Source organism: Bizionia sp., from assembly GCF_048259285.1.
GTDB lineage: Bacteria > Bacteroidota > Bacteroidia > Flavobacteriales > Flavobacteriaceae > Algorimicrobium > Algorimicrobium hallyeonense.
The window spans coordinates 1-57,671 of record NZ_JBLXHU010000013.1; the positions used below are offsets into that span (position 1 = coordinate 1).

Annotated in this window: 52 protein-coding genes (1 of these 52 running past the window's edge); 30 read left to right on the top strand and 22 right to left on the bottom strand. The window is 35.6% G+C overall.

The window, feature by feature from the left end; genetic code table 11:
• Positions 1-210 precede the first annotated feature (210 nt).
• Both tatC and ACN0QX_RS08075 read right to left on the bottom strand, forming a co-directional pair.
• A complete protein-coding gene (tatC, locus tag ACN0QX_RS08070) occupies positions 211-1,044 on the bottom strand; it encodes a twin-arginine translocase subunit TatC (RefSeq protein WP_376860353.1) in 834 nt (277 codons plus the stop codon).
• On the bottom strand, positions 1,044-1,961 hold the full coding sequence (locus ACN0QX_RS08075; RefSeq protein ID WP_371922436.1) for a KpsF/GutQ family sugar-phosphate isomerase: 918 nt from the start codon (positions 1,959-1,961) through the stop codon (positions 1,044-1,046). Before ACN0QX_RS08075 ends, tatC begins: the two co-directional genes overlap by 1 nt.
• Before the next feature lie 256 nt (positions 1,962-2,217).
• On the opposite strand from ACN0QX_RS08075, the gene ACN0QX_RS08080 reads away from it, so the two are divergent.
• From ACN0QX_RS08080 to ACN0QX_RS08090, 3 genes are all read left to right on the top strand, one after another.
• Positions 2,218-4,419, top strand: coding sequence for an ATP-dependent DNA helicase RecQ (locus ACN0QX_RS08080; RefSeq protein WP_248395077.1), 2,202 nt, complete (start codon positions 2,218-2,220; stop codon positions 4,417-4,419).
• 192 nt (positions 4,420-4,611) lie between these two features.
• Entirely contained in the window at positions 4,612-5,544 is a 933-nt protein-coding gene (locus tag ACN0QX_RS08085) for a peptidylprolyl isomerase (RefSeq protein WP_417196326.1), read from the top strand.
• Between the two features lie 112 nt (positions 5,545-5,656).
• Positions 5,657-6,361 (top strand): tetratricopeptide repeat protein, encoded by a 705-nt coding sequence (locus ACN0QX_RS08090; protein WP_417196236.1) that lies wholly within the window; start codon positions 5,657-5,659, stop codon positions 6,359-6,361.
• Positions 6,362-6,377: 16 nt separating this feature from the next.
• Here the strand turns inward: ACN0QX_RS08090 and ACN0QX_RS08095 are convergent, their stop codons facing one another.
• A complete protein-coding gene (locus ACN0QX_RS08095; RefSeq protein WP_248395075.1) occupies positions 6,378-6,935 on the bottom strand; it encodes a thioredoxin family protein in 558 nt (185 codons plus the stop codon).
• Between the two features lie 526 nt (positions 6,936-7,461).
• Here ACN0QX_RS08095 and ACN0QX_RS08100 point away from each other — a divergent pair.
• Complete coding sequence (locus tag ACN0QX_RS08100; RefSeq protein WP_417196239.1) at positions 7,462-8,376, top strand: bile acid:sodium symporter family protein; 915 nt, start codon at positions 7,462-7,464, stop codon at positions 8,374-8,376.
• Positions 8,373-9,404 (top strand): lysophospholipid acyltransferase family protein, encoded by a 1,032-nt coding sequence (locus ACN0QX_RS08105; protein WP_417196241.1) that lies wholly within the window; start codon positions 8,373-8,375, stop codon positions 9,402-9,404. The genes ACN0QX_RS08100 and ACN0QX_RS08105 overlap by 4 nt, the downstream gene beginning before the upstream one ends.
• Before the next feature lie 55 nt (positions 9,405-9,459).
• On the opposite strand, the gene ACN0QX_RS08110 is transcribed toward ACN0QX_RS08105, so the two are convergent.
• Both ACN0QX_RS08110 and ACN0QX_RS08115 read right to left on the bottom strand, forming a co-directional pair.
• Positions 9,460-9,846, bottom strand: a complete 387-nt coding sequence (locus ACN0QX_RS08110; protein WP_417196243.1) for a PUR family DNA/RNA-binding protein — start codon at positions 9,844-9,846, stop codon at positions 9,460-9,462.
• A 163-nt stretch (positions 9,847-10,009) separates the two neighbouring features.
• Positions 10,010-11,767, bottom strand: a complete 1,758-nt coding sequence (locus tag ACN0QX_RS08115; protein ID WP_248395071.1) for an ABC transporter ATP-binding protein — start codon at positions 11,765-11,767, stop codon at positions 10,010-10,012.
• A 143-nt stretch (positions 11,768-11,910) separates the two neighbouring features.
• Here ACN0QX_RS08115 and ACN0QX_RS08120 point away from each other — a divergent pair, with 143 nt between their 5' ends.
• From ACN0QX_RS08120 to ACN0QX_RS08145, 6 genes are all read left to right on the top strand, one after another.
• Positions 11,911-13,014, top strand: a complete 1,104-nt coding sequence (locus ACN0QX_RS08120) for a Glu/Leu/Phe/Val family dehydrogenase (protein WP_248395070.1) — start codon at positions 11,911-11,913, stop codon at positions 13,012-13,014.
• A gap of 76 nt (positions 13,015-13,090) precedes the next feature.
• Positions 13,091-14,035 (top strand): transcription antitermination factor NusB, encoded by a 945-nt coding sequence (gene nusB / locus ACN0QX_RS08125; protein ID WP_248395069.1) that lies wholly within the window; start codon positions 13,091-13,093, stop codon positions 14,033-14,035.
• 49 nt (positions 14,036-14,084) lie between these two features.
• Complete coding sequence (locus ACN0QX_RS08130) at positions 14,085-14,666, top strand: DUF1573 domain-containing protein (RefSeq protein ID WP_248395068.1); 582 nt, start codon at positions 14,085-14,087, stop codon at positions 14,664-14,666.
• Between the two features lie 8 nt (positions 14,667-14,674).
• Positions 14,675-14,968, top strand: a complete 294-nt coding sequence (gene yajC / locus ACN0QX_RS08135) for a preprotein translocase subunit YajC (protein ID WP_248395067.1) — start codon at positions 14,675-14,677, stop codon at positions 14,966-14,968.
• Positions 14,969-15,065: 97 nt separating this feature from the next.
• Complete coding sequence (locus ACN0QX_RS08140; RefSeq protein WP_417196247.1) at positions 15,066-15,806, top strand: porin family protein; 741 nt, start codon at positions 15,066-15,068, stop codon at positions 15,804-15,806.
• A 2-nt stretch (positions 15,807-15,808) separates the two neighbouring features.
• Complete coding sequence (locus ACN0QX_RS08145; RefSeq protein WP_417196249.1) at positions 15,809-16,846, top strand: hypothetical protein; 1,038 nt, start codon at positions 15,809-15,811, stop codon at positions 16,844-16,846.
• Between the two features lie 3 nt (positions 16,847-16,849).
• Here ACN0QX_RS08145 and ACN0QX_RS08150 read toward each other — a convergent pair whose 3' ends face one another.
• A complete protein-coding gene (locus tag ACN0QX_RS08150; RefSeq protein ID WP_417196251.1) occupies positions 16,850-17,446 on the bottom strand; it encodes a YdeI/OmpD-associated family protein in 597 nt (198 codons plus the stop codon).
• Between the two features lie 183 nt (positions 17,447-17,629).
• Between ACN0QX_RS08150 and ACN0QX_RS08155 the strand changes: the two genes are divergently transcribed.
• Positions 17,630-20,002, top strand: a complete 2,373-nt coding sequence (locus tag ACN0QX_RS08155; protein ID WP_417196252.1) for a TonB-dependent siderophore receptor — start codon at positions 17,630-17,632, stop codon at positions 20,000-20,002.
• Positions 20,003-20,184: 182 nt separating this feature from the next.
• Here the strand turns inward: ACN0QX_RS08155 and pepT are convergent, their stop codons facing one another.
• Positions 20,185-21,426, bottom strand: coding sequence for a peptidase T (pepT, locus tag ACN0QX_RS08160; RefSeq protein WP_417196253.1), 1,242 nt, complete (start codon positions 21,424-21,426; stop codon positions 20,185-20,187).
• 116 nt (positions 21,427-21,542) lie between these two features.
• Between pepT and ACN0QX_RS08165 the strand changes: the two genes are divergently transcribed.
• Positions 21,543-22,586, top strand: a complete 1,044-nt coding sequence (locus ACN0QX_RS08165; protein ID WP_417196254.1) for a quinone-dependent dihydroorotate dehydrogenase — start codon at positions 21,543-21,545, stop codon at positions 22,584-22,586.
• A 26-nt stretch (positions 22,587-22,612) separates the two neighbouring features.
• On the opposite strand, the gene ACN0QX_RS08170 is transcribed toward ACN0QX_RS08165, so the two are convergent.
• Complete coding sequence (locus ACN0QX_RS08170) at positions 22,613-24,517, bottom strand: T9SS type A sorting domain-containing protein (RefSeq protein WP_417196257.1); 1,905 nt, start codon at positions 24,515-24,517, stop codon at positions 22,613-22,615.
• A 134-nt stretch (positions 24,518-24,651) separates the two neighbouring features.
• Between ACN0QX_RS08170 and ACN0QX_RS08175 the strand changes: the two genes are divergently transcribed.
• From ACN0QX_RS08175 to guaB, 7 genes are all read left to right on the top strand, one after another.
• Complete coding sequence (locus ACN0QX_RS08175) at positions 24,652-25,242, top strand: LysE family translocator (RefSeq protein WP_248395059.1); 591 nt, start codon at positions 24,652-24,654, stop codon at positions 25,240-25,242.
• Positions 25,243-25,293: 51 nt separating this feature from the next.
• Positions 25,294-26,157, top strand: coding sequence for a hydroxymethylglutaryl-CoA lyase (locus ACN0QX_RS08180; RefSeq protein WP_417196259.1), 864 nt, complete (start codon positions 25,294-25,296; stop codon positions 26,155-26,157).
• Positions 26,158-26,310: 153 nt separating this feature from the next.
• Complete coding sequence (locus tag ACN0QX_RS08185) at positions 26,311-27,489, top strand: hypothetical protein (protein WP_248395057.1); 1,179 nt, start codon at positions 26,311-26,313, stop codon at positions 27,487-27,489.
• A gap of 120 nt (positions 27,490-27,609) precedes the next feature.
• Positions 27,610-28,131 carry an FMN-binding protein gene (locus tag ACN0QX_RS08190; RefSeq protein ID WP_248395056.1) on the top strand — a complete coding sequence of 174 codons (522 nt, stop codon included), beginning with the start codon at positions 27,610-27,612 and terminating at the stop codon, positions 28,129-28,131.
• 1 nt (position 28,132) lies between these two features.
• Positions 28,133-28,633 carry a hypothetical protein gene (locus tag ACN0QX_RS08195; protein ID WP_248395055.1) on the top strand — a complete coding sequence of 167 codons (501 nt, stop codon included), beginning with the start codon at positions 28,133-28,135 and terminating at the stop codon, positions 28,631-28,633.
• 40 nt (positions 28,634-28,673) lie between these two features.
• Positions 28,674-29,378 (top strand): Insecticidal toxin complex protein, encoded by a 705-nt coding sequence (locus ACN0QX_RS08200; RefSeq protein ID WP_417196261.1) that lies wholly within the window; start codon positions 28,674-28,676, stop codon positions 29,376-29,378.
• A gap of 73 nt (positions 29,379-29,451) precedes the next feature.
• Complete coding sequence (gene guaB / locus ACN0QX_RS08205; RefSeq protein ID WP_248395053.1) at positions 29,452-30,924, top strand: IMP dehydrogenase; 1,473 nt, start codon at positions 29,452-29,454, stop codon at positions 30,922-30,924.
• Here guaB and ACN0QX_RS08210 read toward each other — a convergent pair whose 3' ends face one another.
• Together ACN0QX_RS08210 and ACN0QX_RS08215 are read right to left on the bottom strand one after the other, a co-directional pair.
• Positions 30,925-31,242, bottom strand: a complete 318-nt coding sequence (locus ACN0QX_RS08210; RefSeq protein WP_248395052.1) for a DUF3784 domain-containing protein — start codon at positions 31,240-31,242, stop codon at positions 30,925-30,927.
• Positions 31,239-31,481 carry a hypothetical protein gene (locus tag ACN0QX_RS08215; RefSeq protein WP_248395051.1) on the bottom strand — a complete coding sequence of 81 codons (243 nt, stop codon included), beginning with the start codon at positions 31,479-31,481 and terminating at the stop codon, positions 31,239-31,241. Before ACN0QX_RS08215 ends, ACN0QX_RS08210 begins: the two co-directional genes overlap by 4 nt.
• A gap of 114 nt (positions 31,482-31,595) precedes the next feature.
• Between ACN0QX_RS08215 and ACN0QX_RS08220 the strand changes: the two genes are divergently transcribed.
• On the top strand, positions 31,596-32,246 hold the full coding sequence (locus ACN0QX_RS08220) for a sterol desaturase family protein (RefSeq protein WP_248395050.1): 651 nt from the start codon (positions 31,596-31,598) through the stop codon (positions 32,244-32,246).
• Here the strand turns inward: ACN0QX_RS08220 and ACN0QX_RS08225 are convergent.
• From ACN0QX_RS08225 to ACN0QX_RS08235, 3 genes are all read right to left on the bottom strand, one after another.
• Complete coding sequence (locus tag ACN0QX_RS08225) at positions 32,243-33,475, bottom strand: M48 family metallopeptidase (protein ID WP_417196265.1); 1,233 nt, start codon at positions 33,473-33,475, stop codon at positions 32,243-32,245. The genes ACN0QX_RS08220 and ACN0QX_RS08225 overlap by 4 nt on opposite strands.
• Positions 33,476-33,622: 147 nt before the next feature.
• Positions 33,623-33,850, bottom strand: a complete 228-nt coding sequence (locus ACN0QX_RS08230; RefSeq protein ID WP_417196268.1) for a four helix bundle protein — start codon at positions 33,848-33,850, stop codon at positions 33,623-33,625.
• A gap of 24 nt (positions 33,851-33,874) precedes the next feature.
• The gene (locus tag ACN0QX_RS08235) at positions 33,875-34,678 is read right to left on the bottom strand and encodes a TrmH family RNA methyltransferase (RefSeq protein ID WP_417196328.1); all 804 of its coding nucleotides are present in this window, start codon (positions 34,676-34,678) and stop codon (positions 33,875-33,877) included.
• 38 nt (positions 34,679-34,716) lie between these two features.
• On the opposite strand from ACN0QX_RS08235, the gene ACN0QX_RS08240 reads away from it, so the two are divergent.
• On the top strand, positions 34,717-38,478 hold the full coding sequence (locus ACN0QX_RS08240; RefSeq protein ID WP_417196270.1) for a T9SS type A sorting domain-containing protein: 3,762 nt from the start codon (positions 34,717-34,719) through the stop codon (positions 38,476-38,478).
• A 111-nt stretch (positions 38,479-38,589) separates the two neighbouring features.
• Positions 38,590-39,408 (top strand): DUF6503 family protein, encoded by an 819-nt coding sequence (locus ACN0QX_RS08245; protein ID WP_417196272.1) that lies wholly within the window; start codon positions 38,590-38,592, stop codon positions 39,406-39,408.
• Positions 39,409-39,486: 78 nt separating this feature from the next.
• On the opposite strand, the gene ACN0QX_RS08250 is transcribed toward ACN0QX_RS08245, so the two are convergent.
• From ACN0QX_RS08250 to ACN0QX_RS08260, 3 genes are all read right to left on the bottom strand, one after another.
• Positions 39,487-40,782 (bottom strand): amidohydrolase family protein, encoded by a 1,296-nt coding sequence (locus tag ACN0QX_RS08250; RefSeq protein WP_417196274.1) that lies wholly within the window; start codon positions 40,780-40,782, stop codon positions 39,487-39,489.
• Between the two features lie 19 nt (positions 40,783-40,801).
• Entirely contained in the window at positions 40,802-43,777 is a 2,976-nt protein-coding gene (locus ACN0QX_RS08255; protein ID WP_417196275.1) for an amidohydrolase family protein, read from the bottom strand.
• An 88-nt stretch (positions 43,778-43,865) separates the two neighbouring features.
• Positions 43,866-44,927, bottom strand: a complete 1,062-nt coding sequence (locus tag ACN0QX_RS08260) for a DUF3810 domain-containing protein (protein WP_417196277.1) — start codon at positions 44,925-44,927, stop codon at positions 43,866-43,868.
• Positions 44,928-45,000: 73 nt separating this feature from the next.
• On the opposite strand from ACN0QX_RS08260, the gene ACN0QX_RS08265 reads away from it, so the two are divergent.
• Positions 45,001-46,464: an aminoacyl-histidine dipeptidase gene (locus ACN0QX_RS08265; protein ID WP_417196279.1), complete on the top strand. Its 1,464-nt coding sequence runs from the start codon at positions 45,001-45,003 to the stop codon at positions 46,462-46,464.
• A 74-nt stretch (positions 46,465-46,538) separates the two neighbouring features.
• Here ACN0QX_RS08265 and ACN0QX_RS08270 read toward each other — a convergent pair whose 3' ends face one another.
• Genes ACN0QX_RS08270 through ACN0QX_RS08280 form a run of 3 tightly spaced genes read right to left on the bottom strand, consistent with a single transcriptional unit; the run spans position 46,539 to position 49,288 of the window.
• Positions 46,539-47,699, bottom strand: a complete 1,161-nt coding sequence (locus ACN0QX_RS08270) for a peptidylprolyl isomerase (protein WP_417196281.1) — start codon at positions 47,697-47,699, stop codon at positions 46,539-46,541.
• A 31-nt stretch (positions 47,700-47,730) separates the two neighbouring features.
• The gene (gene gldI, locus ACN0QX_RS08275) at positions 47,731-48,276 is read right to left on the bottom strand and encodes a gliding motility-associated peptidyl-prolyl isomerase GldI (protein ID WP_417196283.1); all 546 of its coding nucleotides are present in this window, start codon (positions 48,274-48,276) and stop codon (positions 47,731-47,733) included.
• Positions 48,269-49,288: a DHH family phosphoesterase gene (locus tag ACN0QX_RS08280; protein ID WP_417196285.1), complete on the bottom strand. Its 1,020-nt coding sequence runs from the start codon at positions 49,286-49,288 to the stop codon at positions 48,269-48,271. Before ACN0QX_RS08280 ends, gldI begins: the two co-directional genes overlap by 8 nt.
• 153 nt (positions 49,289-49,441) lie before the next feature.
• On the opposite strand from ACN0QX_RS08280, the gene ACN0QX_RS08285 reads away from it, so the two are divergent.
• The gene (locus tag ACN0QX_RS08285) at positions 49,442-49,861 is read left to right on the top strand and encodes a nucleoside-diphosphate kinase (RefSeq protein ID WP_066255829.1); all 420 of its coding nucleotides are present in this window, start codon (positions 49,442-49,444) and stop codon (positions 49,859-49,861) included.
• Positions 49,862-49,959: 98 nt separating this feature from the next.
• Entirely contained in the window at positions 49,960-52,530 is a 2,571-nt protein-coding gene (locus ACN0QX_RS08290) for a M4 family metallopeptidase (protein WP_417196287.1), read from the top strand.
• A 108-nt stretch (positions 52,531-52,638) separates the two neighbouring features.
• Here the strand turns inward: ACN0QX_RS08290 and ACN0QX_RS08295 are convergent, their stop codons facing one another.
• Genes ACN0QX_RS08295 through recF form a run of 3 tightly spaced genes read right to left on the bottom strand, consistent with a single transcriptional unit; the run spans position 52,639 to position 54,459 of the window.
• On the bottom strand, positions 52,639-52,935 hold the full coding sequence (locus ACN0QX_RS08295) for a DUF721 domain-containing protein (protein ID WP_248395038.1): 297 nt from the start codon (positions 52,933-52,935) through the stop codon (positions 52,639-52,641).
• A complete protein-coding gene (locus ACN0QX_RS08300) occupies positions 52,935-53,366 on the bottom strand; it encodes a hypothetical protein (protein WP_417196289.1) in 432 nt (143 codons plus the stop codon). The genes ACN0QX_RS08295 and ACN0QX_RS08300 overlap by 1 nt, the downstream gene beginning before the upstream one ends.
• 13 nt (positions 53,367-53,379) lie before the next feature.
• A complete protein-coding gene (gene recF, locus ACN0QX_RS08305; protein WP_417196291.1) occupies positions 53,380-54,459 on the bottom strand; it encodes a DNA replication/repair protein RecF in 1,080 nt (359 codons plus the stop codon).
• A 123-nt stretch (positions 54,460-54,582) separates the two neighbouring features.
• Here recF and ACN0QX_RS08310 point away from each other — a divergent pair, with 123 nt between their 5' ends.
• The 4 genes from ACN0QX_RS08310 to mutL all read left to right on the top strand — a co-directional run.
• Positions 54,583-55,356, top strand: coding sequence for a tetratricopeptide repeat protein (locus tag ACN0QX_RS08310; RefSeq protein ID WP_248395035.1), 774 nt, complete (start codon positions 54,583-54,585; stop codon positions 55,354-55,356).
• 3 nt (positions 55,357-55,359) lie between these two features.
• Positions 55,360-55,839 carry a 6,7-dimethyl-8-ribityllumazine synthase gene (ribH, locus tag ACN0QX_RS08315; protein ID WP_417196293.1) on the top strand — a complete coding sequence of 160 codons (480 nt, stop codon included), beginning with the start codon at positions 55,360-55,362 and terminating at the stop codon, positions 55,837-55,839.
• Between the two features lie 378 nt (positions 55,840-56,217).
• On the top strand, positions 56,218-56,502 hold the full coding sequence (locus tag ACN0QX_RS08320; RefSeq protein WP_376860431.1) for a riboflavin synthase subunit beta: 285 nt from the start codon (positions 56,218-56,220) through the stop codon (positions 56,500-56,502).
• Positions 56,502-57,671: the 5' portion of a DNA mismatch repair endonuclease MutL gene (mutL, locus tag ACN0QX_RS08325; protein ID WP_248395032.1), read on the top strand. It continues 684 nt past the right edge of the window; only the first 1,170 of its 1,854 coding nucleotides appear in the window; its start codon is at positions 56,502-56,504; the stop codon falls past the right edge of the window. The genes ACN0QX_RS08320 and mutL overlap by 1 nt, the downstream gene beginning before the upstream one ends.

Genomic DNA, 57,671 nt, shown 5'->3' on the forward strand with positions numbered 1-57,671 from the left:
AACTCGCTAACAAAATTTTGCTCGATTTTAAAAAATTGACTGCTCAAACAGCCTAAAATTTCACGTTGTTATTATGTCAAATTTCACGATAAATTTTCGATAGGCCGATTTAGAGTTTAAAGAAAGATAACATCATGTTTAACTATTGTGACTTTAATAAAACGAATGCAATCCATTTAAATAAAGTTTAACGCTTTTTCGGTTTACAATTTATTTCTTCTTTAAATCTTTTTTAGCTTGTCTGGCTTGATTTCTAACCACTATTTTGGAAATATAAATACTAATTTGGTATAATAGCAAAATAGGAATAGCCACAATAACTTGACTCGCAATATCCGGAGGCGTAATAATGGCCGAAATAATTAAGACAATTACCAAGGCAAACTTGCGGTATTTTTTTAGAATTTGCGGCGTTACAAGTCCGATTTTAGTTAAAAAATAAATTACAATAGGGAGTTCAAACACGAGTCCGGAGGCTAGGGATGACGATCGTACTAAAGCAATATATGAGCTCAAATCTATTTCATTTGAAATTTCACTACTCACCGTATAGGTTCCTAAAAAATTAATAGATAAGGGTGTAACAATATAGTAACCAAATAGGACACCAATAAAAAACAGGATTGAGGTAACGATAATAAAACCGCGTGAATGTTTACGTTCATTTGGGTTTAGCCCTGGGCTAATAAATTTCCAGAATTGGTATACCACATAGGGAAATGCTATAATTAATCCGGCATAAATAGAGGTCCAGATGTGTGCAGAAAATTGGCCTGCCATGGTTCTGTTTTGAATACGGAATGGAAACTCTTCAAGGCAAAAGGTGGTTTCAATGCCTATAAATTGAGATGCTTTACACAGCCACTGATAGGTGGGGAAGCTCATTCTTTTTGGGCCGAAAATAATGGTTTCAAAAATGAAGTCGGATAATAAAAAAGCGAAAGATCCTGCTATTAAAATAGCAAATGTTGCACGAATTAAATGCCATCTTAAATCTTCCAGATGGTCCAAAAAGGACATCTCATTGATACTCTTTTTTGCCATTATATAATGCCTTCTTTTATTAAGTCATGAATATGAACGATGCCCGCATATTGGCCATTTTTTTCAACTAATAATTGGGTAATACCATAGGATTCCATCAATTCTTTGGCATCCACAGCCATGGCATTTGCATCAATACTTTTTGGGTTTGGACCCATAATATCTTTAGCGGTTAAATTGCTAAAGTCGTTGGATTTTGTCAGCATGCGCCTTAAATCGCCATCGGTAATAATACCCACAACTTTATGGTTGTCTACAACGGCTGTAACACCTAACATTTTTTCAGAAATTTCAATAATAACCTCCTTAATATTGGTGTTTGGATTTACTTGTGGTTTTTCATTTACGTCGCTCATATCGCTCACCCGTAAATACAATTTTTTACCCAATGCACCACCGGGATGGTATTTGGCAAAATCGTTGCTGGTAAATCCGCGAAGTTCTAATAAGCAAACCGCCAAAGCATCACCCATAACCAATTGTGCCGTGGTACTTGTTGTTGGTGCTAAATTATTAGGGCAAGCTTCTTTTTCTACAAAGGTATTGAGTAGGAAGTCCGAGTTTTTTGCTAGGAACGAATCGCGATTACCTGTAATGGCAATCATTTTATTTTTTGCACGTCTAATAAATGGCACCAGCACCTTAATTTCTGGTGTATTTCCGCTTTTTGAAATACAAATAACCACATCGTCTTCAAGAATTAAACCTAAATCGCCATGAATGGCATCGGCTGCATGCATAAAAACGGCAGGTGTTCCAGTTGAGTTTAACGTGGCTACAATTTTAGTCGCAATTATAGCACTTTTACCAATACCGGTAATAATAACACGGCCTTTAGAATTAAATATACATGTAACAGCATCCGAAAAATCGGTATCTATTAAGGAAGACAAGTTAGCAATGGCCTGACTTTCCATGTTAATAGTCTGTTTGGCAGTGTCTAAAATGGTATTTTGAGTTTTCAAAATTTATTATTTTTTTGGGTTGATGCTTTTAAAGATTTTATTATCTTTAAAGTTATTCAAACTAAATAATTAATTTGTTGGTTTTTGAATGTTGCAAAGCTAACAAAAATAATTATGAGAGTTCTGTAAATGCACTCGTAATTAATTAATAGCAAAATTCAATACAGTGCGTTTTAAATGAGGGAAAATAAAATTTTAAAAACGATACATGTCTGTAAATGAAAATGACTTGCACAGCGCATTAAAAACCTATTTTGGATTTAGTGCATTTAAAGGCTTGCAAGAACCAGTAATAAAAAGTCTTTTATCGGGTAAAGATACATTTGTAATCATGCCAACGGGTGGCGGAAAATCATTATGTTACCAGTTGCCAGCGTTGATGCAAGAGGGTACTGCCATAGTCGTGTCTCCTTTAATTGCTTTAATGAAAAATCAAGTAGATGCTATTCGTGGTGTTTCTGATCACCATGGTGTTGCCCACGTTTTAAATTCGTCTTTGAATAAAACCGAAATAAAACAAGTTAAACACGATATAACAGCCGGCATAACCAAGTTGCTATATGTAGCACCTGAATCGCTTACTAAAGAGGAAAACGTTGAGTTTTTACGATCTGTAAAAATCTCGTTTATGGCCGTTGATGAAGCCCATTGTATTAGTGAATGGGGTCATGATTTCCGACCGGAATACCGAAATTTAAAAAGTATTATTGAACGTATAGGCGATAACATTCCAATTATTGGCTTAACAGCTACGGCCACACCAAAGGTTCAAGAAGATATTCTTAAAAATTTGGGAATTCATGATGCTATGACCTTTCAAGCATCCTTTAATAGACCTAATTTGTATTACGAAGTCCGCCCAAAAACCAAAAATGTGGATGCGGATATTATTCGCTTTGTAAAGAAATACGAAGGAAAGTCGGGAATTGTATATTGCTTAAGTCGCAAGCGTGTAGAAGAACTAGCCCAGACCCTGCAAGTAAATGGTATTAAAGCTGTGCCGTATCACGCGGGATTGGATGCTAAAACGCGGGCCAGCCATCAAGATATGTTTCTCATGGAAGATGCGGATGTTGTGGTTGCAACCATTGCTTTTGGCATGGGCATTGACAAGCCGGATGTCCGTTTTGTAATACACCATGATATACCGAAGAGTATAGAAAGTTATTACCAAGAAACGGGTCGTGCTGGTCGTGATGGCGGCGAAGGCTATTGTTTAGCATTCTACGCCTATAAAGATATTGAAAAGTTAGAGAAATTTATGTCAGGCAAGCCTGTTGCTGAACAGGAAATAGGTCATGCCTTGCTTCAGGAAGTGGTTGCTTATGCCGAAACATCTATATCCAGACGAAAATTTATTCTTCATTATTTTGGTGAAGCATTTGATTCTGAAACTGGCGACGGTGCTGATATGGATGATAATATGCGTCATCCTAAAAAGCAGCATGAAGCCAAGAAGAATGTTGTTTTACTGCTAGAAACCGTTTCCAAAACGAATGAAAAATATAAATCTAAAGATTTAGTACAAGTTATAATAGGTAAAGAAAATGCCTTAATTATTTCTCATAAAACCAACGAGCAGCCATTTTTTGGGCTGGGTAGTTCGGAAAGTGATAAATATTGGATGGCTTTAACACGCCAAGTATTAGTTGCTGGTTTGCTTAAAAAAGATATTGAAACCTATGGTGTTATAAAATTAACGCCAGCAGGTTTGGCCTATCTGGAAAATCCGAAGTCGTTTATGATGACGGAAGATCACTTATTTAATGCCGAAGTAGATGACGCCATTATTACCGCCTCTAAAGGTGGTGGAGCCGTTGCCGATGTGACATTGATGAACATGCTTAAAGATTTAAGAAAACGAAATGCCAAACGTTTAGGGGTGCCGCCATTTGTTATTTTCCAAGACCCATCATTAGAAGATATGGCTTTAAAATATCCAATTTCTATTGAAGAAATGAGCCATGTACATGGTGTAGGAGATGGGAAAGCTAAAAAGTATGGTAAAGACTTTGTGGATTTAATTACACGCTATGTGGAGGAGAATGATATTGTGCGACCGGATGATATGATTGTGAAATCGACAGGCATGAATTCGGCACTCAAGCTATACATTATTCAAAATATAGACAGAAAGCTACCGCTTGACGATATTGCATCGGCAAAAGGAATGTCTATGAGCGAATTTATCAAGGAAATGGAGGCTATAGTTTTCTCTGGAACTAAATTGAATATTAATTATTGGATTCAGGATATTTTGGATGAAGATCAGCAAGAAGAAATTCATGATTATTTCATGGAAGCCGATACGGATAAAATAGATGTTGCTATAGATGAATTTGATGGGGATTATGACGATGAAGAATTGCGTTTATACCGTATTAAGTTTATTAGTGAGGTGGCGAATTAGGTTCAAGTTCCTTCCCTCGGCAGGCAGGCAAGGGTTTCTGTGTTGGCAGTTGAGGATGGTTTAAGGATTATATTTCAAAAGGCTCTTCATTGCTAGGTTCTTATTTTGCCTTTAGCTTCAAGTTCCACTTGGATTTCAATTTTACTTTAAGTTCAATTTCATATCTTTGCACCTCATTAAAAAAACAATATGATGCAAGACGGATTATACGCAAAATTTCACACTAATAAAGGTGACATTTTAGTTGCTTTAGAATATAAAAAAACACCAGGAACCGTGGGTAACTTTGTTGCTTTGGCTGAAGGAAATTTAGAGAATTCTGCTAAAAAACAAGGCACACCTTATTATGATGGTTTAAAATTTCACCGTGTTATTCCAGATTTCATGATTCAAGGTGGTTGTCCACAAGGAACTGGAACAGGAAATCCAGGTTATAAATTTGACGATGAATTTCATCCGGATTTAAAGCATGATGCACCGGGAATTTTATCGATGGCGAATGCCGGTCCAGGAACTAATGGGAGTCAGTTTTTTATTACTCATGTTGAAACACCTTGGTTAGACGGTAATCATACCGTTTTTGGAAAGGTAGTGGAAGGACAAGATGTGGTTGATGCTATTGCGCAAAGTGATACGCTTGATGCATTAGAAATTATACGTATTGGAGAAGATGCTGAAAAATTTAATGCCGTTGAAGCTTTTAGAACGTTTGAAGGTTCTCGCGAAAAGCGCTTGGCTGAAGAAAAAGCAGCAAGTGAAGCAGAATTAGATACATTAGCCGCTGGTTTTGACAAAACAGAAAGTGGTTTGCGTTATCAAATCCTTCAAAAAGGAAGCGGTGCACAAGCAAAAAAAGGTCAAACGGTATCAGTACATTATAAAGGTCAGTTGGCGGATGGAACGGTTTTCGATTCATCATACAAGCGTAAGGAACCGTTAGAATTTCAAGTTGGCGTTGGTCAAGTTATTGCGGGTTGGGATGAAGGTATTTGCTTATTGCAAGTAGGTGATAAGGCTCGATTGGTTATTCCAAGTCATTTAGGATATGGTGCCCGTGGTGCTGGAGGTGTTATTCCAGGCGATGCCACCTTAATTTTTGATGTAGAATTGGTTAACGTTAAATAATTTTTAGAAGAAAACGGATTTACACTGTAACAAATAGTCAAAAAAACGTCTCATTTTTAATGGGACTTTTTTTTGCTTAAATTTTAGCAATCACCACAAAAAATATAATTTTATGAAGTTAGCATATACCTATCTATCCGTTTTCATTGTTGTTTTTGTTATTAGCTGTTCAAACAGTATCCAGTATACAGATGCTATAAAGGCAGAGACTTCGGGTCGGTATTTATACCATCCCGATGCTGTTATTGACGTTTTTTATAAAAATAATCATTTGTTTTTAAATTGGCGAGGGGCCGAAATTAAACCGGTTGCCCTGGATGAATACACTTTTTTTGTACCTGATATGTATCAGAAATTGCAATTTTTGAAACACCCAAGTACCAAAACTTCCTATTTGGCTATTATTCCAGAAAACGAGGGTGATTCTATTAGGTATGCCTATAAAAAAGTGCCTGATACTTTTAATACGCCGTCTATGCATTTAGCAAATAAAAATTATGAGGCCGCACTTCAAGGTTTTCTAGCCATTAGAAAACAAGACTCTGTTTCGGTATTTATAAACGAGCGTGACTTTAATAGTATGGGCTATGAATTTTTGAGGGATAAAAAATATGGTGATGCCATTGCTGTTTTTAAACTGAATACGGCGTTGCATCCTGATAGTGATTATGCTTATGATAGTTTGGCGGATGGCTATTTAACCCAAGGTGACAGCCTATTAGCATTTACGCATTATAAAAAAGCACTTGAATTAAATCCTAGTAACAAACGCGCCAAGAAATATGTTTCGGCTTATGCATTGAAAGTGACGGATTAAGAATTGAAAATACGAATTACTTTTTCCATTTAATATTGCAACCCATACTCGGTTTTTGGATTCTATTATTTTCTTTATTATCAATAATACAATCCAAAGCATGGCGTAAATCTGATCCTGTTACTGGGATATTGTTTCCCGGACGGGAATCGTCCAACTGACCGCGATAGGTGAGTTCTAAATCTCTATCAAACACAAACAAATCTGGTGTGCAAGCAGCCTGATAGGCTTTAGCTACCTCTTGTGTTTGATCAAATAAATACGGAAAAATATACCCTTCATTTATGGCGTGTTGCGCCATTTTATCTGGTGCATCTTGGGGGTAGTTTTCCACATCATTACTAGAAATAGCAATAAAGTTGATACCTTTACTTTTGTATGTCTTTGCTAATTTTACAAGCTCAGCATTCACATGAGTAACGTATGGACAATGGTTGCAAATAAACATGATTACCGTTCCATGAACACCCTTAGCACTTTCTAGTGTTACCATCTCATTCGAAACGGTGTCCTTTAAATTGAAACTTTTAGCTTTAGTACCTAAAGGAAGCATGTTTGAAGCTGTTTGCGCCATATAATATTAATTTATTTTTAATGGAATAAAGTTAAGTAATATTTGACTTACGCCCAATTTGTTGACATGTAATTTATTCTTCTAATGATTATAATCAATTCCTTCTCAAGTAATTTTTTATGTATTGAACACTCACAGGTGTTAAAGTCTTTCTTTATTATTTACCATTCTTGTTTATTTTAAATTTAGGTGTTTATGAACTTTTGATTTGCTTTGCCTAAAAAAGAAACAAAACTGCCTGCCGGCAGGTAGGCAGCCTAAAATTTATCGGCATCTTCATTGCAAATTTCACGATAAATCTTCGATAGGCCGTAAATAGGAGTCTTTAACGTAATTATCATCACACGTGTTTTAGAATTATCAAGAAGCACAGAGGGTATACTGTTATAAATAAAATGTTTAGGTCAAAACTAAATTCAATCAAGGATAAGGCTTATTCAATTTATTGGAATTTGATTTGCTATTTTAAAATTTTACTATCATATTACAACTCTAATTAGCCTACTAACTAACGCTTTTTTTTTTCATGCAGGAACTTGACCGAGTTCAAATTCATTTTGATTCCAATAATTTGTGGATTCTAAACGTGGCGCTTGCTGTTGTCATGTTCGGCGTGGCACTAGGAATTTCAATGGCAGATTTTAAAGCCTTGATTAAAGCACCTAAAGTTGTTTTAATTGGATTGCTTTCCCAATTTGTTTTATTACCCATGTTAACTTATGCCTTTATAGTTTTGGTGAATCCGCAACCAAGTATAGCCTTGGGTATGATGATGGTGGCCGCTTGTCCTGGTGGAAATATATCCAACTTTATGACGCATTTGGCGGGCGGAAACACAGCGCTTTCAGTAAGTTTGACCGCTTTTTCCACTTTTATAGCTATCATTATGACGCCCTTTAATTTTGAATTATATGGCCATTTATATCAGCCAACTGCAGCTTTATTGCAGGATGTCTCGTTAAATCCGTTTGATATGGTTGAAATTGTGTTACTAATTTTAGGGATTCCTCTAATTTGTGGGATGTTAGTTCGGTATCAGTTCCCCAAAATTGCCGTCCGTTTGGCACATTGGTTAAAACCATTTTCCATAATCGTATTTGTGGGCATCGTTATTGTTGCCCTCCTGAATAATTTGGATGTTTTTTCTGAATTTATACATCATGTTTTAGTACTTGGTATCAGTCATAATATACTCGCTTTTTTATTAGGCTTTTTAATAGCACGTGCTTTTAAACTCTCTTATGAAAATCAGAAAACATTGACCATAGAAACTGGGATTCAAAATTCAGGGATTGGATTATTACTGATATTTACCTTTTTTAATGGACTAGGCGGTATGGCTATTATGGCGGCATTTTGGGGGATTTGGCATATTGTTTCCGGATTATTACTCTCCTATTTTTGGTCGTCTAAATTAGTAACTAAAGCTCAAGCCGTTTGAAAAACATCTGGTTACATAGTGTTCGTTTTTATATTGGCCTTGGGCTGTTTTTTTATTACAGGCGCATTCATGTAAAATATCGCGAACGCGTACCGTTACAGGAACCCCTTCTATTTGTTTCCAATCATAACAACGCGCTTATGGATGCCTTGTTAATTGCCACCCAATCTGGTAGGTTTTCCTATTTTCTAACACGTGCTAGTGTTTTTAAAAAACCGATGATTAATGCACTTTTACGGAGTTTGAATATGATTCCTGTTTATCGCGTTCGCGATGGATGGCATACGGTTACCAATAATACAGCCGTTTTTGCAAATTGCAGCAAGTGTTTGTCTCAAGGCGAAGCGGTTGCATTGTTTCCAGAAGGGAATCATCATATAAACCGAACCTTGAGACCATTAAGTAAAGGGTTTACACGGATTGTTTTTGAAACATTAACCCGGTTTCCATCAACCGATTTAAAGCTGATTCCCATAGGATTAAATTATGAACAAGCGGATGCGTTTTCCGATAGTGTAGCGGTTTATTTTGGTGCCGAAATTTCAGCTAAAGCTTATTTAGAATCAGAACGGACTTCGGAAGCACTGCGATTGAAACATGATGTTTGGCAGGCTATTACCCAATTAACAACACATATACCCGCGGATACGTACACAGAATCCTTAAGCAGACTACAGGCCGTTAACGCCGACTTTCTAAACCCCGAAGCCGTTAATAGGTGTTTGAATTCCAATTTTAAGAAATGTTCTTTTAAAAGAACCCAACAGCCTAAAATGCTGAAGGCATTTTTTAAGTTTTTTATGATTGTCCTGTTGCTTGGTCCTTATGTTATTTGGAAATTTCTTGCAGAACCCAAAATTAAAGAAGTTGAGTTTGTAGCCACCTTTCGGTTTGGTTTGGCTATCAGTTTAGTGCCTTTGTGGCTTTCTGTGGTGGCCGTTATACTTGCGGTTGGTATGGGCTTCCAGGTGGCATTGATTTATGTAAGCTTATCTTTATTGATATCTCTTTTAGCCGTTAAATTGTAAATATAAAAAAACCACTAAAAAGTGGTTTTTTATATATGTGTGCGATGGTAGATAATTAAATATCATCAAAATCTATATCTGTAAACCTTTCTGCAGATTTTGGTATTTCATCTGTCGTTTCGGTTCCAGTGGTGTATTCTTCCTTCTTAAAATCTTTTTGGTGACGCTCACTAATCACTTCATCGCCTTTTTCGTTGATGATATAATTAGTCATTTCTTTTAGAATGGTATTAAATTCCGAAAAGTCTTCCTTGTATAAATAAATTTTATGCTTTTTGTAGTGGTAAGAGCCGTCATCGTTTGTAAATTTTTTGCTCTCGGTAATGGTAAGGTAATAATCGCCTGCTTTTGTAGATCTTACATCAAAAAAATACGTTCGTCTTCCAGCTCGTAATACTTTTGAGAAAATCTCTTCTTTCTCCATCATTCCATTATTATCCATAGTCATATATATTATAGAAACACAAATTATAAGTTCTTCAAAAATCTAAAAAAATCAGATACCAACCAACAAATTATGAATTTTCTTTTATGTATCTCGTTAAAACGCATTTAAGTAATTAAGGATGACATTGTTAAAAACGCGCGTTTTATGGTTTTTTTGCCTAGGAGTTGGTAGCCTCACTTAATTGTTTTTCATATAAGTTTTTATAGTAACCATCCGTTTCTATTAAGGCTTCATGCGTGCCGGCTTGAACGATTTTACCCGCATCTAAAATAATTATTTTATCCGCATTTTTAGCTGCGGAAATGCGGTGGCTCACTATTATGGTTGTTTTGCCTGAGGTAAGTTTCTTTAGATTATTAAGGATTTTCTCTTCTGTTTCTGTATCAACCGCAGATAAACAATCGTCAAACAATAAAATCTGTGGGTCTTTAATTATAGCTCTTGCAATGGAAACGCGTTGTTTTTGTCCACCTGAAAGCGTAATACCGCGTTCGCCTAAAACCGTTTCATACCCTTTAGAAAAACTGATAATATTTTTATGGACTTGAGCGTATTTAGCTGCTTGAATGACCTGTTCGTCCGTGGCATCCTCTCTACCAAACTTGATATTGTTGTTAATAGTATCTGAAAACAAAAACGCATCTTGGGGTACATAGCCAATAGCATCCCGAAGATCATCAAGGTTTACGCGGTCTATGGGTTCACCATCAATGAGAAGTTCGCCGCTTTTAATATCATATAAGCGCCCAATTAAATCCAATATGGTTGATTTTCCAGAGCCTGTTTTTCCTATTATAGCTAATGTTTCACCTGCTTTTAAGGTAAACGATACGTCTTTTAAGGCTTGAATATTGGTGTCATCATAGGTGAAGGATACGTTTTTGAATAGGATATCTCCTTTAATTTCTGATGCCTGCAGCGCTTTGTTTTGAATTTCAGGTGAAATTTTTAAAAACTCATTAATTCGGTTTTGCGATGCTTCAGCCGTTTGAACAATGGATGTTACCCAACCTACCGTAGCTACGGGCCATGTTAACATATTGACATAAATAATGAATTTGGTAATAACACCAAGGCTAATTTCTCCCGCAATGTATTGCAAGCCACCAACGTAAATAACGATAAGGTTACTTAAGCCAATTAATAAAATCATCATGGGGAAGAAAAAGGCATTAATTCGCACTAAATCCAATTGTTTCTCGCGACTTTCCGTAGCTAACTCATCAAAATTCATGGATGCTTGTGACTCCATGCCGTAGGATTTTATAATAGCAATTCCGCTAAATGTTTCTTGCGTAAAGGATGATAATTTAGATAAATACTGCTGTACAATGGTACTGCGTTTATGGATTTTTTTACTCAATTTATAAATGATAATTGATAAAATAGGCAGCGGAATAATGGTGTATAAGGTTAGAGTAGGCGCCTGGCGGTACATGAAAAATATAGCAATAACAAAAAGCGTAAAGGTGTTAATACTGTACATAATTGCTGGGCCTGCGTACATTCTAACACTATTAACATCCTCGCTAATGCGGTTCATTAAATCGCCCGTTCGGTTCTTTTTATAAAAATTTAAAGAAAGCCGTTGGTATTGCTGGTAAATTTCATTCTTTAAATCGAATTCAATATAGCGGGACACATTAATAATGGTCTGGCGCATAAAAAAGGTCAATACACCGGTTATAATGGCAGCACCAATAATGTAAGCAATATTGATAAGGAGTTTTTGCTTTACAATATCCACATCTGTAATTAGGCCTTTTCTAAAGTCGTCCACCACATCAATTGACGATCCAATTAGTTCCGGCGTAAAGAGTAAAAATATTTTAGATACTATGGTAATAATAATGCCAATAATAACTTTCCCTTTATATTTTAAGAAGTATTTATTTAAATGCTTTAATTCTTTCATTAATTGATTTGCGTTTGCATAAAGTTTTTAACAAATTCGTATTTTACTATTAATTATGTTGTTTAAACATTAATATTCCCTTAATTTTGCACGTTGTTTTTACAGATATAATAAAACACAAATAACATTAAACTATAATTACTATGGTAACAGACGTTGTTAATGCGAATGAATTACATAAGATTGATCCTGTTTTTGGTCAACACTCATTCGATAATCACGAGCAAGTTGTTTTTTGCAACGACAAAGATACAGGTTTAAAAGCAATAATTGGAATTCATAATACCGTTTTAGGACCTGCTTTAGGTGGTACTAGAATGTGGAATTATGAAAATGAATGGGAGGCTTTAAATGATGTGTTGAGGCTTTCAAGAGGTATGACTTTTAAGTCTGCTATAACCGGTTTAAACCTTGGTGGTGGAAAAGCGGTTATTATTGGCGATGCCAAAACCCAAAAAACGCCAGAATTGATGCGTAAATTTGGTGAGTTTGTACATTCTTTAAGTGGACGTTATATTACAGCAGAAGATGTGGGAATGACTACAGCAGACATGGATACGGTTCGCGAAGTGACACCTTATGTTACTGGTATTTCAGAATCTCTTGGAGGTGCGGGAAACCCTTCCCCTATAACCGCTTATGGCGTATTTATGGGTATGAAAGCTGCGGCTAAATACAAATTTGGAAGTGATGTTTTAGAAGGTAAATCGGTATTTGTTCAAGGCATTGGAAATGTGGGGGAAGCATTAGTAGAACATTTAGTAGATGAAGGTGCCAATGTAACTATTTCTGATATTAGTCAAGAACGCTTGGAAGAAGTACGCAGTAAGTATGGTGTGTCCATTTATGGAGGTAAGGATATTTATTCAGAACCTATGGATATTTATGCGCCATGTGCCTTAGGAGCAACTATTAATGACGATACGGTTCAAAAAATAAAAGCACAGGTTATAGCAGGTGCTGCCAATAATCAATTAGCCGTGGAGCAGAAACACGGTAAAATTTTACAAGAACGTGGTATTGTTTGGGCTCCAGATTTTTTAATTAATGCGGGCGGTATTATTAATGTTTATGCAGAATTGGAAGGTTACGACCGTAAAGAAATTATGCGTAAAACTGAAAATATTTACAATACAACATTGGAAATATTAAACAATGCGGATAAAAATAAGGTGACTACCAATACAGCCGCGCTAAATATTGCACAAGCTAGAATTGATGCAAGAAAAAATGAGAATTCGAAGTAATTCGATTAAATAAATATTATTTTTGCGAGGCGAAAGGACTACTTTCGCCTCTTTAAATTTAAAGTTCTTTGGAAGTATGCTAAACAGAAGACATATTCGTATAAAAGTTATGCAAACCATCTATGCCTATAAAGGTGGAGAAGGTGGCGATTTTAAAGCCGATCAGACATTTTTATTACGCAGTATTGAAAACATGTATAACCTGTATTTATTGCAGTTATCCTTATTAATAAAGTTGCAAGAACGATCGGAAGCTTACGTGATGAAAACGCAGCAAAAACAATTAGCAACTTCAGCCGATAAAGATCCCAACAAAAAGTTTAGTAATAACGAATTGTTATTGGCCTTAAAAAATAATATCCGTTTGGCCGATGCTTTTGAAGATCATAAGGTTACCAATTGGGAGTTGGATAGCGAGTATGTAGATGTTATTTTTAAAAACATGCTAGCATCGGATTTGTATGCAGAATACATGCAAACACGAACCTCCTCTTTTGCGGAAGACAAAAATTTTATTGTAGCGTTGTTTAAGGAAATCATTGCGCCCAATGATAAGCTTTATGATTATTTGGAAGATCAAAGTTTAACATGGACAGACGATTTGCCTGTTGTAAATACCGCGCTTTTAAAATTATTGCGTAAAGTAAAACCAAGTTCTCCAGATACATTCTTTTTACCAGACTTGTTTAAAGACGAAGATGATAGAGCCTATGCTTTAGAGTTGTTTAAGAAAACCATTTTAAAACAGAATGGTTTAAATGACACGATAGCACAAAAAACTCAAAATTGGGATGCAGATCGTATTGCTAATATAGATACGGTTTTACTGCAAATGGCAATATGTGAGTTAACCAATTTTCCATCAATTCCCGTGAAAGTAACCATTAATGAATATTTGGAAATTGCTAAAGAATATTCAACACCAAAAAGTAGTGTGTTTATTAATGGTATCTTAGATAAGTTGGTAAAAGAATACGCAGAATCTGATACCTTAAATAAAATAGGACGTGGGTTGATGTAGTAAGAAATAATTCTTACATTTACAGCCCGAACAAAAAATTATTATTATTATGAAAAAAGTACTTTTAGGATTAAGCGCATTTTGCTTAATCGCGTTTACATCTTGTAAGGATGATGCGACAAAAAAAATTGATGACACCAATGTAGCCGAAGCAGCTGATAGAGATGCTCAAGCTTCTAATTTCCCGGTTTTATCTTTTGACAAAACAGAACATGATTTTGGTGAAATTGAAGCAAAATCTAAAGTGGAAACTGTTTTCAAATATGAAAATACTGGTAATGCCCCATTAGTAATTACAGATATTAAGAGTTCATGTGGTTGTACAGTACCAAAAGATTGGAGTAGAGAGCCATTAGCACCAGGTGAAAGCGGCGAATTTACCGTTATTTTTGATGGTACAGGCGCAAATAAAGTTACTAAAACGGTAACTATAACGGCTAACACAGAAATGGGTAAAGAAACAGTTAAAGTTTCGGCATTTGTTAAGCCAGACCCTAATGCACCTGCTAGAGCAACGGCACCAGCGGTAACGAACCAAGGTCAAATGCCAGCAGGAGCTGTTCCAAACCAACAAGCTGCACCTAGAAAGTACAGTACACAACCAGGTCATGAAGGCCATAACCACGATTAATTAATCAGATGGGAGAAAGTTTAAGTACGTTTTTACCGTTTATTTTGATGTTTGTTGTCGTGTATTTCTTCATGATAGCACCGCAAATGAAACGTGCAAAACAAGAAAAAAAATTCGCAGCCGAATTAAAAAAAGGTGATCGCGTTATTACCAAAAGTGGTATGCATGGTAAAGTTGTTGACTTTAATGATAAAGACGCCAGCTGTATTATTGAAACGCTTGCTGGTAAAATAAAATTTGATCGCTCGGCAATTTCTATGGAAATGAGTAAAAAACTCAATGAACCAGAGAAAGTGAAATAAATATTACAAGTTTAAAAAAAAGAAAGCCACTCAACGAGTGGCTTTTTTTTGCCTTAGTTTTAAATTATAATTCCGATATTAGTTCAAATAACTTTATATGGTACGAAAAACGCTACTTAATCTCTTGTTTTTGTTTTCAGTGCAAGCTGTTTCTTCTCAAGTTCTTATTACCTTACTTCTAGGTGACAAATTAAACTCACCTAATATTGAGTTTGGTTTAGAAGGCGGTTATAATTTTTCAGATATATCGGGTTTAGATAGTTCCAATCGGTTAGGAACTTTTAATCTGGGATTTTATTTCAATTTTAAAATGCAAGAGCAGCTTTACCTTTACACTGGTGTATTGGTAAAATCTAATTTAGGTACTGCGGATTTAAGTTTGGCAGATTTAGAAGCGTCTGGCGTTAATTTTATAAGCCATGATGGAACATATACCCAAAGAATTAATTACTTTATTGTTCCGGCTTATGCCAAATATGTTTTTAATAACAATATTTATGTTGAAGCTGGGCCACAATTTGGTTTACGCTATAAAGCATATGTAGAATATGTTAATGAAGCCGTTGGTATAGATACACGGATCCGTCAAGATAATAAAGATGCTATTAACCCTATTGAAGCCGGCGCAGGGATGGGCATTGGTTACCGATTTAAAAAAATTGGCGGGTTATCCGTAGGATTGAGCTATTTTCAAGGCTTGGTAAACGTATATAAAGAGAACTCAAAAACTAAAAATAATTCTATATTTTTAAAATTGAATCTTCCTATAGGTGCTAAAAAAAGTGCTAAAAAAATTGAAGAAGAGCCTGTAATAAAAACAGATTCCTTATCAGATTAATTATGAATTTTAAGACACTAATAATCTCTAGTTTATTTGCTTTTGTTTGTTTTAATTTTGTACAAGCCCAACAGCCTAGCACAAAAGTTAGGGAGAAGTTTGAAACATATCGAGACAGTTTAAAGCAAGTTACGTATAATTATACCTTTCCTGTTTTTGGACAAGGCGCCTATAATAAAGGTTTTGATATTCCTTATCCGGTAGGAGTTATGGGTAATTTCATGTTTATGGAACAAGGCATTACGGTGGACAACTTACAGCTTGGTTTAGATACACGACTTATTAATATAGGCCTCACGCCTGTTAATTTTATTCAGTTTGGTAATAATGTGAATACTAGTTACACTGTTAATGTAAGACCCGATGTTTGGGTATTCCCGTTTTTAAATGTTTATGGAATTTTTGGCTATGGACATTCACGAACGGAAATTAACTTAGTATATCCCATTACCTTGCAATCTATAGTAGAGCAAAACGTTTCTAGTGTTGGGGTAGGCCTTATGTTCGCAGGCGCCGTTGGCCCTGTTTTTTTCTCGGTAGATGCTAATTTCACTTGGAACAAGCCGGAACTTTTAGATGAAGCCGTACCTGTGCGGGTTACGGGCATTAGGTTTGGTCATAGTCATGTTTTTAAAAATAGACCAGATAGAAATATAGCCATTTGGGTTGGTGGATTTTTTATGGAAACAGGTAGTAATACGTCTGGACAGTTAAAATTAAAAGATGCCTTACCAAGTGCAGATGGTGTTAAACGCGATGAAATAGTCAATAATTATTATCAGTGGTATAATAATGAAGCTAGTATTCCACAAAAGGTTATTGCCGATCAAATACTTACGCCTATAGTAGAGCGTTTAGCGGATGCAGATGGGGAAGCCGTTATTAAATATGGCCTCGATAAACAGGTACAACAAAAATGGAATGGTATAATTGGAGCCCAATATCAGGCCAATAAAAGCTGGATGTTTCGAACCGAATTAGGTGTACTTGGTAATAGAAAATCGGTTTTATTATCCTTAAATTATCGTTTTTTATTGTAGGGTTTAGCAATCTTTGTATTTATCATAAAGGCCTTTACCTTCAAGAACTAATGGTTTCACCTTTTCTAGACGTGTTTGCTTGGTGGCATCGCGTTTGGCGGATTCAATATAATCGGAATATTCCCGTTGGCGGCCTGGCGTTAGTGCCATAAAAGCGGATTTTAATGTCGGGTTATCTTTTAAATATTGCTCTAATTCTTTTGGAATCTGAACAGTCTTTCCCTTTCGGCTCGCTGTAATTTCTTTTCCTTCTTTTTGGTTTTTTATCGCTTCTTTTACATAGCTCAAAACAGCATCTTTATTAATGTCATGAACAGATTCAAAGCGCATTTGCCTTAATCCTTTTGTTTTTTCTTGAGCCTGTTCTAAAAGATGGTGTTCATCCTTTAAAAATACACCATTAAAAAACCAAATACCAAAATGGTTTTTAAAAGCCCCTAATCCTAAAACATTTTTTCCTTGCCAGGTATAGACTGGTGCATGCCATTTTAAGGTTTCTTTTAAATCCGTTTTTAATATTATTTTTCTTAAAAGATTAAGTGCTTCTTTATATTTTTCATGACTTTCAATATAGTCTTCAACTGAATTGGCTTTTTTCATAGATATACGTAATTACTGCCTTAAAAATACGTGTTTTTTAACAATTATTTATCCTAATTTTTATTGAATTGAATGTCAGATTACTACTATTTTTTATTTTAATTCAGTCTAAATAAGCTTTGAGTTTTTATTAAAGGGTATTATATTTGTCGCTTATTTAAAATAAATCTAAATAACTAACCCATGAACAAAATATTATATGTGATTTTTTTGATAGCATTTCAGGTTGCATTTTCGCAATCAAAAATATCAGGAACTATAGTTTCTGCCTCTAATGAACCCGTGGCTTATGCGCACGTTTTTATACAAGAGACGAAGCAAGGAACTACCACCAACGAAAATGGATTTTTTAATCTAGAACCTGTGGCACCTGGCTCATTTACCATTCAGGTTTCCTTTGTAGGATTTAAATCAGCTTACAAGAGCATAGAACTTCAACCTAATGAAACCGTGGAATTAACAATCACTTTGCAGAGTGATACCGATTTGGATGAAGTAGAAGTTTTTGGAAGTCGTTTTAAGCATCCTGATAAAATTGAAGCCTTAACCAGATTGCCTTTGGAACCTTATGAGCAAATTCAAAGTATCTCCATTATTTCAGATAAATTAATAGAACAGCAAGGGAATTTAAGCATTTCTGATGCTACGAAAAACGTACCTGGTGTTTATACATTTGCAACTTATGGTAATAAACGTGAGAGTATGAGCTCCCGTGGGTTTAGGGGAATTCCCATATTAAAAAACGGAGTTCGTGTTAATTCTGATTTTCGCGGCGTTGGTGTGTTAACAGATATGCAAGGCATTGATAATATCCAGGTATTAAAAGGAACGGCATCCATTACACAAGGGGTTGCTACAGATTTAGGAAGCCCTGGAGGCGTTATAAATATGGTAACTAAAACTCCCAGATATTACCATGGTGGAGATGTGTCTTTACGTGTGGGTAGTTATGGACAAGTACGGACAACATTTGATGTTTATGGCCCCATAAATACACAGAAAAATTTAGCTTTTAGAATTAACGGTGCTTTAGAAAGAGCAGATAGTTATCGTTCTTTAGTTTCTTCGGAGCGCTTTTATATCAACCCGTCGTTAGAATGGCGCATTAATGATAAAACCAAAGTTACGGTTGAAATGGATTATTTTGATGATAGCCGGACACCTGATTTAGGTACGGTTAATTTGGGTGAAAATGATGTAAATGCCATTTACGATTTACCCCATAATCAGTTTTTAGGATTTGAAAATGATCGTTCTATTACACAAAACTCCACTTATTCTATTCGTTTAGATCATAAATTAAGTGATAAGTTAGAATTAAAAGGTGCTTTCTTCACATCGGGATTGGATTTGAATGATAAAGGTGCCGGCCTCGGAAACGTTGTGTCCGTTGCCAATGAACCGCAGTATCATATTCGTGAGCGTAGTTATAGTACATCAACCCGTTCAGATAACAACAGTGTGCTGCAATTTGATTTAATTGGAGACGAATTAGAAACAGGAAAAATTAAGCATACCTTTCAAGTTGGGTTTGACTATAGAACCTCAAAATATGCCACATCATCACAATCCGCTGGTGTTGTAGATACCATTAATGTATATCAAAATAACACCCATACTTTGCCTGGTTTAACTTTAGGCGCAACCGGATATAATGGCGGTGAAACACGAGCTTTAGGTTTAGTGGCGCAGGATGTTATTTCTTGGAATACCTGGTTAAAAACTTTTTTAGGCGCACGTATTAGTAGTACAGAAACAGTTGGAGATGTGGAAAACACGCGAAGCACAGCCTTTAATCCGTTGTTTGGTGTTATTGTTAGTCCTTTAAAAAATGTGAATGTCTTTACTTCGTATACCAATAGTTCTTATCCAAGAACAGCTGCTAGGTTGGGTGAAAATGGCGAAGAATTGGGTAATGAGCGCTATGATCAGTTGGAAGCTGGTATTAAAACAAATTGGTTAAATAGTCGCTTACGTTTCAATCTAACGTATTTCAAAATAAACAATAAGGATATTAACCTTCCCGTTTATGATGCTTCTTGGTCTACTATTTTATATTATGAAAAGGGAGGAAATGATCAACGACAAGGAATTGAAGTGGAATTAACGGGACGTATATTAGAGAATTTTGAAGTTATAGCCGGTTACTCTTATATTGATGCAGAATATAAAGAACACACCTCCTTTGTTTATGGCTCTTCACCATTAAACACCCCAAATCACACATTTAATTTATATGGTAATTATACGTTTAAAGGCCAATTGGAAGGTCTGTCATTTGGAGCGGGCGCATATTATACAGGCGAACGTCCTGTTAACGATTGGTCTTCTGGTGCTGTTACGCATGAAGGTATTGTACCAAACCAAAAACCGTTTGATGTGGATGCCTACACCTTGGTAAATATGCAAGCCGCCTATACGTTTAATAAACATTGGCAAGCGCGATTCCTTTTAAATAACGTCTTTAACGAAATAGGGTATAATACCTACAGAACCCGTTATATTAATCAAACGGATCCACGAAGTTTTGCCGTTATATTAAATTATAGATTCTAAAATACACATATTATGACTATAAAAAAGCCGATGATTCTATAATCATCGGCTTTAATTTTTTACTTGTTCGTGTTTTGTGAACGCTTAAAGTATTCGGGTTTCTTTCTGAATGGTACCTTATTTTTTAACGTAAATATTAGTCTGCTAGGTGTTAAATAATAAGTTCATTTAAAAAGGGCAATCTATTTATGTTTAGATGCCGTTAATTCTGCAATTTTACAAATTACTTCTGTTGCTTTTATCATACTTTCTACAGGCACATATTCATAACGCCCATGGAAATTATGGCCACCTGCAAAAATATTAGGGCATGGTAATCCCATATAACTTAATTGCGAACCATCTGTACCACCACGAATAGCTTTAATAAGTGGTTTAATTCCTAGTTGTATCATGGCTTCTTCAGCAATATCCACAATATGCATAACAGGCTCTACTTTTTCTTTCATATTGAAATATTGGTCTTTAATTTCAATGGTAATAACCTCCCGGCCGTATTGCGAATTAATTTCGATGGCTAACTTCTCCATCACTTCCTTTCGGGCCTCAAAATGCTCCTTGTCATGATCCCGAATAATATATTCTAATGTGGTTTGATCCACTTCGCCCGTCATGGTGTGTAAATGAAAAAAACCTTCGTAACCTTCCGTATGTTCTGGTGTTTCTAATCGCGGTAACGAATTAATATATTCCGTAGTAATATACATGGAGTTTACCATTTTACCTTTAGCATAACCCGGATGTACTATTTTACCCTGAATGGTTACCACAGCCCCAGCAGCATTAAAGTTTTCGTATTCTAATTCGCCAACTTGACTACCGTCCATAGTATACGCATAATCGGCACCAAATTTTTGCACATCAAATTTATGCGCACCACGACCAATTTCTTCATCGGGTGTAAAGCCTACGCGAATTTTCCCATGCTTAATTTCAGGATTTTTAATGAGGTATTCCATAGCCGAAACGATTTCGGTAATCCCAGCTTTATCATCAGCACCTAAAAGTGTTGTGCCATCCGTAGTAATAAGAGTTTGCCCTTTATATAACAATAAGTCCTCAAAATAATCAGGTGAAAGAACAATGTCTTTTTCTGCATTTAAAACAATATCCTTGCCGTCATAATTCTCATGAATTTGGGGTTTTACGTTGGCACCAGTAAAATCTGGCGATGTATCAAAATGCGATATAAACCCAATAGTTGGCACCTCATGATTTACATTACTTGGAAGCGTTGCCATAATGTAAGCGTTCTCGTCTATGGTAACGTCTTGCATCCCAATGGCTTTTAGCTCTTCAACTAAAGCATTTGCCAAATCCCATTGCTTGGCAGTACTTGGTGTGGTATCTGAATTTGGATCGGATTCGGTATCAACTGTTACGTAGCCTACAAAACGTTTTATAATATTTTCCTTTGATATCATTTGAAATGAATTTGAATGTTTTACAAATATGGCTGCAAATTTACGATTATTGAAATTTTTATCATTTGAATTGCGCAATTTTTTATTTAGAATTACTTTTGTGCAAACATTGAAACATGTACAAAGTACTCCTCCGACCTTTATTTTTTCTTTTCGACCCCGAAAAAATTCATCATTTCACATTTTCCTTAATTAAAACAACCTCTAAAATACCTGGAATGTCCGCTATTTTTAGACGTCTTTATGTTATTGAAGATGCCAAATTAGAACGCCAAGTTTTTGGGCTTACTTTTAAAAACCCTGTGGGATTAGCAGCTGGGTTTGATAAAAATGCCGTTTTGTATAATGAATTGGCGAATTTTGGTTTTGGTTTTATTGAAATAGGAACCGTTACACCAAAAGGGCAGGAGGGAAACCCAAAAAAACGGCTATTTCGTTTAAAGGCGGATAAAGGCATTATTAACCGGATGGGTTTTAATAACGAAGGTCTTGAAGCAGCTATTGCACAATTAAAAACCAATAAAGGAAGGGTGATAATTGGTGGAAATATTGGGAAAAATACCCAAACCAAACCCGAAGATTACACCAAAGATTACCTTAGCTGTTTTAATGCGTTACATCCTTACGTAGATTATTTTGTACTAAACGTAAGCTGTCCTAATGTTGGGAGTCATGCCAAATTGAATGATAAAGACTATTTGTTGGAATTGATAAGTACTGTTCAAAAAGCAAATACAAGTTTTAATAAGCAAAAACCTATTTTACTTAAAATAGCGCCAGATTTAAATACCACGCAATTAGATGAAATTATTGAGCTAATTGCTGAAACGAATTTGGATGGGGTTATAGCGAGTAATACGTCTGTGGATAGAAGTGGTTTAAACGCATCACCGGAATTATTAACAGAAATTGGAAATGGTGGATTAAGCGGTCAGCCCATTAAAGACAAATCTACTAAGGTTATAAAATATCTTGCCGAAAAGAGTCGTAAAGCATTTCCCATTATTGGTGTTGGCGGTATTCATTCAGCTCAAGACGCTTTAGAGAAAATAGACGCTGGTGCTGATTTGGTTCAAGTCTATACAGGCTTTATTTATGAAGGACCTAAATTGATAAAATCCATTAACAAAGCATTATTAAACAAAAAAACACGCGTATAGCGTGTTTTTTTTGTTTTAAACTGAACTTACATTTTTATAAACTTCTTAATGACTTTGTTACCATTTAGGTTTAGGGATAAAAAGTAGGTGCCAGGTGTTAATGTAGAGACATCAATCATATCCTTCAGGGTTCCAGATGTTACTATCTGCCCTAACATATTTGTAATATTATATGTGACCTCATAGCTATTATTAGGTAATTTTACGTTCAAGGTGTGATCCTGAACCGGATTTGGAAAGATACGAACAGAATCTGTGTTAAATGTTTCTCTACTCAAGGTGTTTTGAATAAGGATATTATCTATGGCAATATCGCTACTCCAGCTAGAACCTCTAATAGCTCTAAACCTGAAACGTACCGTTTGTCCAGCATAGCTGGCTAAATCTACAGATCTATTTAAGTAGGGGTCAGCATTTGTGGATTGTTGTTGACCAATAAGTGGCGGCGTAATATCATTTATAAATCCAGAACCTGTGTCAATATCTACATGAAGTTCGCCCATTTGCGGACCAAACATGTGGTAATCAAATTCCAAGACAGCATTACCTATATTCATATCAACACAAGGTGTAATATACTCGGCTACTTCACCTGCTACAGCATTGGATCCTTCTACAAAAATATAATTGCCAGAACCCGAAGCATCGGTTAGGGGACCACTACCCGTTGAAGGCGTTGTACCTGAATTTAAAACCCAAGTAAAACTAGCGGTTGTATTGGATTTAACCGTCCAGCCACCTTCTGTGATGTCCGTGGTTGAATCGAAATTACGACTTATGGGAAGGGTTTCTGTTGCACCAACTTTTATATATTCAACATAACTTTTAGAAATTGTGTTTTGCGCGTTGGAAACCGTTAATTTAACATCATACAAACCTGGGGTAGTATAGGTATGGGTTGGGTTTTGGCTTGTATAATCTGTAATGTCATCACCATCAACATCCCAAGCCCAACTTGTTGCTCCATTTGAAGTTTCAGAAAATGCAACGGTCAATGCGCTTTGGCAGCTTTGGGTTACATCTGCCGTAAAATCAACGTCAATACTAGCGCAATTAAAATTATTTCGTGTTAAGGTATATGTGGCATACATTCGGGCGTATTGTTGAGGTGTAAATTCTGTGCGGCATTCTTTTCTCGAGTAGGACATAACATTGGATGTCTGTGGTACATAAGAATCGCCATTGGCATCAAGATCAGTTCCGGTATATGTACATGAGGAATTAACGTTGGAATAAGACAGCGTTGGATCTGCGGGTGTATCACAAATATAATCACCTTCTGTAGAACAATTTGATCCGTCTACAAGCTCATTAGGTGTTCCACCATGGGTATGTCGTAAACTAAAAAAATGACCCATTTCATGGGCTAAAGTACTACCATTATTGGCACAGGAGTTCACCATTAAAATCGTGTCATCGCCCCCTGGGTAATAGGCATATCCACAAATAGAAGTTCCGCTACTCACTCTGGTAACAGCGTCTGTGAAATATATATTGATTAAACCGGGAACGTTATTAGCGGAAGTTAAAACGGCTTCTTGGTCATCCTGAAAATCATAATAGGCATCGCTATCGATGTAGTTTATACCATCGCATACAAAAAACTCTAAATTGGCATTGGCATAAAAACCGTTCATGATTGCCAAGGCATCATCTAATTCTGTTGTTGATAAACCACCAGATCCGGCAGAGGTTCTAATAATATGCACCTTAACAGGGACAGATGTTATAGGGTTGGAAGCGCGAAATTGCGCATTGTTTAAAAAGTTTTCTTCAATCTCTAATATCTGCTGTCTATTGTTTTCAAAGAATTGTAAAGATTCTGCAGTCTCCATAGTTCCACAGTTTTGTTCTTGTGAAAATGCTGAAATTTGAAATAAAACCACAACAAGTAAAAATAAGGTTGATTTTGTTTGTGTAAAAGTAGGCATAAGCTAAATGTTTCTTAGCCCGCAATATAAAAAAAAATAACAGGTAAAATGATTTTATAATGACGCCCCGTTTCTTTTAACTATTTTTGATTTCTAAATTTTTAACACTGAACCACGATATTCTCATATCTTTTATGCTTGCAACGGCAGCTTTGGCTATTTCGCCAGGGCCGGACAATATTTATGTGTTAATGCAAAGTATAACGCATGGCAAAAAGTTTGGTTTAGCAACTGTTTCTGGGTTAATTTCTGGTTGTATTATTCACACCACCCTTTTAGCCTTTGGTGTTTCGGCCGTGATAAAGAATAACGATACCATTTTTTTTATAATTAAATTATTTGGTGCAGCTTATCTGCTTTATCTCGCCTTTCAAGTTTTTAAAAGTTCTGGTGATTTGAGCATTTCTGAAACACAGGTTCCTAAAAAGTCTGTGGGTCAATTATTTAAACAGGGTTTTATAATGAATGTATTAAACCCTAAGGTGAGTATTTTCTTTTTAGCATTTTTTCCAGGTTTTCTTTTTAGTGATTCGCTGTCAACGGTATGGCAATTCTATATTTTAGGATTTTTGTTTATGGCCGTGTCCTTAATTATTTTTTCTGGAATAGCTATTTTGGCAGGCTCTATTTCGGTTTATATCAAAGGGCATAAGCATATTGGACTGTATTTAAAATGGCTTCAAATTGTGGTGTTTATAGGTATTGCTATTTTAATTTTGTGGTAGTTTTCATGAAAACATTTTTGTAGATACAATTCTTTAGTATCTTTGAAACCCATGAGTAAACTAGTTAAAATTATTGAATGCCCAAGAGATGCCATGCAAGGCATTAAGGCTTTTATTCCTACAGAACAGAAGGTACAATATATTCAATCGCTTTTGCGTGTTGGATTTGACACCATTGATTTTGGCAGTTTTGTTTCGCCTAAAGCCATTCCTCAAATGGTAGATACTTCCGAGGTTTTAGCGCAATTGGATTTAAGTAAAACGACGAGTAAACTACTGGCTATTATTGCCAATACACGTGGTGCTGAAGATGCCTCTAAACATGCACCCATTCAATATTTAGGGTATCCATTTTCAATCTCTGAAAACTTTCAGATGCGAAACACCCATAAAACCATTGCCGAATCTGTAGTAACCTTACATGAAATTTTAGAAATAGCTGATGCATCCAATAAGGAAGTCGTGGTTTATATTTCCATGGGATTTGGTAATCCATATGGTGATCCGTGGAATGTAGATATTGTGGGTGAGTGGACTGAAAAATTGAGTAATATGGGTGTCAAAATTTTATCGTTAAGTGATACTGTGGGAACGTCTGACCCTGAAAACATTGACTATTTATTTTCTAATTTGATACCTAAATATCCACAAATAGAATTTGGTGCTCATTTGCATACCACACCTAATAGTTGGTTTGAAAAAGTAGATGCCGCCTACAAAGCGGGTTGTATGCGGTTTGATGGTGCTATTCAAGGTTTTGGTGGCTGCCCTATGGCTAAAGACGATTTAACAGGGAATATGCCCACCGAAAAATTACTGTCTTATTTTACCACTCAGAAAAAATCAGATTTAAATGCTTTGTGTTTTGAAAGCGCTTATAATGAAGCCACTAAAATATTTAGCACCTACCATTAATTTTTTTTAAAAAATACGTTTCACGTTTTCAGCGACTTACAAGCAAATCGCTATTTTAATTTAAAATAAATCTAAATAAACTTGTCGTAAGTAAAATTGCATATTACTTTTGCACACGAAAATTTAACTATTTATATTAAATCTAAATAAACGATGAAAAAATTACTACTAGGAATAGCCATCTTTACAAGTGCTATTACATTTTCACAAACCGTTCCAGACTCTTTAAACATTAGTCCAAAAGATCAACAAAACTCTGCACAACGCATTTTGTCAGGAAATGTGAGTTCTGGGGTTACGGTGGGAGGTTATGGCGAAGTGACTTACAATCAGCCTGATGGTGACAACGGGGAATTAGATGTTCAGCGTTTGGTGTTATTATTTGGGTATAAATTTAGTGATAAAGTTCAGTTTGTTACAGAAGTAGAACTGGAACATGTTGAGGAGGTTTTTGTGGAGCAAGCTTTTTTGCAATACAGCATAGCGGATAATGTAAATTTAAGAGGTGGTTTAATGTTAGTGCCAATGGGTATAGTTAATGAATACCATGAGCCAACCACTTTTAACGGGGTAGAAAGACCAAGCATGGATAAAAGCATTGTGCCCACTACATGGCGTGAAATTGGTGTGGGTGTTTCAGGGCGTTTTAATGATATTTCTTTAGGATATCAGGCTTATATATTCAATGGATTTAAATCTGTAAATTCTGATGGCGACGGTGTTATTACTTCCGGAAAATTAGGTGGAAGCAATGGTATTCGTGGTGGCCGTCAAAAAGGAATTCAATCAACCGTTAATTCGCCTAATTTTTCTGCTAAATTAGATTATTACGGATTGCCAGGATTGCGTTTAGGACTATCTGGATATTTTGGAAAAACACAGGCACCTGATGATGTAGATATGCTAGATGGCGCAACCGTTGGTATGAGTATGGTAGGTTTTGATGCCCGATACGCCAAAAAGCGTTTTGCAGCTCGCGGTCAGTTTATTTACGCGAACCTAACCGATACGGAAGCTTATAATGTGGCAACTGGTAGTGATTTAGGAAGTGCCTTACAAGGTTGGTATTTAGAAGCAGCTTTTAACTTATTACCTCAAACTAAAAAGCAACAACTTTACGCTTTTACACGCTATGAAGATTATGATACACAGGCCTCTGTAAGTGGTGATTTGGTTAGAAATGATGCTTATAATAGAGATGAATGGACTTTTGGTTTAAGTTATAAGTTAACACCAGGCGCTGTTGTGAAAGCCGACTATCAAATAAAAAATAACGCTTCAGAATTTGAAACACCCAATCAGCTAAATGTTGGAATTGGTGTTTGGTTTTAAGCAGTTAGTTTATTGATTTAGTTTTTATTTGTCTTTTAGCTAAAGTAGGTTGGCAAACCACTTTAGCTATTAGGCATTATAGTCATAAAATGCGCTTAGTATTTTTAGTATCTTTGCCCTATGAATTTAAAAATTGCGAGTATTATCATTTTATTAGGTTTGTCTGTTGGTCTATCCAAAAGCATTCAGAAAAAAGTTGATGCCGAAATAGAAAACACATTTGACATTGAAACTTTTTCCTTTAAGGAAAAAGTAATTTCACCTAGCGTAGCGAAAACATTACCAGCTACTTTTGAAACGGATAATTTTTTTGAAATAAAAACTGAAAATAAATTACTAGGCTACGCCTATGTTAATAAGGCGCCAAGTAAAACCGATGATTTTGATTATTTGGTATTATTGGATACGGATTTGGTAATTGTTAAAACAAAAGTACTGGCGTATCGTGAAGATTATGGAGGCGAAATAGGCAGTAAACGTTGGCTTAAACAGTTTATTGGGAAAACGCAAAATGATGAACTAAAATATCAGCAGAATATTGTGGCTATTTCAGGTGCTACTATTTCTGTTAGATCTATGACCAATGCGGTGAATAATCTTCTCAAATCGCTTAAAATACTTCGTTCTAAAAACATACTATAACATGCAACTTAACGGCCTTATCTATTCCTTTCCAAAAGAAATTAAACTGCTAATTGGGGCCTTTGTAATTGTGTTAAGTGTTGGTTTCTACACCGGGTTATTATTTGTTTCAGAGACCTCCTCGACGAATCCTAATGGTATTGAAGAACAATATTTAGGTAATGAAAATGATGAGTCTGCTACTGTTATGAAGTTTAAAAAAAGCGAAAAGGAAATGCTCACATTGGTTCATAACCATATACTGTCCATGTCGTTAATTTTCCTTTTAGTCGGTTTAATTTTGAGTACCACAGAACTTAATACGAAACTTAAGACTTTATTACTTGTTGAACCGTTTATTTCCGTGCTCTTAACCTTTGGAGGTTTGTATTTCTTGTGGTTAGAAATTTTTTGGATGAAATACATCGTCATGCTTTCTGGGTTTTTAATGACCTTAACGTACACAATTTCCATTTTAATTATTTTAAAGCAACTCTTTGTTTCTAAAAAACGGGTTCTTTAATTTTTTCTTGTATTTTGCTTTATATTTTTAAATCGTTTTAATGATTAAATATTGCTTTATACTCATAAGTCTGTTGCCTTTAACAAGCACTGCTTCAGAATGGCCATGCCTAAAAGTTTATCAACAAGAAACGGGCCAATCTGTGTTATCTGAAAAGGATTGGTTAACATCAGACAGGCGGAAAAACACCCACGTCTGGCAACAAGCCAATACATTTAATTTAGAAAATCAATTAGCTTCAGAGTACAGCACCATAAAGCAACGACGTGATTTTTACCAATGGTATTATACGACAATATCTGACAAAGGACATGAGGTTGTATGGCCAAAAATGGCACATTATATTTCAACCAAATTACGTTTAACCAAAGCATTTCCATTCACTATTTTTACTAATAAATCCATTAAATCATATGCCAATCAAGGAAGTGAAACGGTTTTTAGGCAAGTATTTTCAAGTTTAAAAACGCTTTATCATTCGGAAGCCATTTTAAAATCGGAAGCCGCTTTAGCTTGGGATGAAACTATATTATATAAAGAGCAGTGGGATTGGATCCAACCTATTTATAATGATATTGATGAAAACACGTTAAAAACCATTGAAAAAATGGCAAAAGGTAACGGATTTTATAGTTTGATGGTACCGAAAGCCATTCGATTTGAAGGCGATATTTCTAATCAGAATTCACGGTATCAGTATGCTTTAAACCAATTGCGTATGTATTGTAAAAAACGCTATGAATAATTTATAAGAAACTTAAAACAATTTTCTTTATATAAATTGTATATTTGCACGCAATTATAACTGTAATTGCATCATGATAGCACACACCAACAAAATTTTAGGAGAAGGATTAACGTATGACGACGTTTTATTAGTACCAGCATTCTCTGAAGTTTTACCTCGCGAAGTCAGCATTAAGTCCAAATTTTCAAGAAATATTACGTTAAATGTACCTATTGTATCCGCTGCTATGGATACGGTAACCGAGAGTAAAATGGCTATTGCCATGGCGCAAGAAGGTGGTATTGGCGTACTTCATAAAAACATGACTATTGAGGCGCAAGCATTTAAAGTACGGAAAGTAAAACGTGCCGAAAGTGGCATGATAATCGATCCGGTTACCTTGCCTTTAACGGCCATAGTTGGTGATGCCAAACAAAATATGGCGGAATATAGTATTGGCGGAATTCCTATAGTTGATGACCATGGTGTTTTAAAAGGTATAGTTACCAACCGGGATTTGCGGTTTGAAAAAAACAACGACCGTCCCATAATAGAAGTTATGACTTCTGAAAATTTGGTTACAGCCGGAAAAGGTACTTCTTTACAAGATGCTGAAGGTATTCTCCAAGAAAATAAAATTGAAAAACTTCCAGTAGTTGATGCTAACAATAAATTGATTGGGTTAATTACGTTCCGTGATATTACGAAACTGACACAAAAACCAAACGCCAATAAGGATTCTTTTGGTCGTTTACGTGTAGCCGCAGCTATTGGTGTTACGGGTGATGCCTTAGCACGTGCCGAAGCATTAGTGGCAGCTGGTGTTGATGCTATTATTATTGATACGGCTCATGGACACACTAAAGGTGTGGTAACTATTTTAAAGCAGGTAAAGGCCAAGTTTCCACAATTAGATGTGGTTGTTGGAAATATTGCGACACCGGAAGCGGCTAAATATTTGGTAGAAGCCGGAGCAGATGCGGTTAAAGTTGGTATTGGACCTGGATCTATTTGTACCACACGTGTGGTGGCAGGCGTTGGATTTCCGCAATTTTCAGCAGTTTTAGAGGTGGCAGCAGCTATAAAAGGTACGGGTGTCCCAGTAATTGCAGATGGCGGAATTCGTTATACGGGAGATATTCCAAAAGCTTTAGCAGCAGGAGCGGATTCTGTTATGTTAGGATCGCTTTTAGCAGGAACTAAAGAGTCGCCAGGCGAAACTATAATTTATGAAGGTCGAAAATTTAAGTCCTACCGTGGTATGGGTTCTGTAGAGGCCATGAAACAAGGAAGTAAAGATCGATATTTCCAAGATATAGAAGACGATATTAAGAAATTAGTACCTGAAGGTATAGTAGGGCGTGTACCCTATAAAGGGGAATTGCATGAGAGTATTCATCAATTTGTTGGTGGGTTACGAGCCGGAATGGGATACTGTGGCGCCAAAGATGTGGAGACGTTAAAAGAGACGGGACGATTTGTGAAAATAACAGCTTCTGGAATCAATGAAAGTCATCCTCATGATGTTACTATTACAAAAGAATCGCCTAATTACTCGCGATAATTAATCGTTTTCAGAATCCTTTTTATACGCCTTGGAATTTGCCTTTATCAAGAGAAACGGCACACCCAATAAAGTGGCTATAATAATGCCATAAGCACCTATTTGTTCATTGTCCAACCATTTGGAAAGTGCATAGCCTATAAGTATAATGCCAGCCATGCTATACATGACTATGGCAAACAAGCGTGCTATTTTTTCAATATTATAAGTTGCTTTTTCGTCATCAGACATGGTGTTGAAGCCTGCAATTAAATCGTAGAATTTAAAGTTGTAGACTAATATGGCACAAATAATAAATATAGCAGCTGTTAAAATCATAATGTTTCGGTATAAAGTTGACCACGATGAGGTTTTAACGCATCGCGAATGGGTTTCATGATATTTTCGGGAACCACCATAAACGCAATGGCATGCATATCATTCTCGGCATGAAAACCTGTGATTTCTAAATCTAATTTTTGACTTTGAATGTATTCTTTTAAATGAATTTCATGATGTTCTGCAATTTTTAAGGCATCTGGCCCTCTAAAATCCCAAATTAATTTTAAATCTCTCATGGTGCAATTTTAGATTAAATATCGTTTAAATAGAACAAATTTCATATTAAAATTTCACTTTTTGTATTATTTTCAATAGCTTAGTGAATAGATTTTTACCTAAAATAGCGCATTATGAAACCCAAGGTAACGACCGATTTTAAAACGGGACAAGCCCAAATTTTTAAGAACCCTTTTTTAGAACGTTTAACGAAAACGGATCCTGTATCCAATATTGTAATTTATGGAATAGTAATTATTGGCTTAAGCTATTTAGCTATTCAAATTATTGGTTTACGTGTTTTTCAGTTTGTTGGTCTATTTGTTTTGGGAGTTTTATTCTGGACATTTGCCGAATATGTTTTACATCGGTATGTATTTCATTGGGTAACCGAAGCCAAATGGTCCCAACGGTTTCATTTTGTTATGCATGGTGCTCATCACCATTATCCAAAAGATGAAGAACGTTTACTTATGCCACCTGTTCCCGGAATTATTTTAGCATCCTTATTATTTGGTTTCTTTTTTACAATATTCTGGTTGTTAGGTATAACCAATTTAGTTTTTGGTTTTTTTCCTGGCTTTTTTGTGGGATACTTATTATACTCTTTTGTGCATCGTGCTACCCATGTTATGCGTCCGCCTAAACGGTTTAAAAACCTATGGCATCACCATAGCTTGCACCACTATCAATACCCGAATAAGGCATTTGGTGTTTCTAATACTTTTTGGGATCGCGTTTTTGGCACGATGCCACCAAAAGCTCGCCGAATTAATAAAAATTAAGATTTCAAATTCTTCATTCGTTGCAGAAGTGTTGGATGCGAATAATGCATAAACACATACGCCTTGTGTGGTGTTAAATTGCTCAAACTATTTTTTGATAGTTTTTTAAGCGAGGTTATCAACGGATCTGCAGCGTAGGTGTTTTTAGCATAATTATCCGCTTGGTATTCAAATTTTCTAGAGAACCAATTCATAATTAATCCGGTAATTTCGGAAATAGGACTATACAATAAACCAAAGGCTATTAACCCAACATGAAAGCTCGGTATTTCCACACCTAAGGCATTTGATAAAAGTGGATTTGAAATAAAAATTGAAAGAATATACAAGGTTAATCCAGTTAGCAATATGGACATTACCAAGTTGAAGATAATATGTTTCATTTTATAATGTCCAACTTCATGCGCCAGAACAGCTACAATTTCTTCATCCTCTAAGTCGGTAATCAAGGTATCATAAAGTGTTACGCGTTTCTCACTTCCAAAACCTGAAAAATACGCATTGGCTTTGGTACTTCGTTTTGAGCCATCGATCACGAAAATTTTATCCAAAGTAAAACCGACGGTTTCTGCGTAAGCTGCAATTTTGTTCCGAAGTTCACCTGTTTCTAAAGGTGTTTGCTTATTGAATAGCGGCACTATTAAGCGGGCGTAAAACATGTTCATAAAAACGGTAAAGCCCGTAACTAGTCCCCAAGCATATAGCCAAAAGTATGTGCCCGATGCTTGATAAAACCAAATAATTAGTGCTAAAATGCCACCACCTAAAACAGCCATCATTCCCCAACCTTTAATCTTGTCTAATAAAAAAGTGCCTTTAGTGGTTTTGTTGAATCCGAATTTTTCTTCAATCACAAAGGTTTGATAATAGGCGAAGGGTGTGGTTAAAATATCGCTCCCAATCATAATAATTCCAAAGAATATTAACGCGATGATGATTGGATTTTCAGAATAGCTTCTCGCTACATTATCAATAAATTCAAAGCCATCAAAAAATAGAAACGCTAATGTAAGTACTAGTGAAAATGTGGATGTTATAATGCCGAATTTGTAATTGGTTTTTTTGTAGGCCTGGGATTTTTCATAATCTTCGGCATTGTAAACATCATCTAATTCTTCTGGAATAGGATCGTTATACTGTTTGGCATTTAAAGCATCGAGGATTTTATCGACAATAAAATCTACTATAATGATGGCTATGATGATGTAGAATAGGGTGGTTGCGGTCATAAAAATTAATGATGAATAATGCGTAATTAATTATTCTTTTGAGGATTGAATGTTCTTAAATAATATTTTTAAAATACTTGAAAGTTCATTTTCAAGAGCGTTAAATTCTTCAGCAGTAATATCTTTGGAATCCTTTAAAAGTCTTAATCAATAATGTGTTTCTCTAGCTTCCTTATATGAAATGGACATTTTAGCTCTAAAATCTCGTTTAGAAATGCCTCCAATGGCTTCTTCAGCATTAGCGCCAATGGATGTGCCTGATTTTAAAATTTGTCTCGATAGCACATACTCCTTATTTTCGACTAACTTTTTACTTAAAAACACTATAGATAGCGCAAAGTTGTAAGACTTGATTGCTATGATATTATCTTTCATATGGTAATTATTAATCGCTAATTGTTAATTACTCATTAGCCTCTGGCGAACCGCTTCAAAAATAAGAATTCCTGCGGCAACAGAAACGTTCATAGAATCTATTTCACCTTGCATGGGTATAATAATGTTTTGAGTAGCTGCATGCAACCATTCCGGACTTAACCCTGTTGCTTCCGTGCCGACAACTAAAGCGGTTGCTTTGGTAAAATCTTGTGTATGATAATTTTCCGAGGCTTGTAAAGCGGCGCAGTAAATAGGAATCTGTTTTTCTTTTAAAAATGCAATAATTTCTGAAGTGGAACCCATAGCAATTTGGTTGGTAAACACACAACCAACGCTAGAGCGTATAATATTTGGATTGTACAAATCCGTTTTTGGGTTGGCAATTATTACTAAATCTACATTGGCGGCATCAGCAGTTCGTAAAATGGCACCAATATTACCTGGTTTTTCGGGAGCTTCAGCAACGAGGATTAAGGGGGTTTTGGAATTTAATATAACCGATTCTAAAGCATGTACTTTATGTTTGGCAACGGCCAGAACGCCTTCGGTTGTATCACGATGCGCTAGTTTTTGATAGACATCTTTGGACACCTCAAGACGATTAACAGAATCCTTCACTAACTGATCCAGATCGGTTTCAGAAAATAATTCTGGATAAAATAAAATAGTGTCTAAATGATAGCCACCTTTCAGTGCCAAACCAATCTCCCGAGCACCTTCAATCAAAAACAATCCAGACTTTTTTCGAGCTCTAGACTTATCTTTTAAAAGCACCAATTCCTTTATGAATGGATTTTGTGTACTTGAAATAACCTTGGTAATCATCAAATTATCTATATTTAACTGCACAAAGTTAAATTATTATGAAGCAAAAACTACTTTTTCTATTAATTACTGTACTATTTACGGTCAACAATTATTCACAATCTACCCTTATCACACAGAATACTGATTGTAGTACCGGTTGTTCAGACTTAACAATTAATTTTCCAGACATTCAAGAAACAAGTAATTATGATGTTGCTAGTATTCCGTTTAATCCACCAGCTAATTTTGTTGGACTGAATAATGTATTAGAATTAGATGACAGATGGAGCGATGTCATTAATTTGCCATTTGATTTTAGTTTTTTCGGTTCTACATATTCTGAATTGTTGATTAGTGAAAATGGTGCTGTAACTTTTGAGGTTGAAAACGCAAATAATTTTCATCTTTGGAATTTCACGGATACATTACCGAATAATACGGCTAATGCTTTTTCACAAGCTAATATTTTTGGAGCTATGCACGATATGAATATTTCTAATGAGGAAGGAAGTGAGATTAATTGGGAAATCATTGGAGAAGCACCTTTTAGATCAATAGTAATAAGTTATAATAATAGGCCTCATTTTCAATGTGATGATCTAAAAACCACGCAAATGATGGTGTTGTATGAAACCACCAATGTTATAGAAGTCTATTTACAAGATAAACCAAGTTGTTCTGTCTGGAATAATGGTAATGCCGTAATAGGTATTCAAAATCCAGCAGGAACTGTTGCTGTTGTGCCGCCTGGTAGAAATACAAGCGCTTGGGAAGCAACCAATGAAGCATGGCGTTTTAATCCGTCAGGAACGGTTGTAGAAAACACCTATCAATGGTCTAACGGTTCTGGACAAATAATTAGTACAAGTCCCATAGTTACTGTTTGTCCAACTGCGGATGAAACCTATACCGTAGAAACGTCTTATTTCAATTTCAGCTTTTTTGGTTATGAAACGTATTCTGAAGATATTATAGTTTACACTAGCTTAATTGGTGAAGCACCAGTAAATCTTCAAATGTGTAGTGATGTGACGAATGAAATGTTTGATTTAACCCAACAAACAGCTATTATATCGGGTGGCTCAACTTGCAGTGTTGTTACGTACCACGAAAGTTTAGTTAATGCCGAAATTGGTAATAATGCTATTTCAAATCCTAGCAGTTATACAAACACATCGAATCCGCAAACCATATTTGTTCGTGTGGAAGATTTGGATTCTGGCAATTTTGAAACCAGTTCCTTTACCATACAAGTTGATTTAATGCCAGCTACGTCTCCCGCAGAAATGGAAGCTTGCAGTACGACTCCTGGTTTTGCAGAGTTTGATTTAGACGTTTTATCAGAATTAATTTCAGCACCAAATTCAGGTTTTGAATTCTCATATTATGCATCTGCTAGGGATGCTCAAAACGATACTAATCCTCTATTAAGCCCTTATGTTAATATCATTCCCAACAATCAAGAAATAATAGCCAAAGTATTAGATCCTAATACAGGGTGTATTGTTTATACCTCTTGCTTTTTAAATGTATCAGAAAGTGCTGATTTAGAGAATGTAACCTTGATGGTTTGTGATGACCAAACCAACGATGGTATTGCCCAATTTAATATAACAGATGCATTGCCTCAAATACTTAATGGGCAGCAGAATGTTGAATTAACTTTTTATGAAACGGAAGTTGATGCCGTTAACTTCAATAACCCAATACTTGTTTCAGAGAGTTTTACGAATACGAGTAACCCTCAAATCATTTATGTGAGAGGAGACAACCTTTTAACTGGCTGTGCTGGTTTTAGCACCATTGAATTACTTGTTGAAGAATCTATCGCGTTAACTGCGCCTTCCCCATTAATTGTTTGCGATTTAGATGGTACAGCAGATGGTTTTGCCATGTTTAACTTAAACGATAAGGATTTAGAAATTTTAGGTGGATTAAATTTCAATGACTATGCCGTTAGCTATTACGAAACACGGGCTGACGCGGAAACAGGGACAAATGTTTTAAATTCGATTAATTATACAAATATTATAGCAGGCGTTCAAACCGTTTTTGTGCGTGTAGATAATCTATCGGATGGCTGTTTTGCAACTACTACATTGGAATTGGTTGTTGATTCTAATTGTGCCGTTGGTTGTCAAGAAACTGTAACTATTTGTTACACTAATAATGATACCACCCAATATGTTTATACGAGTGACAACGGTTCGCCAATAACCTTGTTTTTTACATCAGGCCAGTTGGAGACCTGTTGTGATAATCTATTAGTTTATGACACGGATAACACCCTTATTTATGAAGGAAATAATAACGGTAATTTAGCTGGTCTATTGTTCGCTGCTAGTGGTGATACCATTTCATTTGTAATAGATTCTGATGCCTCTGTTAGTTGTGAGTCTGGTGCATTTACACCTATCGAGTTGTCTGTATATTGTTTGGAGATTGAAAACGCTATTGTAGTCAATGCCTTTCTAGATGAAAATGGCGATTCTATTTTTGATGATTCAGAAGTGAAATTTAATGAAGGACTTTTTAGTTATGAAATGAATAATGATGGTGTTATAAACTATGTCAATTCATCTTATGGTAGTTTTATTATTCCAAACACGCAAGTAGGAGATACCTATGATGTCAGTTTTGAGATTTATGATATTTATAATACTTGTTTATCACAAACAACCACATTAATTGAAAATGTATCACCTATTGAAGGTGAAACCGTAGCGGTTAATTTTCCGCTGACATCTATAGGCACTTGTAGCGATATTGGCGTTAGTTTATTTTCATTTACACCACCAAGACCAGGTCAAATTGCAACTAATTATCTGGTTGTTGAAAATTTAGGAACTATTCCTGTTTCAGGTTCTGTTGAATTTACGCATGATGCTTTGGTTACATTGAATACCGTTTTAGGTTTAAATCCAGGAAATACGATTACGAATACAAGTACTGGTTTTATATTAAATTTCAATAATTTAATGCCTGGTATGGAAGAAGAAGTTCTTGTGCAATTAGATGTGCCAACCAGTTTAAATATTGGCGATTTTATTACCAATTCTGTAGTTTACAGTGAAACGGATTTGGACCTTAGTAATAACAGTTCTACGATAACACAAGCAGTTGTGAATTCGTATGACCCAAATGATAAAACAGAATCCCATGGTCCAGAAATTAAACTAGACGATTTTACAAGTGAAGACTATCTGTATTACACCATTAATTTTCAAAATTTAGGTACTGCTGAAGCACTTGAAATTAGAGTGGAAGATGTATTAGATAATCAATTGGATCCAGCGTCTTTTAAAATGTTAAAGGCGAGTCATGATTATACTGTGACCCGAGTTGACAATGCTTTAACATGGCAGTTTGATGCTATAAACCTTCCAAGCGAAAGTATGGACGAACCCAATAGCCATGGTTATGTGTATTTTAAAATCAAACCTTTGCCAGGTTATTCTGAAGGTGATCTGATTCCAAATACAGCCGATATTTATTTCGATTTTAATCCAGCTATTACCACCAATACGTTTGAAACCGAGTTTGTAGCGAACTTGTCCGTTGGTGAATTTGCATCCGTTAATTATACTATGTATCCAAACCCAGCAAATACGGTGGTTAATTTTGAGTTTAGTAAGGGAAACATGAATACCATTCAGATCCAAGTTTTTGATGTAACCGGAAAATTAGTATCCACATCGAATCCCATATTAGAAGGTAATATGCTTTCTCTTAATGTTGCTAATTTACCTCAAGGACTGTATTTTATTGAATTGAAGAGCAACGGATTTAAGACGATTGAAAAGCTGATTATTCAATAGATAAATACGCCGACTAAAATTATATAAGCTTCAGTAAACCTGAAGCTTTTTTTTGTAATGTCTACTTTTGAAATTCGACAAAGCAGTATAACCACTAAAAGAAACGATTTTATGAAAAACTATTTTTTTGCTGTAACACTTTTATTTGTTTTTTCGGCATGTAAAGAAAATAAGGCGGAGCCAGAAACAATAATCTCTAAAGCGCAAGCAGAAGACACATTAAACGTTCAAGAAGCTAAAAATAAAAACTATCCAGAAAATCTGACTAAAGTATTTGATGCACATGGCGGATTAGACACTTGGAAAGCAATGAAATCTTTGATTTTTACTATGGATAAGCCGGATGGAAAGGAAGTGATAATGACAAATTTAAATTCCAGAGAAGCATTACTAGACAATCCAGAATCAACTATTGGTTTTAATGGAGAGCAGGTTTGGCTTTTAAATAAAACGGAAGAAGCCTACAAAGGATATGATCCAAAATATGGTTACAATTTAATGTTTTATTTTTATGCCATGCCCTTTATTTTGTCTGATGACGGAATTAATTATGCAGACGCAGAGCCTTTGGTTGTTGAAGGCGTAACGTATCCTGGAATTCAAATTACTTACAATGCAGGTGTTGGAGAAACGCCTGAAGACCGCTATGTGTTGTATTACAACCCAACAACTTACCACATGGAATGGTTAGGGTATACGGTTAGTTTTGTTCCAGGTATAGATAAAAAAGAATTACACTTTAGAAGGTATGATAATTGGCAAAAAGTGAATGGCTTATTATTGCCTAAAACAATTGTGGGTTATGGCTACAAAGATGACAAGCCTACGGAAGCTAAACAAAGCACTGAATTTATAGATGTTAAGCTTTCTAAAAATGAAATTGCATCTTCAAAATTTGTCAAACCAGAAAAAGCTGAATTTATTAATTAGATTTAATATGTTAAAATACAAAAAGGCGAGCTGATTAAAATTAGCTCGCCTTTTTTTTGCACTTTATATTCGTAAAACTTACTGATTCTTATACTTTTCAGAATAACGTCTCCATAATTCTGTTTGGTGACTTTCTAAACTTATTTCACGACCTTGGATAAAAGCTCGTGTTAAAATATTGGTGCGCATATCCAAAGCATCACCTTCACTAATAAAAAGTGTGGCATCTTTTCCTGCTTCTAAAGTACCAACAAAGGCATCAATACCCAGTATTTTAGCGTTGTTAGATGTGATTAATTTTAGAGCTTCTTCTTTATCCATCCCGTACGCTGCGCAAGTGCCTGCGTAGAATGGTAAATTACGTGTTTGGAAGTTTTCCGCATTTCCAACTTGAATGCCTACAAGAACATCTGCGTCATATAAAAGTTTTCCTAATTTAAATGGTAAATCATAATCTTGATCATCATTGGCAGGCAATGTGTGTGGTGTATTAATTAAAACAGGTATGTTGTTTTGTTTCAATAATCCGGTGACTTTATATGCTTCTGCACCACCTACAATAACTAATTGCTCCATCTTATGATCTTTTGCAAAATGAATAGCGTCTGTAATTCCTTTTTCATCATTTACATGAACAAACAATTTTTGCTTACCATTGTACAAACCTTGCATCGCTTCAAAAGGTAAGTTTATAGGTTTTTTATCACCTTTTAAATAGGCTTTACTGTCGGTAATAAAAGCAGCGACCTCGTTTACTTGCTCAGCATAGTCTTTGTTTGGTTTTAAACCTGCAGGTTCTCCCAACCACCAACGACCTCTAGAAAAAGCACTTGGCCAATTAAGGTGAATAGCATCATCTGTTTTTATAGCAGCATCTTCCCAATTCCAAGCATCCATTTGAACAATGGATGAGGTTCCAGAAATACGACCACCTTTAGGCGATACTTGTGCCATTAACACGCCATTTGGACGCATGGATTCTACGACTTTAGATTCTGTGTTGTAAGCAATTAAACTGCGTACATGTGGAATCATACCGCCAACTTCATCTTGATCGTCCGAAGCTCTTACAGCATCTACTTCTACTAATCCTAAAGCAGAATTGGCTGCAATAAATCCGGGATACACGTGTTTACCCTTGGCATCAATAATAGTCATGCCAGACGTGTTGGAATTTGTTGTATTCACCGATGTGATTTTTCCGTTTTCAAAAACAATCACAGAATTTTCAATTACTTGACCATTTCCAATGTGTGCGGTAGCGCCAACAATAGCAATGGGTTTAGTTTGTTTGGATCCTGGTGTTTGTTGCGCAAAGGAAAAGCTTCCTACAAATAGCGTAATAACAAGGATGTATATAGTATAATGTTTCATCTTATTTTCTTTTAGAGTATTAAATCGTGTCACAATGGAAATGTTCATCTACTTTCTTAACAACGGGTTTGGTTTTTAAACCTTTGTTTTTGGCTTGCAACATCATCGTTGTTAATTCGTTTTTCTCTTGTTTTATGCTTTCGCGAATTTGCTTATCACGATCCATATCAAAATAAACTTTTCCTTCAATTAGGGTTTTTTCAGCTTTGGTGTAAATAGACATTGGGTGGCCGTTCCATAGTACCATATCAGCATCTTTACCAACCTTCACGCTACCAACACGATCATCAATATGTAATAGTTTTGCTGGATTTAATGTCACCATTTTCCATGCTTCTTCTTCACTAACACCACCATATTTGATAGCTTTAGCCGCTTCTTGATTTAATCGTCTAGACATTTCAGCATCATCACTATTAATAGCGGTTACAATACCTTGGTTATGAAGAATAGCGGCATTGTATGGAATAGCATCATTCACTTCGTACTTATAAGCCCACCAATCACTAAAAGTTGAAGCACCAACACCATGTTCTTTCATTTTATCAGCTACTTTATAACCTTCTAAAATATGTGTAAACGTATTTATATTAAAGTTGAAACGTTCGGCAACTTCCATTAACATATTAATTTCACTTTGAACGTAGGAATGACAACTAATAAAGCGGTCTTTATTTAAAATTTCAACAAGGGTTTCCATTTCTAAATCTTTACGATACGGTTTACCACTTTTCTTTAAAGCTTCGTATTCTTTTGCTCTGGTGAAATAATCCGTATACACTTGTTCCACACCCATTCTGGTTTGCGGAAAACGGGAACGCGAATAATCGCCCCAGTTAGATTGTTTTACGTTTTCACCCAAAGCAAACTTGATGAATTTAGGACTGTCAGGGAAGATTAAATTTTGCGCTGACTCGCCCCATTTCAATTTAATTATTGCAGAGCGACCACCAATAGGATTTGCTGAACCATGCAAAATTTGAATGGTTGTAACACCTCCAGATAAGTTTCTGTATATGTTTATATCATCTGAATCTACAACATCTTCAATAGTAACCTCGGCGGTGGAGTTTTGACCAGCTTCGTTTACCGCTGCTGTTGCAATATGCGAATGTTCATCAATAACACCAGAAGTAATGTGTTTCCCTGTGGCATCAATAACCATAGCATTTCCGGCGCTTAAATTGTTGCCAATTTTAGCAATCTTACCATCTTTAACAAGGACATCGGTGTTTTTTAAAATACCGGCTTCTTCATTGGTCCAAACCGTAGCATTTTGAAATAAAATGGTTTGTTGTTTTGGTCTTTCAGTAAAACCATAGGCTTCATTAGGAAACGTAACTGGAAATATCCTTACATCAGATTTAGATTCCTTGTTGTCATCATCGTCGGAGTCATCTGATTTTTCCGCGGCTTTCGATTCTAGTTTTTTTGCATAAAAAGTGGTTTCATTTCCATTTGGTAAAATAGCAGCCCCACTTATATTTGGAGTGTTGGTAATTTTAGCTGAAAGTCTTACAAAATCTTGTTTTGTGGTATCTATACTGGAGAACGTTAATGCTAACCAATCATCAGTCATTGTAATTTTTGAGCCTAGTTTTTGCGTATCTGTTTTAACCGTTGCTTTTAACTTCGAAATTTCACCAGAAATTTTTAAATCGTATGTCGTTCCGGCAACTTGCAACTCATAATCGCCTCGAATATCTTTTGTGTTCATGGGTACAATTTCATGTCTGTTACCTAAAACCCAGTTTTCATAAAGCGTTGTTTTGGTATCGAAAATAGTTCCAGACGTAATTAAGAAATTTGCATAAGATCCATTTTTAAGGGTTCCTATGTCATTACTTTTTCTTATAATTTTAGCAGGAACGGTTGTTAACGCTGCTAAAGCTGCTGTTTCATCCAAACCGTATTCAATGGCTTTTTGCAAGTTTGGCATAAATTCAGACGGTTTTTTTAAGTCGTGTAAGGTGAGGGCAAATGGCACGCCGTTTTTATGTAAAACAGCAGGATTGCTTGGTTTCTGATTCCACTCACGCATATCCGATAAGCTTGCTGTGTTTGCCATGATGGGATCTTCCATATCAAATGCATCTGGAAAATTGATAGGTATAATGAATGATGCATTTGTAGCTTTAATTTCATGAATTAACTCATACTCATCACCACCACCAACAATAACATATTGGGTGTTTACATCGTCTCCAACTTTGTCCATACGCAAGTCGTTCATTTTACTTCCTGCATCAATTATTTGAACTAAATCTTTATTGTTATTGAACGCTTCTAATGATCGGTCTTTTGTTTCTGATAAACCTTTGGCATACCAATCAGCATCATAGTTTACTTGTCTAATTAACGCCATAGCTCCCATTAAAGAGGTTGGATATGCTTGTCTAAACGTAACACTTTTGCTGGTTGACAAATACTGTGCAGAACGATCTGATAAAATGCGAGAGGCATCTGTTCCACTTGGGGATAGCGCAATTAAGCTACCTGTTCCACGAATAATGCCATCTGGAATATGGGTGTTTACGGTTCCAAAACCAGCTTCGCGTAATTCGGTTGCTGTTTTAGCATCAAAGGCATAACCTTCAATAGCATTTTGCTCGGGTTTAATATGGTCATTCCAATAGTAACCCTCGCGTGAGGCATCATATTGTGGGCTGTTTGAGTTTTCTGCACGTGTTGGTTTTTTGGTTCCAAACGATGAGTATATATCCACAAATGAGGGATAAATGTGTTTGCCTTCCAGATTGATAACTGTTGTATTTTCTGGAATTTGAACTTGTTTTCCACTAGAAATAACTTTGCCATCTTTAATTAATAATGTGGCATTTTCAAGAGTTTCTGTTGGGGAAATATGAAGGGTTGCATTGGTGAAAGCATGATAACTATGATTTTCAGTTTTTACACCATCATTTTTTGGGAAATAGTTTTGTGAAAACAGCGTTGTGCTGAACACAAAACACAAAAGCGTAAGGAGTTGTTTCATGGGTTTAGGTTGGTTTGAAATTTAAAAACTTAAATATAAGTAATAAGAAATGGGTGCTAAATGAATTGGATTTTTTTTAACATTTTGTTTAGGATTCCAAAAAGTAATTCACATAAAGGGCTACAACGTAGCTGTAACTTTTCATACCACCTTGTTGGTTATTGGCCTTTAAAAAGGAATTATAAGTTTCTTTAAAAACGGGTTCTGTGATGTTTTGATAACGCCTCCAAAAATCTTGAACTTCTTGATAGTTTTTCAGAATACCTATATTGATGGTCAATAATAGTTCTTGATATTTTTCGGGATTTCGCCTAAAAACTTCCATTAAGCAATGGCGTAACGCGAAGGTTGTTCCACTATATTTAAAATATGGGTCTGTATGCGACATGGCAGCCAGACTCCCAATAAAATTAGCTTCATTCTCGGCAGCATAGCCTAGCTGATGCGCAATTTCATGAGAAACGGTTGTTGGGAATTTATATACGGGAATGAGTGCGTCTACTTGAGCTTCATTGGTTAAAGGATTTAAATAGCCGCTAAATCCCATATACGTTAGCGGTACACTAAACAAGGACATTTTAATACTCTTTGGGTGGTATTCCAAATGTGGATACTGCTTTTGTATTTGTATGTAACCCAAAGGCGCCATGTTTAAAATGTCTTTTTTAGTATAGGGTAGATTTACTTTTACGGTATCGTTAATAGCTACCTTAACATGAAGTGCATTCGATTTTTCTATTAATTTTTCGGTAACCATTATAAGTTCTTCGGTTGAATAATCGGCTTTCAGATTCAGGTTTTTATGAAGCGGTAATCGGTAATAATTAAAAGCCCAAAAAACATGAAAAGCGAAATAGATTAAAGAGATGGTTGCGAAAATATCAATAATCCAATTTTTAAAATCTTTAAAAATCCGTTTTCTAGTTATAAGCAACCAACGGATTATGAAAATGATGGCTGCTGCATAAAAAATATCGCCAAAAGAAAATGGCATCCAACCAAAAACATAACGGGATATGGCAGAAACCCATTGGTAAATTCCATGACTGTAATAGGTTTCTACAAATTCTGGAAATTGCGCCAAAATATTAATAAGGATAATCTGTGGGATAAGCGCGAGCGCTATTAAAAGCTTTGGGTTTTTCTGCATATTTCAAAAATAAGGAATTGTTTTATTACTCTATACATTATAATTACCTTTGTAAAACTTAAAAAATACAGATATGAACGAAGCAATACGAGAACTAGAACCAAAAGCCTTATGGAATAAATTTGCCGATTTAAATGCGGTACCACGACCTTCAAAAAAAGAAGAACGGGTTATTGCATTTATGAAGGATTTCGGTCAAAAATTAGGTCTTGAAACTATAGAAGATAGCGTAGGAAATGTCATTATAAGAAAGCCAGCAACTAAAGGCATGGAAGATAGAATAGCCATTGTCATGCAGTCGCATTTAGACATGGTGCATCAAAAAAATAATGATACAGATTTCGATTTCGACACCCAAGGAATTGATATGTATATTGATGGCGATTGGGTGCGTGCCAAAGGCACAACGCTAGGAGCCGATAACGGGTTAGGTGTGGCTACTATTATGGCCATTTTAGAAAGCACTGATATTGAACATCCAGCAATAGAAGCCTTATTTACTATTGATGAGGAAACGGGAATGACAGGCGCTATGGGACTTGAAGGCGGTTTGCTGCAAGGCGAAATACTTTTAAACTTAGACACGGAAGAAGATGATGAAATTGGAGTAGGTTGCGCAGGCGGTGTTGATGTAACTGCTAGAAGAACCTACAAAGAAGAAGAAACACCAGAATTTAAAACCGGGTATGCCATTACTGTAAAAGGCTTACAAGGTGGTCATTCCGGGATGCAAATTCACGAAGGTTTAGGAAATGCTAATAAAATTATGAACCGTTTATTATTTGATGGTTTTGAGAATTTTGGTTTACGTATTTCTGAAATTAATGGCGGTAGCTTACGCAATGCCATTCCACGTGAAAGTCATGCTATTGTTGCCATCGATTCCATTCATGAAGATGCTTTTGTTGCCGAAATGGCAGACTATGCGCAGGTTATTCAAACCGAGCTAAAAACGATGGAACCCGATTTAAAAATTGAAGTTTCCAAAGTAGAAACGCCTGAAAACATTATGGATTTAGGTGTTCAAGAAGGTGTTACGCGTGCATTGTATGCGGCCGTAAATGGTGTGTATAGAATGAGTGCAGATATTAAGGACTTGGTGGAGACCTCAAATAATATTGCCCGTGTTGTTATAAAAGATGGTAATATAGAAATAGCCTGTTTAACACGATCTTCAGTTGAAAGTGCAAAATGGGATTTAGCCAATAGTTTACGAGCTACTTTTGAATTAACCGGATGTGAAGTAGAGTTTTCAGGCGAATATCCAGGTTGGACACCGAATATGGATTCTAAAATATTACAAGTTTTAGAAACGCTTTATATAGATATGAATGATGAAAAGCCACACGTTGCTGCTTGTCACGCAGGACTGGAATGTGGTATTTTAGGTCAGAACTATCCAGAGATGGATATGATTAGTTTTGGACCTAATATTAAAGGAGCGCATAGTCCAGATGAACGTGCCCAAATTTCATCAGCACAAAAATACTGGAAATTTGTTTTAGAGATTTTAAAGAATATCCCGAAGAAGCAATAAAATAAATCAATTAATACCATAAAAAAGCCGCGTTTCTAAACTAGAAACGCGGCTTTTTTTATAGGGTGTTTGGATTATTGTTTTCCTTGAATACCTTCAATTTTTAATTCGAAAATTAAATTTGAGTTTGGAGGAATAGGACCAGAGCCATTTTCACCATATCCTAAATATGAAGGGATAAATACTTTAGCTTTATTCCCAACATTCATATTTAACATGGCTTCTCTAAAACCAGGAACCAATCCAGCAGTTTCATTATAAATCATAGCAAATGGTTTGTAACCACCCTGTGCATCACGTTGTTCGTTATACGCGTTGTTTGCTTTAGCAACTTCGGCCCAGCTTGTATCAAATAAACGACCATCCTCAAAGAAACCAGCATAATTAACTAGTACTTTATCTGCACTTGATGGCTTCGTGTTTTCACCTTCTTCCGTAAAAATCATAACCACGCCTGTATCTAGTTTTTTAACGGTTCCATTTAAGTCTGCATTTTTAGCAATAAATGCTTCTGCAGCCACGCTAGCCGATTCTTTAATTTTTTGGCGAGCCGCTTCTTTTAAAGCTTCTTGCTTTTCTAATACTTTAGGCAGTTCTTCTTTATATACTTCGGCAGCATTAAAACCTTCCGCAGCTTTACCTTTTCTAATGATATTTAATTTTTCAATAATAACTGGTACTACCGGTTTGTTACTTCCTGGTTCCACGGCTACATTAGAAATAGTATCTAATACGTCCATACCAATAACAACTTCCCCAAAAACAGAGTGCTTATTATCTAAATGCGGTGTTGGTCCTTCTGTTATGAAAAATTGACTACCATTTGTGTTTGGTCCCGAATTAGCCATGGAAAGCATACCTGGTTTTGTATGTTTTAAATCTGGGTGAAATTCATCGGTAAATTTGTAACCAGGATCTCCAGATCCTGTTCCTGTAGGGTCGCCACCCTGAATCATAAACTTATCGATAACACGGTGAAATGTTAAACTGTCATAATAACGCTTTCCTTTATAAGCATCGGAAACATTAGGGTGTGTACCTTCTGCTAATGCCACAAAATTGGCAACCGTTACAGGAACTTTGTCGTAAAATAATTTGGTAACCATGGTACCCTTGTTGGTCACAAATTCCGCGTAAAGTCCATCTTCTAAATCAGGATACTGCTGACTGCAAGATGTAAAACTTACTAAAAGTGCCAATACTAATAATTTCATGGTATGTTTCAATGTGTTCATTTTTGAGTTTTAAATAAGTGTTTATATCAATTTAATTGGGTTCTGTTGTTTTTATGTCTATCAATGAAACTTCACATATAAGTGGCACATTGGTGCCTATTTTATTCTCGTCTCCATAATAGCCATACGCTTTTTGGGAAGGAAATAAAAATGTAACCGTTTCGCCTTCACGCATTAGTTTTAAACCTTCGCGCAATCCGGTAAACAATTCCTGCTTATCCATGATGTAGGTTTGCTGCTTTAAGTCGGCTTGACTATATATTACTGTTTCATTAATATCTTTAATAGTATAGTTATAAGTCACAATATCCCCAAATTCAGGAGTTAGTAATGAGTCTGCCGCTTTGGTTTGGTAATAATACCAGAATCCACTGTTGGAAGCTATATAATCTGTTACAGAATCTTTAGCCATTATGGTTTCAAAAACAGCGCGTTCCTTATTAATTAAATTTTTATTACGTTCTACAGACTGATCAATAAACGAACCCGATTTAGCAGAAATGGGACGTCTTGCTTCTGGTGATTTACAGGCAAAAGCAGTTAGTAGTAGACATATTATAACTAAAAATCTATTCATTTTTCAGGGCATTGTTATAAGCGGGTAATATACTAATAAATTTTTCAACCGTTTCTGGAAGCGACAAATCGCTCTTCCCACCCGCTGCATTAGTATGACCACCGCCTTCAAAATGTGCACGTGCAAATTCATTCACGGAAAAGTCGCCTTTAGAACGTAACGATATTTTAATAATATTGTTTTGTTTATCTTCAATAAATATAGCGGCAAAAATAATATTTTGAAGGGATAATGCATAATTTACAAAGCCTTCTGTATCACCTTTTTTATAATTGTAGGTGTTTAATTCGTCTTGAGATAACGTTATAAAGGCTGTCCTAGATTCTGGAATAACCTTTAAATTAGTTAATGCACAGCCTAAAAGTTGCATACGCTCAAAACTATTAGCATCCATAACCGCATTATGGATTTCAGAATGTTGGGCACCTTTATCAATTAAGAAAGCCGTAACACGGTGTGTTTCGCTTGTAGTTGAAGCAAAACGAAACGACCCTGTATCTGTCATAATTCCAGTATATAAACACGTAGCAATATCTTGATTGATAAGGTTTTTGTCATCTAGCATAGCAATAAAATGATACACCATTTCGCAGGTGGAACTCATACTAACATCCGAATACATATAGGTGGCATAATCATCTGGTTGTTGATGATGATCTATCATTATTTTCATAGCAGAGCTAGCTTTTAAAGCCGGTTCCATATTGCCCGTTCGGTTTAATGCATTAAAATCTAACGTAAAAATGATATCCGCATCCTGAATTAAGGCATCACATTTTTCTGTATCTGTGTCATATTTTAAAATGCTGTCTTCGCCTGGCATCCATTTTAGAAATTCGGGATAATCATTAGGTGCAATAATCACAGCTTCTTGATTATGTATCCTTAAATAGTGATAAAGTCCTAAGGTTGAACCAATAGCATCACCATCTGGATTCTTGTGCGGAACAATAACCATTTTTTTTGGTGATCGGAGCAGTTGTTTGATGTCTGAAATAGCTTCTTTTTTCATATGTGACGAATATACAATTTTTTAGTATTGGTTTATATGGTTTTTATTAAGAAATACATTACTTTTGCACGAAATTTAAAGGAAAGAAATTTAGATAGTAAATTGCTTTTCTTAATTAGAATCTATTAATAGAAATATAACTTAAACAAAAGAATGGCAACAAATAGAACATTTACCATGCTTAAGCCAGATGCAGTTGAAAACGGACACATTGGCGCAATTTTAGAGAAAATCAATGCTTCAGGCTTTAGAATAGTCGCATTGAAAAAAACACAAATGACACAAGCTGATGCTGAAGCGTTTTATGCTGTACATAACGAGCGTCCATTTTTTGGTGAGTTGGTTGAGTTCATGACACGTGGTCCAATTGTAGCAGCTATATTAGAAAAAGATAATGCTGTTGAAGATTTTAGAAGCTTAATTGGTGCTACAAATCCTGCTGATGCTGCTGAAGGAACTATTCGTAAGTTATATGCAACTTCTATGGGAGAAAACGCAGTTCACGGAAGTGATAGCGATGAAAATGCAGCTATTGAAAGCGCATTCCATTTTTCTGGACGTGAGATGTTTTAATTAAAAGCACTATAAAAATTAAAAAGCCTAAAATGTTATTCATTTTAGGCTTTTTTTATTCTAAGTATTACCTTTACTGAATTCTAAAAAAGAATTTTATGAAAAAAACAAACTATGTATTATTAGTTTGTTTCCTATTTTCTACCTTATTAATAGCCCAAAACTCGCAAAAAGCTATCAATGAATTACAAATAGTTACGCAAGCGCATGTTTCGGTGAATGTCCAATCTGGAATTCCCGAGTTTATTAAATTCCCCGCAAATCAACCACTAACATTATCTGGTGGTACGCTTCAAGAAAAAATCCGAACGTTTTTAGAAACCTATACAGGGTTGTTTAATGACAGTCAAGATTTAAGCAACTTTACATTTCAACCCCCTAAAAAAGACAACTATGGTTTTCAAACGGTAACCCTTATTCAGCAACATCAAGGTGTTCCTGTTTTTGATGGCCAATTGCGTTTCCATTTTAATCATTCTAATCAGCTAACGACCATAAATGGTAATTACATTGCAAATATTAAAGTACCTCCTGTTCCCAGCATTTCAGAACAAGCGGCAAATGCAGTAGCTCTAAACGTATTAGCTAAACAGGATATTAACTATTCTGGTGAAACCGTTTTTGCGTATGAGACAAAATTATTTGTTTTTCAAAAAGGTCTTATTGAAAATAATTTAGGATCTAGCTATTTGGTCTATGAGGTGGAAGCTAGAAACAATGCAGATGTTAGAGAATATGTTTATATCAATGCACATGATGGTACTTTGGTAGAGCAATTTACAGGTATGCCACATGCGTTAGATCGCACGGTATATGAAGGAAACACCAATACAGTAGTTTGGACAGAAGGCGATGCTTTTCCAGGCAGTTTAACGGTTTGGCAACGTAATGAAGTGGAGGCTTCAGGGCATGTCTATAATTTTTTTAATAATGCTTTTGGGTACGTATCTTATAATAATGCGGATGCACAAATGCGAACCATTAACAACAATCCAAATATTAACTGTCCAAACGCTAACTGGAATGGTGTAACTGCTAATTATTGTAATGGTACAGCAACAGATGATGTTATTGCACATGAATGGGGACACGCTTATACTGAATATACGAGTGGCTTAATTTACGCTTGGCAATCGGGCGCTATGAATGAGTCATTTTCAGATATATGGGGAGAAACCGTTGATTTAATAAATAATTACGCAGATGAAGATGATGATGTATCCTTAAGAACGGGCTGCAATAGTTCTGATCGTTGGCGAATTGGCGAAGATGCTACTGCCTTTGGTGGTGCTATTCGCGATATGTGGAATCCACCTTGTAATAACGATCCTGGAAAAGTTACCGATGGCTTATACCGCTGTGGTGAAGGTGATTCAGGAGGAGTACATTCTAATTCTGGAATTCCAAATCACGCCTATGCGCTTTTAGTTGATGGAGGCACTTATAATGGACAAACTATTAACGGTATTGGTTTGACCAAAGCGGCCCATATTTTTTGGCGCGCCCAAAGCACGTATTTAACGGCTACTAGCGATTTCTTTACGTTGGCAGACGCGCTTGAAGCATCTTGCACAGATTTATTAGGTATTAATTTAGAGGGATTATCTACAGTGGCAACTGCTGCTGGACCCTCTAATGAGATTTTAACCATGGCTGATTATAACGAATTAGTAAAAGCTATTCTAGCCGTAGAATTACGTATCGAACCAGAGCAGTGCGGATTTACAGCAGTAATTGGTGCGGCTCCAGATTTATGTGAGAACGCCCTAGATAATCCCATATTTTCAGAGGATTGGGAGACTGGTTTAGATGGCTGGACTGTTAACCAATCTCAAACTTCGTCAACCTGGATCCCTAGAGATTGGGAATTGAGAACTAGCCTGCCTAATGGCAGAGCTGGAAATGGTGTTTATGCAGTAAACGCGCCTATTGGTGATACCTACGGAGGAAATTGTCAAAACAGTTTTCAAAATGGTATCATGAGTTTAGAAAGTCCTATTGTTACCATGCCAGACTTTAATGAAGGTACGTATGAAATGGCTTTCAATCATTACGTTTCAACAGAACCTAATTGGGATGGTGTAAATATTAAATATAAATTAGATGGAGGTAATTGGATATTGATTCCTGCCTCGGCATTTATAATAAATGGTTATAATGATGTCATTAATCCAGCTTCAGAAGGAAATGACAACCCTATGGAAGGTCAAGAGGCCTTTACGGGGTCTGATGGTGGCTCAAATAGCGGTAGTTGGGGGACAAGTATTATAGACTTATCTGTTTTAGGTATCATGGGAAATAGTACCGTTCAGTTTAGATTTGATTTAGGAAGTGATGGTTGCAATGGACGAGAAGGTTGGTATTTAGATGAATTAACAGTTTATAATTGTGCTTATGCTTTATCTATTGAAGATTTTACAGCTGTTGAAAATGGTATAAAAGTATACCCTAATCCATCAAATGGTCAATTTACAATGAAGAATATTGGAAATTTAGATTTAGTGAAAGCTGATGTTATGGATATCAATGGACGTTTAGTGAAGTCTATAGATTTATCTGGAATTCAGGAAACAACTACTTTAGATATTTCTCGTGTGGCCTCTGGTTTATACTTTATGAAAGTCTATACTAAAACGGCAAATACCGTTATTAAATTGATTAAGGACTAATTGAGTCCTAATATTATACTAAAAAATCCCGCAAACTGCGGGATTTTTTGTTTTAAACGTATAGTTGGACTTTTTTCTAATAATATTTCATGAACTAATAACTACCAACTAACGCAGCACTAATTCTTTAATAATGTGCTTCCCTAAATTTTCGTTAAGCATAGAAATAATTTTTTCTTTCCCGTAACTTAATTCTTCACGCAGGACACTAGAACTTAATTGCACATACAATGTGTCGCCTTTTAGTTGAATGGCTGTCGTGTAATTATTTACACCATTACCCATCATGCTTTGCCATGCATCTTGCACGTTTACCGCATTTAATCCCTGTTCTAACCGGTTGGTTTCCACAAACTCCTTAAGTGCGTCTGCAATTGTTAAGTTTTCATTATTACGTTTGGCCATTAGTCTAAATTTAAAGGTTTGTAGCGTTTATACAAAAATACGGCTTCATGCTTATTTACGACTTTTAATTGCTTTTTAGTTACTAACAAAATGGTTTCCTTCCAAGAATCAAAAGGTGTTGTATAATATACATTCAGGCTATCATTTTCAATTTTAATAATGAAGGTTTCCGCATCTTTAGAAGTTTCAAACGTCCCCATGAAATTAGGTTTCATTTTTTTTCGGACGCCTTGTAATGAATCCTCTAAACTTATAAAGTCAATTGTATCATTAAAATTATATTCTTTAATACGGCCATCTTTTAGGGTAACGCGTTCAATTTCCCAATACCCTTCAAAATTTTTTAAAGACTCGTCTGGGGTTTTAGTACAACTGGAAATAACAAGCGCAGTAACGAGCAGTAAGATAAGGTTTTGACGTTTCTGTTTCATAATGAAAACGGTTCTAAAGTTTAAAAATTTCGTAAGATTGATGCACTTGCTTAACAACAGCTTCCGTCCGGTCCGCATGTGTATCGCTTATAAAAAGCTGACCAAAATTTTCATCGTCTACCAATTTAATAATCTGGGATACCCGTTGTTCGTCTAATTTATCAAAAATATCATCCAATAGCAAAATAGGATTTACCTGACTTTTGGATTTTATAAAATCGAATTGTGCCAATTTTAAAGCAATTAAAAATGATTTCTGCTGTCCTTGACTACCGAATTTTTTAATTGGATGTCCGGAAATGTTAAATATTAAATCGTCTTTATGAATGCCAACACTGGTGTATTGAATGGCCTTGTCCTTATTAATAACGGTTTTTAACAAGGCCTCCAATCGGTTATCTGTTAAATCACTTTCATACACCAATTCTACGGATTCGTTGCCGCTGCTAATGGCTTCATAACGTGCCTTAAAAATAGAGATAAAGGACTCTAAAAATGCTTGACGTCTCTCATGAATTTCATGTCCGTATTGATCGAGTTGTAAATTATAAACCTCTAAAGTATCCTTATTAAAGGTATGGTTTAAGGCAAAATACTTTAAGAGCGAATTACGCTGCGCTAAAATTTTATTGTATTTTAATAAGGCATTCAGGTAGTTTTTATCGCTTTGCGAAATAACACCATCCACAAATTTCCGTCTGGTTGCACTTCCTTCAATAATTAAATCCCGATCGGCTGGCGAAATAATCACTAAAGGCAAAAATCCAATATGGTCGCTATACTTTTCATAAATTTTGCCATTTCGTTTTATAATCTTTTTCTGACCACGTTTTAAACTCACCACAATTTTTTCTGCCGTATTTTCCTTTTCATATTCACCATTTACCACAAAAAAAGCTTCGTCGTGTTTAATGTTTTGGGATGCAATAGGATTAAAATAACTTTTCCCAAACGATAGGTGATAGATGGCATCTAACACATTCGTTTTACCCACGCCATTGTTTCCAACAAAACAGTTTATTTTCTCATTGAAAACAAAGCTGCGTTCATCAAAATTTTTATAATTCAGTACCGATAAGGATTTCAAAATCATGTAAAAAGAAACTTAAAAGGGTGTTCAGTTTAAAGGATGTGCAAATTATTGAAAAATAACAAATAAATAGGCTTTCAAATCTAAAGAAATATTATATTTTTGCACCGCATTAATTTAGAATATATGGCAACGTACAAGAAGAGAGGATATAAACCAGAAACGAAAGAAGAAAAGCAGCATGATGTTGAAGAGAACTCAACAACGGCAGAAGTTTTTAATACACTTGATGAAAGTGCTTCCAAAACTGAAGATTGGGTAATTGCCAATCAGAAATACATTTTCATTATTATAGGTTTGGTAGCCGCCGTAGTTTTAGGTTATTTAGGGTATAACGAGTTTATAGCAAAACCAAAGCAAACGGAAGCTATGAATGATATGTACCAAGCTCAAAAATATTATGACCAAGCAGTAAATGCAACGGCTGAAAAAGATTCCTTATTTAGCTTAGCCTTAAATGGAGGTGAAGGGAAATTTGGCATGTTAGATATTATTTCAGAGTATGGTGGAACACCATCTGCAAATATGGCTAACTATTACGCTGGTATGGCCTATTTAAATATGAAAGATTACAAAAATGCGGTTTCGTATTTAGGAAATTTTTCAGGAGATGACGAAATTTTGGCGCCTATGGCCAAAGGTTGTATTGGTGATGCCTTTGTGCAATTAAACCAACAAGAAGATGCTTTAGGCTATTATGAAGAAGCTGCTAAAATGCGTTCCAATGAATTTACCACACCTATGTTTTTATACAAAGCAGGTGTTATAGCATTAGATTTAGGCAAAACAGATGTGGCGCTTAAGCATTTTAAAAACATTAAAGAAAACTATCCAACGTCTACTGAAGGTGCTAATATTGACATCTTTATTGGTAAAGCAGAGGCTTTGGCAAGTAACTAATACATGGCTACAGAAAATAACAATTTATCAGAATACGATAAAGCTACAATCCCAAACGCGAAGAACTTTCGGTTTGGGATTGTTGTTTCAGAATGGAATGATACCATAACAGAAGGACTTTACAAAGGCGCCATCGAGGCTTTGTTAGATAATAATGTTTCAAAAGAAAATATTATTCGTTGGAATGTTCCTGGTAGTTATGAATTAATTTTTGGTTGTAAAAAAATGCAACAACAACCGGTTGATGCTGTTATTGCCATAGGAAGTGTAATCCAAGGCGAAACCAAACATTTCGATTTTGTGTGTGAAGGTGTTGCTCAAGGAATTAAGGATCTTAATGTTTTACATAACGTCCCTGTTATTTTTTGCGTACTAACCGATAACAACATCCAACAGTCTATTGATCGTTCGGGTGGAAAACACGGAAACAAAGGAACTGAAGCGGCTATTGCTGCTATTAAAATGGCAGAATTGAACAAGTAAATAGCCTAATTTCTTAAATTTTATTTTATATATTTTAATAGACATGAGCTAGCTTCATGGACTAGCAAGCAGGATATTGTTAACAATTTTTGGCAATCTGAATGTCCTTTTTCCTTGTAAATTCAGTACTTTTGAAGTTAAAGCAACTAATTAGAAAGTACATTGGCTAAAAAAAATAAAAGCTTTAATTATAAACCAAGATTCCAAGATGTTCCTGAAAAAAATCAGCCAGATGATATTCAGACAAAATGGCAAAGTTTAAAGGGTAATAGAAAGCGAAAACGTAGTTTTCTTACCTCACCATTATTTTTGGTCTTGTTTTTGATTGCTATCTTAATAGTGATTTACATATTAAGTGGCTACGAATAATATAGAATTATGGGAGTTTTTAGTAAGCGAAAAAATAAAAAATACAGCTACACACCGCGTTATTATAAAGGTGATGAGAATCCGTACGAAATAAAACACAAGTTCGATGATTTTCGCTCAACCGTTGGAAGTAGTGGTGGTTTAAAAACAAAGATAAATACCGCTTGGGACGATTATAAAAACAATGCTGATGAACATGCCAATAGACGTGTATTGATCATTATAGCTGTTTTAGTTTTTATATTTTTACTGATTATTGGTTTCGATTTATCCATATTCCTTCCTGAAAACTAATGGCAGACATTATTCAATTATTACCCGATCATGTAGCCAATCAAATTGCTGCAGGTGAAGTTGTTCAAAGACCAGCTTCCGTAGTAAAAGAGCTTTTGGAAAACGCCATTGATGCGCAAGCTTCAGAAATTAAACTGCTTATTAAAGATGCTGGAAAAACCCTTGTTCAAGTAATCGATAATGGTTCAGGGATGAGTGTTACCGATGCACGTTTTAGTTTTGAACGTCATGCAACCTCTAAAATTAAATCGGCTGACGATTTGTTTCAATTACATACCAAAGGATTCCGTGGCGAAGCTTTGGCAAGTATTGCCGCTATTGCCCATGTGGAATTAAAAACCAAGCAAGAAGCGGATGATGTAGGCACCCAAATAGTTATTGAGGGTAGCGAGGTAAAAGAACAAGAAGTGGTTGTAACACCAACAGGAACTTCTATTGCTGTAAAAAACCTCTTTTTTAATATTCCAGCGCGACGTAATTTTTTAAAATCGAATACGGTTGAATTGCGACATATTATTGATGAATTCCACCGGGTGTCTTTAGCGCATCCATCTATTCAGTTTTCTATGTATCATAATGGCAGCGAAACATTTCAGTTGCCTTCCAGTAATTTCAGACAACGTATTGTAAATATCTTTGGGGCAAAAACCAATGAGAAATTGGTGCCTGTAAATGAAACAACCGAAGTTTTAACCGTTTCAGGATTTGTTGGAAAACCCGAATACGCCAAGAAAACACGTGGCGAACAATTCTTTTTTGTGAATAACCGTTTTATAAAAAGTGCTTATTTAAATCACGCTATTAATTCTGCTTTTGATGGGTTACTAAAAGATGGAACGCATGCGAGTTACTTTTTAGACTTAACCGTAAATCCGCAAACTATTGATATTAATATTCATCCAACCAAAACAGAAATTAAGTTTGATGACGAACATACTTTATACGCTATTTTACGGTCGGCAGTCAAACATAGTTTAGGGCAATTTAGTATTGCGCCAGTTTTAGATTTTGATCGGGATTCCAATTTTGATACGCCTTATAATTTCGAAAATAAACAAGCAAAAACCCCTAAAATAGAAGTGGATCGTTCGTTTAATCCCTTTCAAGAAGAAACCCGATCTAAAGCATCTTTTAATACATCGTACAAAAAAGAACCAGCTGGAAGTTGG

Coding starts and splice junctions, on each gene's coding strand:
- tatC (WP_376860353.1), bottom strand. CDS start 1,044: ATGGCAAAAAAGAGTATCAATGAGATGTCCTTTTTGGACCATCTGGAA.
- ACN0QX_RS08075 (WP_371922436.1), bottom strand. CDS start 1,961: ATGGAAAGTCAGGCCATTGCTAACTTGTCTTCCTTAATAGATACCGAT.
- ACN0QX_RS08080 (WP_248395077.1), top strand. CDS start 2,218: ATGTCTGTAAATGAAAATGACTTGCACAGCGCATTAAAAACCTATTTT.
- ACN0QX_RS08085 (WP_417196326.1), top strand. CDS start 4,612: ATGCAAGACGGATTATACGCAAAATTTCACACTAATAAAGGTGACATT.
- ACN0QX_RS08090 (WP_417196236.1), top strand. CDS start 5,657: ATGAAGTTAGCATATACCTATCTATCCGTTTTCATTGTTGTTTTTGTT.
- ACN0QX_RS08095 (WP_248395075.1), bottom strand. CDS start 6,935: ATGGCGCAAACAGCTTCAAACATGCTTCCTTTAGGTACTAAAGCTAAA.
- ACN0QX_RS08100 (WP_417196239.1), top strand. CDS start 7,462: ATGCAGGAACTTGACCGAGTTCAAATTCATTTTGATTCCAATAATTTG.
- ACN0QX_RS08110 (WP_417196243.1), bottom strand. CDS start 9,846: ATGGATAATAATGGAATGATGGAGAAAGAAGAGATTTTCTCAAAAGTA.
- ACN0QX_RS08115 (WP_248395071.1), bottom strand. CDS start 11,767: ATGAAAGAATTAAAGCATTTAAATAAATACTTCTTAAAATATAAAGGG.
- ACN0QX_RS08120 (WP_248395070.1), top strand. CDS start 11,911: ATGGTAACAGACGTTGTTAATGCGAATGAATTACATAAGATTGATCCT.
- nusB (WP_248395069.1), top strand. CDS start 13,091: ATGCTAAACAGAAGACATATTCGTATAAAAGTTATGCAAACCATCTAT.
- ACN0QX_RS08130 (WP_248395068.1), top strand. CDS start 14,085: ATGAAAAAAGTACTTTTAGGATTAAGCGCATTTTGCTTAATCGCGTTT.
- yajC (WP_248395067.1), top strand. CDS start 14,675: ATGGGAGAAAGTTTAAGTACGTTTTTACCGTTTATTTTGATGTTTGTT.
- ACN0QX_RS08140 (WP_417196247.1), top strand. CDS start 15,066: ATGGTACGAAAAACGCTACTTAATCTCTTGTTTTTGTTTTCAGTGCAA.
- ACN0QX_RS08145 (WP_417196249.1), top strand. CDS start 15,809: ATGAATTTTAAGACACTAATAATCTCTAGTTTATTTGCTTTTGTTTGT.
- ACN0QX_RS08150 (WP_417196251.1), bottom strand. CDS start 17,446: ATGAAAAAAGCCAATTCAGTTGAAGACTATATTGAAAGTCATGAAAAA.
- ACN0QX_RS08155 (WP_417196252.1), top strand. CDS start 17,630: ATGAACAAAATATTATATGTGATTTTTTTGATAGCATTTCAGGTTGCA.
- pepT (WP_417196253.1), bottom strand. CDS start 21,426: ATGATATCAAAGGAAAATATTATAAAACGTTTTGTAGGCTACGTAACA.
- ACN0QX_RS08165 (WP_417196254.1), top strand. CDS start 21,543: ATGTACAAAGTACTCCTCCGACCTTTATTTTTTCTTTTCGACCCCGAA.
- ACN0QX_RS08170 (WP_417196257.1), bottom strand. CDS start 24,517: ATGCCTACTTTTACACAAACAAAATCAACCTTATTTTTACTTGTTGTG.
- ACN0QX_RS08175 (WP_248395059.1), top strand. CDS start 24,652: ATGCTTGCAACGGCAGCTTTGGCTATTTCGCCAGGGCCGGACAATATT.
- ACN0QX_RS08180 (WP_417196259.1), top strand. CDS start 25,294: ATGAGTAAACTAGTTAAAATTATTGAATGCCCAAGAGATGCCATGCAA.
- ACN0QX_RS08185 (WP_248395057.1), top strand. CDS start 26,311: ATGAAAAAATTACTACTAGGAATAGCCATCTTTACAAGTGCTATTACA.
- ACN0QX_RS08190 (WP_248395056.1), top strand. CDS start 27,610: ATGAATTTAAAAATTGCGAGTATTATCATTTTATTAGGTTTGTCTGTT.
- ACN0QX_RS08195 (WP_248395055.1), top strand. CDS start 28,133: ATGCAACTTAACGGCCTTATCTATTCCTTTCCAAAAGAAATTAAACTG.
- ACN0QX_RS08200 (WP_417196261.1), top strand. CDS start 28,674: ATGATTAAATATTGCTTTATACTCATAAGTCTGTTGCCTTTAACAAGC.
- guaB (WP_248395053.1), top strand. CDS start 29,452: ATGATAGCACACACCAACAAAATTTTAGGAGAAGGATTAACGTATGAC.
- ACN0QX_RS08210 (WP_248395052.1), bottom strand. CDS start 31,242: ATGATTTTAACAGCTGCTATATTTATTATTTGTGCCATATTAGTCTAC.
- ACN0QX_RS08215 (WP_248395051.1), bottom strand. CDS start 31,481: ATGAGAGATTTAAAATTAATTTGGGATTTTAGAGGGCCAGATGCCTTA.
- ACN0QX_RS08220 (WP_248395050.1), top strand. CDS start 31,596: ATGAAACCCAAGGTAACGACCGATTTTAAAACGGGACAAGCCCAAATT.
- ACN0QX_RS08225 (WP_417196265.1), bottom strand. CDS start 33,475: ATGACCGCAACCACCCTATTCTACATCATCATAGCCATCATTATAGTA.
- ACN0QX_RS08230 (WP_417196268.1), bottom strand. CDS start 33,850: ATGAAAGATAATATCATAGCAATCAAGTCTTACAACTTTGCGCTATCT.
- ACN0QX_RS08235 (WP_417196328.1), bottom strand. CDS start 34,678: ATGATTACCAAGGTTATTTCAAGTACACAAAATCCATTCATAAAGGAA.
- ACN0QX_RS08240 (WP_417196270.1), top strand. CDS start 34,717: ATGAAGCAAAAACTACTTTTTCTATTAATTACTGTACTATTTACGGTC.
- ACN0QX_RS08245 (WP_417196272.1), top strand. CDS start 38,590: ATGAAAAACTATTTTTTTGCTGTAACACTTTTATTTGTTTTTTCGGCA.
- ACN0QX_RS08250 (WP_417196274.1), bottom strand. CDS start 40,782: ATGAAACATTATACTATATACATCCTTGTTATTACGCTATTTGTAGGA.
- ACN0QX_RS08255 (WP_417196275.1), bottom strand. CDS start 43,777: ATGAAACAACTCCTTACGCTTTTGTGTTTTGTGTTCAGCACAACGCTG.
- ACN0QX_RS08260 (WP_417196277.1), bottom strand. CDS start 44,927: ATGCAGAAAAACCCAAAGCTTTTAATAGCGCTCGCGCTTATCCCACAG.
- ACN0QX_RS08265 (WP_417196279.1), top strand. CDS start 45,001: ATGAACGAAGCAATACGAGAACTAGAACCAAAAGCCTTATGGAATAAA.
- ACN0QX_RS08270 (WP_417196281.1), bottom strand. CDS start 47,699: ATGAACACATTGAAACATACCATGAAATTATTAGTATTGGCACTTTTA.
- gldI (WP_417196283.1), bottom strand. CDS start 48,276: ATGAATAGATTTTTAGTTATAATATGTCTACTACTAACTGCTTTTGCC.
- ACN0QX_RS08280 (WP_417196285.1), bottom strand. CDS start 49,288: ATGAAAAAAGAAGCTATTTCAGACATCAAACAACTGCTCCGATCACCA.
- ACN0QX_RS08285 (WP_066255829.1), top strand. CDS start 49,442: ATGGCAACAAATAGAACATTTACCATGCTTAAGCCAGATGCAGTTGAA.
- ACN0QX_RS08290 (WP_417196287.1), top strand. CDS start 49,960: ATGAAAAAAACAAACTATGTATTATTAGTTTGTTTCCTATTTTCTACC.
- ACN0QX_RS08295 (WP_248395038.1), bottom strand. CDS start 52,935: ATGGCCAAACGTAATAATGAAAACTTAACAATTGCAGACGCACTTAAG.
- ACN0QX_RS08300 (WP_417196289.1), bottom strand. CDS start 53,366: ATGAAACAGAAACGTCAAAACCTTATCTTACTGCTCGTTACTGCGCTT.
- recF (WP_417196291.1), bottom strand. CDS start 54,459: ATGATTTTGAAATCCTTATCGGTACTGAATTATAAAAATTTTGATGAA.
- ACN0QX_RS08310 (WP_248395035.1), top strand. CDS start 54,583: ATGGCAACGTACAAGAAGAGAGGATATAAACCAGAAACGAAAGAAGAA.
- ribH (WP_417196293.1), top strand. CDS start 55,360: ATGGCTACAGAAAATAACAATTTATCAGAATACGATAAAGCTACAATC.
- ACN0QX_RS08320 (WP_376860431.1), top strand. CDS start 56,218: ATGGGAGTTTTTAGTAAGCGAAAAAATAAAAAATACAGCTACACACCG.